This window comes from Brevibacterium sp. ZH18 (assembly GCF_022748595.1).
Lineage (GTDB): Bacteria > Actinomycetota > Actinomycetes > Actinomycetales > Brevibacteriaceae > Brevibacterium.
The window spans coordinates 1-50078 of the sequence record NZ_JALDSX010000027.1 but is presented as its reverse complement, the minus strand read 5'-3'; the positions used below and the strand labels follow the sequence as shown (position 1 = coordinate 50078).

At 63.4% G+C, this 50078-nt stretch carries 40 protein-coding genes and 4 tRNA genes; 32 read left to right on the top strand and 12 right to left on the bottom strand.

Annotated elements, in window-relative coordinates; genetic code table 11:
* Nucleotides 1-174: 174 nt before the first annotated feature.
* On the bottom strand, nt 175-1563 hold the full coding sequence (locus MPN20_RS11065; protein ID WP_242782111.1) for an L-lactate permease: 1389 nt from the start codon (nt 1561-1563) through the stop codon (nt 175-177).
* Nucleotides 1564-1632: 69 nt separating this feature from the next.
* Between MPN20_RS11065 and MPN20_RS11060 the strand changes: the two genes are divergently transcribed.
* The 9 genes from MPN20_RS11060 (at nt 1633) to MPN20_RS11020 (ending at nt 12984) form a co-directional block, all read left to right on the top strand.
* Entirely contained in the window at nt 1633-2181 is a 549-nt protein-coding gene (locus tag MPN20_RS11060; protein WP_242782109.1) for an XRE family transcriptional regulator, read from the top strand.
* Nucleotides 2182-2336: 155 nt separating this feature from the next.
* A complete protein-coding gene (locus tag MPN20_RS11055; RefSeq protein WP_242782107.1) occupies nt 2337-3998 on the top strand; it encodes an ATP-binding cassette domain-containing protein in 1662 nt (553 codons plus the stop codon).
* 57 nt (nt 3999-4055) lie between these two features.
* Nucleotides 4056-5246 carry a tRNA dihydrouridine synthase DusB gene (gene dusB / locus MPN20_RS11050; RefSeq protein ID WP_242782100.1) on the top strand — a complete coding sequence of 397 codons (1191 nt, stop codon included), beginning with the start codon at nt 4056-4058 and terminating at the stop codon, nt 5244-5246.
* Nucleotides 5247-5248: 2 nt separating this feature from the next.
* Entirely contained in the window at nt 5249-6556 is a 1308-nt protein-coding gene (locus MPN20_RS11045) for a deoxyguanosinetriphosphate triphosphohydrolase (RefSeq protein WP_242782097.1), read from the top strand.
* A gap of 3 nt (nt 6557-6559) precedes the next feature.
* Entirely contained in the window at nt 6560-8743 is a 2184-nt protein-coding gene (gene dnaG, locus MPN20_RS11040; protein WP_242782095.1) for a DNA primase, read from the top strand.
* A 330-nt stretch (nt 8744-9073) separates the two neighbouring features.
* On the top strand, nt 9074-9718 hold the full coding sequence (locus tag MPN20_RS11035) for a TetR/AcrR family transcriptional regulator (RefSeq protein WP_242782093.1): 645 nt from the start codon (nt 9074-9076) through the stop codon (nt 9716-9718).
* A gap of 44 nt (nt 9719-9762) precedes the next feature.
* Nucleotides 9763-11481, top strand: a complete 1719-nt coding sequence (locus MPN20_RS11030) for an MDR family MFS transporter (RefSeq protein ID WP_242782091.1) — start codon at nt 9763-9765, stop codon at nt 11479-11481.
* Entirely contained in the window at nt 11423-12388 is a 966-nt protein-coding gene (locus MPN20_RS11025; protein ID WP_242782089.1) for a D-2-hydroxyacid dehydrogenase, read from the top strand. Before MPN20_RS11030 ends, MPN20_RS11025 begins: the two co-directional genes overlap by 59 nt.
* Nucleotides 12385-12984 carry a hypothetical protein gene (locus MPN20_RS11020; protein ID WP_242782087.1) on the top strand — a complete coding sequence of 200 codons (600 nt, stop codon included), beginning with the start codon at nt 12385-12387 and terminating at the stop codon, nt 12982-12984. Before MPN20_RS11025 ends, MPN20_RS11020 begins: the two co-directional genes overlap by 4 nt.
* Before the next feature lie 129 nt (nt 12985-13113).
* On the opposite strand, the gene MPN20_RS11015 is transcribed toward MPN20_RS11020, so the two are convergent.
* Together MPN20_RS11015 and MPN20_RS11010 are read right to left on the bottom strand one after the other, a co-directional pair.
* The gene (locus MPN20_RS11015) at nt 13114-14541 is read right to left on the bottom strand and encodes a glyceraldehyde-3-phosphate dehydrogenase (protein ID WP_242782085.1); all 1428 of its coding nucleotides are present in this window, start codon (nt 14539-14541) and stop codon (nt 13114-13116) included.
* A 53-nt stretch (nt 14542-14594) separates the two neighbouring features.
* On the bottom strand, nt 14595-15635 hold the full coding sequence (locus MPN20_RS11010) for a YhjD/YihY/BrkB family envelope integrity protein (RefSeq protein ID WP_242782083.1): 1041 nt from the start codon (nt 15633-15635) through the stop codon (nt 14595-14597).
* A 102-nt stretch (nt 15636-15737) separates the two neighbouring features.
* Here MPN20_RS11010 and MPN20_RS11005 point away from each other — a divergent pair, with 102 nt between their 5' ends.
* Nucleotides 15738-16484 (top strand): DedA family protein, encoded by a 747-nt coding sequence (locus MPN20_RS11005; protein ID WP_242782074.1) that lies wholly within the window; start codon nt 15738-15740, stop codon nt 16482-16484.
* 132 nt (nt 16485-16616) lie between these two features.
* Here the strand turns inward: MPN20_RS11005 and MPN20_RS11000 are convergent, their stop codons facing one another.
* Together MPN20_RS11000 and MPN20_RS10995 are read right to left on the bottom strand one after the other, a co-directional pair.
* Nucleotides 16617-17657 (bottom strand): glutathione S-transferase C-terminal domain-containing protein, encoded by a 1041-nt coding sequence (locus MPN20_RS11000; protein WP_242782073.1) that lies wholly within the window; start codon nt 17655-17657, stop codon nt 16617-16619.
* Nucleotides 17658-17893: 236 nt separating this feature from the next.
* Nucleotides 17894-19702: a long-chain fatty acid--CoA ligase gene (locus MPN20_RS10995; RefSeq protein WP_242782072.1), complete on the bottom strand. Its 1809-nt coding sequence runs from the start codon at nt 19700-19702 to the stop codon at nt 17894-17896.
* 190 nt (nt 19703-19892) lie between these two features.
* Here MPN20_RS10995 and leuS point away from each other — a divergent pair, with 190 nt between their 5' ends.
* Nucleotides 19893-22814 carry a leucine--tRNA ligase gene (leuS, locus tag MPN20_RS10990; RefSeq protein ID WP_242782070.1) on the top strand — a complete coding sequence of 974 codons (2922 nt, stop codon included), beginning with the start codon at nt 19893-19895 and terminating at the stop codon, nt 22812-22814.
* Between the two features lie 33 nt (nt 22815-22847).
* Nucleotides 22848-23681 (top strand): ammonia-dependent NAD(+) synthetase, encoded by an 834-nt coding sequence (gene nadE / locus MPN20_RS10985; protein WP_242782069.1) that lies wholly within the window; start codon nt 22848-22850, stop codon nt 23679-23681.
* Between the two features lie 138 nt (nt 23682-23819).
* On the opposite strand, the gene MPN20_RS10980 is transcribed toward nadE, so the two are convergent.
* On the bottom strand, nt 23820-24494 hold the full coding sequence (locus tag MPN20_RS10980) for a hypothetical protein (protein ID WP_242782064.1): 675 nt from the start codon (nt 24492-24494) through the stop codon (nt 23820-23822).
* Nucleotides 24495-24610: 116 nt separating this feature from the next.
* Between MPN20_RS10980 and MPN20_RS10975 the strand changes: the two genes are divergently transcribed.
* The 5 genes from MPN20_RS10975 to holA all read left to right on the top strand — a co-directional run bounded on the left by MPN20_RS10975 (nt 24611) and on the right by holA (nt 31605).
* A complete protein-coding gene (locus MPN20_RS10975) occupies nt 24611-25918 on the top strand; it encodes a UDP-glucose/GDP-mannose dehydrogenase family protein (RefSeq protein ID WP_242782062.1) in 1308 nt (435 codons plus the stop codon).
* The gene (locus tag MPN20_RS10970; RefSeq protein WP_242782060.1) at nt 25915-26790 is read left to right on the top strand and encodes a DegV family protein; all 876 of its coding nucleotides are present in this window, start codon (nt 25915-25917) and stop codon (nt 26788-26790) included. The genes MPN20_RS10975 and MPN20_RS10970 overlap by 4 nt, the downstream gene beginning before the upstream one ends.
* A 141-nt stretch (nt 26791-26931) precedes the next feature.
* Nucleotides 26932-27942 (top strand): helix-hairpin-helix domain-containing protein, encoded by a 1011-nt coding sequence (locus MPN20_RS10965; protein WP_242782059.1) that lies wholly within the window; start codon nt 26932-26934, stop codon nt 27940-27942.
* A 97-nt stretch (nt 27943-28039) separates the two neighbouring features.
* Nucleotides 28040-30412: a ComEC/Rec2 family competence protein gene (locus MPN20_RS10960; protein WP_242782054.1), complete on the top strand. Its 2373-nt coding sequence runs from the start codon at nt 28040-28042 to the stop codon at nt 30410-30412.
* A 209-nt stretch (nt 30413-30621) separates the two neighbouring features.
* Nucleotides 30622-31605 (top strand): DNA polymerase III subunit delta, encoded by a 984-nt coding sequence (holA, locus tag MPN20_RS10955; RefSeq protein ID WP_242782052.1) that lies wholly within the window; start codon nt 30622-30624, stop codon nt 31603-31605.
* Nucleotides 31606-31744: 139 nt separating this feature from the next.
* Here the strand turns inward: holA and rpsT are convergent, their stop codons facing one another.
* The 3 genes from rpsT to MPN20_RS10940 form a co-directional block, all read right to left on the bottom strand.
* The gene (gene rpsT, locus MPN20_RS10950) at nt 31745-32005 is read right to left on the bottom strand and encodes a 30S ribosomal protein S20 (RefSeq protein ID WP_242782038.1); all 261 of its coding nucleotides are present in this window, start codon (nt 32003-32005) and stop codon (nt 31745-31747) included.
* Between the two features lie 193 nt (nt 32006-32198).
* Nucleotides 32199-32801 carry a type II toxin-antitoxin system PemK/MazF family toxin gene (locus MPN20_RS10945; protein ID WP_242782036.1) on the bottom strand — a complete coding sequence of 201 codons (603 nt, stop codon included), beginning with the start codon at nt 32799-32801 and terminating at the stop codon, nt 32199-32201.
* 102 nt (nt 32802-32903) lie between these two features.
* Nucleotides 32904-33671, bottom strand: a complete 768-nt coding sequence (locus MPN20_RS10940; RefSeq protein ID WP_242782034.1) for an endonuclease/exonuclease/phosphatase family protein — start codon at nt 33669-33671, stop codon at nt 32904-32906.
* Nucleotides 33672-33802: 131 nt separating this feature from the next.
* Between MPN20_RS10940 and lepA the strand changes: the two genes are divergently transcribed.
* On the top strand, nt 33803-35674 hold the full coding sequence (gene lepA, locus MPN20_RS10935; RefSeq protein WP_242782032.1) for a translation elongation factor 4: 1872 nt from the start codon (nt 33803-33805) through the stop codon (nt 35672-35674).
* A complete protein-coding gene (hemW, locus tag MPN20_RS10930; RefSeq protein WP_242782029.1) occupies nt 35675-36907 on the top strand; it encodes a radical SAM family heme chaperone HemW in 1233 nt (410 codons plus the stop codon).
* Between the two features lie 177 nt (nt 36908-37084).
* Here hemW and MPN20_RS10925 read toward each other — a convergent pair whose 3' ends face one another.
* Both MPN20_RS10925 and MPN20_RS10920 read right to left on the bottom strand, forming a co-directional pair.
* Nucleotides 37085-37936, bottom strand: a complete 852-nt coding sequence (locus MPN20_RS10925; protein WP_242782028.1) for a DUF4870 domain-containing protein — start codon at nt 37934-37936, stop codon at nt 37085-37087.
* Between the two features lie 121 nt (nt 37937-38057).
* Nucleotides 38058-38918, bottom strand: a complete 861-nt coding sequence (locus MPN20_RS10920; protein ID WP_242782027.1) for a DUF3097 domain-containing protein — start codon at nt 38916-38918, stop codon at nt 38058-38060.
* Nucleotides 38919-39159: 241 nt separating this feature from the next.
* On the opposite strand from MPN20_RS10920, the gene hrcA reads away from it, so the two are divergent.
* The 8 genes from hrcA to zapE all read left to right on the top strand — a co-directional run bounded on the left by hrcA (nt 39160) and on the right by zapE (nt 47149).
* The gene (gene hrcA / locus MPN20_RS10915) at nt 39160-40233 is read left to right on the top strand and encodes a heat-inducible transcriptional repressor HrcA (RefSeq protein ID WP_242782026.1); all 1074 of its coding nucleotides are present in this window, start codon (nt 39160-39162) and stop codon (nt 40231-40233) included.
* Between the two features lie 102 nt (nt 40234-40335).
* On the top strand, nt 40336-41454 hold the full coding sequence (dnaJ, locus tag MPN20_RS10910) for a molecular chaperone DnaJ (RefSeq protein WP_242782024.1): 1119 nt from the start codon (nt 40336-40338) through the stop codon (nt 41452-41454).
* A complete protein-coding gene (locus MPN20_RS10905) occupies nt 41451-42212 on the top strand; it encodes a 16S rRNA (uracil(1498)-N(3))-methyltransferase (protein WP_242782022.1) in 762 nt (253 codons plus the stop codon). Before dnaJ ends, MPN20_RS10905 begins: the two co-directional genes overlap by 4 nt.
* A gap of 139 nt (nt 42213-42351) precedes the next feature.
* Nucleotides 42352-43293, top strand: a complete 942-nt coding sequence (locus tag MPN20_RS10900) for a PhoH family protein (protein ID WP_347566825.1) — start codon at nt 42352-42354, stop codon at nt 43291-43293.
* Nucleotides 43290-43778 carry an rRNA maturation RNase YbeY gene (gene ybeY / locus MPN20_RS10895; RefSeq protein ID WP_242782020.1) on the top strand — a complete coding sequence of 163 codons (489 nt, stop codon included), beginning with the start codon at nt 43290-43292 and terminating at the stop codon, nt 43776-43778. The genes MPN20_RS10900 and ybeY overlap by 4 nt, the downstream gene beginning before the upstream one ends.
* A 3-nt stretch (nt 43779-43781) precedes the next feature.
* On the top strand, nt 43782-45035 hold the full coding sequence (locus MPN20_RS10890; protein WP_242782016.1) for a hemolysin family protein: 1254 nt from the start codon (nt 43782-43784) through the stop codon (nt 45033-45035).
* Between the two features lies 1 nt (nt 45036).
* Nucleotides 45037-45972 carry a GTPase Era gene (era, locus tag MPN20_RS10885; RefSeq protein ID WP_242782014.1) on the top strand — a complete coding sequence of 312 codons (936 nt, stop codon included), beginning with the start codon at nt 45037-45039 and terminating at the stop codon, nt 45970-45972.
* Nucleotides 45973-46138: 166 nt separating this feature from the next.
* Nucleotides 46139-47149 (top strand): cell division protein ZapE, encoded by a 1011-nt coding sequence (gene zapE, locus MPN20_RS10880; RefSeq protein ID WP_242782006.1) that lies wholly within the window; start codon nt 46139-46141, stop codon nt 47147-47149.
* Between the two features lie 250 nt (nt 47150-47399).
* Here the strand turns inward: zapE and MPN20_RS10875 are convergent, their stop codons facing one another.
* Nucleotides 47400-47759: a PGPGW domain-containing protein gene (locus tag MPN20_RS10875; RefSeq protein ID WP_242782004.1), complete on the bottom strand. Its 360-nt coding sequence runs from the start codon at nt 47757-47759 to the stop codon at nt 47400-47402.
* A gap of 253 nt (nt 47760-48012) precedes the next feature.
* On the opposite strand from MPN20_RS10875, the gene MPN20_RS10870 reads away from it, so the two are divergent.
* The 5 genes from MPN20_RS10870 to MPN20_RS17350 all read left to right on the top strand — a co-directional run bounded on the left by MPN20_RS10870 (nt 48013) and on the right by MPN20_RS17350 (nt 49976).
* Nucleotides 48013-48085, top strand: a tRNA-Gly gene (locus MPN20_RS10870).
* A 26-nt stretch (nt 48086-48111) separates the two neighbouring features.
* A tRNA-Cys gene (locus tag MPN20_RS10865) sits at nt 48112-48182 on the top strand.
* Nucleotides 48183-48216: 34 nt separating this feature from the next.
* Nucleotides 48217-48288: transfer RNA gene (locus tag MPN20_RS10860), tRNA-Val, on the top strand.
* 36 nt (nt 48289-48324) lie between these two features.
* Nucleotides 48325-48396: transfer RNA gene (locus MPN20_RS10855), tRNA-Val, on the top strand.
* A gap of 245 nt (nt 48397-48641) precedes the next feature.
* Nucleotides 48642-49976, top strand: a complete 1335-nt coding sequence (locus tag MPN20_RS17350; RefSeq protein WP_278189845.1) for a DUF4190 domain-containing protein — start codon at nt 48642-48644, stop codon at nt 49974-49976.
* Nucleotides 49977-50078: the final 102 nt, after the last annotated feature.

Below are 50078 nucleotides of genomic sequence, written 5' to 3'. Positions count from 1 at the left end.
GATACGACAAGCTCGCCATCACCTATCGAGCGGCCGTCGTGATCAGCGCGATCCTGACATGGCTCCGCCAATAAAGGAGACATGCCCTAGTTCTCCGCGCCCGGTTCTCCGCGTTTGGTTAGCGAAACTGCATGTCGCCTGGTTCTCGAACCCGCATGCCCTCGTTGCGGGCTTCTAGGTCGTGAACTGGATCCAGAGGCCGATGGCCAGTGCGTTGAGTCCTGCCACCAGCAGTGCTCGTCCCTGCGCCCAGCTGACATCATCCGCCGAGGCGGGTCCCGATGGGTCTGCCATCTGCACGGCCATTGCCACCCGTGGGGGTGCGGCGAGCGCCGCGAGTGATCCTGCCGCGTTTCCGGCGGCGACCACGGGCAGAGCAGAGACATGTGAGGCTGCGGCAACCGCGCCGATCGTGCCGGTGAACATCGAGTTCGCCCCCGTGTTCGACCCGGTGACCACTGCGCCGGTCGCGGTCAGCCAGGGTGTCATGAGGATGAGGCCAGCGGGAAGCAGCGTGCCGATTGCCGCGGACATGCCTGTCGTCGTCATGATCCAGCCCATGAGCATGAACGCGGCAGTGCCCATCCCGATGGGCAGCCACGAGCGCGCGGCCGACAGCGCGACGGTGCGCCGTGAGGTGACTGTGATGGCCGCGATCAGGCAGGCGGCGGCGAGCCAGAATGGGGGAGAGGCGATGATCCGGGTGAGCGGTGAGGGTACGGCGGATGCGAAGGCACGGGCCAGAAGCAGTCCGACGGTGAGTGTGGCATAGGGCAGTACGGCGATTCCCAGTCGTCGGGTGAAGCCGGTGAATCGTCTGCGTGCGACGAAGAGTGCCCCCATCGCGACGATGACGATGAGCGAGCCGATGATCCCGGCCGGTGCCATGCCGACTGTGATGCTCGCGATGAGGATGCCTGTCCACATCAGTGCAGCCGCTGCGATGATCCCGAGCGCGGAGACGAGGCTGGGGCGCATGATGAGGATCACCGAGGCGGCGACGATGATGACCGGAATCGCATTGACCCAGGCAGTGGCGACGCCGAGGGCGTCGACATCGAGCCCTGCGAGCGCAGCGGCGACGGTCGTGCCTGGGCCAAGAGCGCCCCAGGGGACGGCGATGAGCCCGAGCAGGCCGAGGATCGCCGACTGCCGCAGCGAGCAGCCGAGCAGGCGCAGGACTGGGACGCCGATCGTCACGCCGATGCCGAACCCGGTGACGGACTCCGCGAAGGGCACGAGGCCGAAGACGACGAGTGCGACTCCCAGAGACCGACTCGGCGCAGCGGCCTCGACCCATGCGGAGATCTCGCGCATCGACCCCGCTGCTTCGAGCAGGCGGGCCAGGGCCATGCCGAAGAGGAGGATGAGCGCGACCTCGAGGATGAGCGGAAAGTAGTGGGCTCCGGCCTCGGTCAGGGTCGCGGCGGGGGTGGGGAAGAAGAGGGCGACAAGGACAGTGGCCGCAATGACACCGGCAGTGGCCGAGATCCACGAGGGCTGCTTGAATACGAGCAGGACGATGGCGAGCACAATGGGTGCGAGCGCCAGCAGTGCCGTCATGTCAGAGATTTCCCTAATTTCACTTGGTGGAATTGATTCTGCTATTCAAGAATAAACTATGATGTGGGAATGGCGAAGACAGAGGATCTCGGTGCCCGAGTGTTCGGGGCACGCATCAGAGCCCGACGCAAGTACAACGACCTCACCCTCAACGAGCTCGCGGTCCGCGCCGGAATTTCCCGGGCTGCACTGTCGAAGATCGAACGAGGCGAACAGGATACTTCGGTCTCCAACGCGATGGGTCTGTCCCGTGCCCTGGGCGTCGATGTGGGAGAGCTGCTCGCCGCTCCCGAGGTGGTCATCACTCCCAGCGACTCGATCGTCAGCCATGAGAGCTACGGTGTCGGAACCTGGCGTCGCGATCTTCCTGCGCCGCGGGAGAACATGGAGGTCGTGCACTACAAACTCGATCCCCGCTGCGAGACCGCCTCGTTCGCGGCGCACCGCAGCGGGTCTCGCGAAACGTTCTTCATCCTCTCCGGCACCATCGAGATCGTCACGATCGACCGCCGCACGATCCTGCACGCCGGAGACTGCGCCCAAGCGCCCGGCGATGTGCCACATCAGCTGGCCAACCCGACCGACCGACCGGCCGAACTCATGCTCATCATCGTGTGAGAGAACTCCCTTGACTCGGTCGTGTCGCCTCGGGCATCCTGATAGCGTCCCATCTCCGGCGTCAGGTATTGAACCAGTGAAGTAATCCCTCATTTCCGCACTCTGCGGGTGCTACGGGCCCGCAACGCAGCTTCGTGCACGAAATGAGGTCACTGATGCCTTCTGCCATCTCCATCTCCGGACTCGGATACCGCCTCGGCGACGATACCGAGATCTTCAGCTCACTCACCGCAACGATCCCCGCCGGACTGGTCGGACTTGTTGGGGACAACGGGGTGGGCAAATCCACCCTGGCTACGATCATCGCTGGCCGGCTCAGTCCAAGTACGGGCAACGTCACCGGTGCCGAAGACGCTGTCTACATCGATCAGCTGCTTCCGCACACCGACGAAAGTGTTGCCTCGGCGCTGGGGATCGCAGGAACCAGGTCCGCACTGTCAAAGGTCTTGGCTGGTGACGGCGACCCCGATGACTTCGAGATCATCGGCGACGACTGGGACATTGAGGAGCGAGCGCTGAGCGCGCTGGCCGATCTCGACTTGGCTTTCGATGCCGACGCCCTCGACCGGCGATTGAGCACCTTCTCTGGTGGGCAGGCCATGCGCATCGGTCTGGCACGGGCCGCACTGGCGGGAGAGCGCTGGCTGATCCTCGACGAACCCAGCAACAACCTCGACGAGGCGGGCCGTCGGCGGCTCATCTCCCTGCTCACGGAGAGGATGGGTCCAAGCCTTGTGATCTCTCACGACCGATCACTCCTGAGCGCTGTGACAGCGATCGTCGAGATGACGGATCAGCTGCGGATCTATGGGGGAGACTTCGACGACTATGAGTCCATGGTCGCAGCCGAGGAGGAAGCGAAGCTTGCCCGCCTCGTCGACGCCGAGAAGTCACTGGCGATCGAGAAGCGTCAGCGCATCGAACTCGAGACGAAACTGGCACGGGGGGACCGGAAGGCGGCCAAGGACAAGGAGAACAAGCGCCGGCCGAAGATCGTCATGAACGGGCTCACGGACTTCGCTCAGAAGAGCGCCGCGAAGAGGCGTGGAGACAAGGCGGCCGACGAGGCGAACGCCCGGTCCTCAGCTCAAGCGGCCAAGGACGCCCTGCGCAGGGACTCGAGCATTCGCTTGGATCTGCCGGAGACGGTGGTCCACTCCGGGAAACGGGTCCTCGACATCACCGGGGGAGTGCTGGCCCAGCCGCGCACAGTGGTCGGTCCCGAGCGCATCAGGCTGAGCGGAGCCAACGGTTCGGGGAAATCAACCCTGTTGGCGGCGATCGTCGGTCGGCACGACATCGGAGCTCCGATCGACGCACTGTTTCCCGACCTGCGCTTCACCGTCCCGGTTCCGACCGGCCACCTCGACCAGCAGTACAGGCTGCCGCCGACGCTCACCGTCATGGCGGCAGTAAGGGAGGACAACCATAGTCTGGGACCGCACCGCGTCCACGAGGTGTTGGCGGCGATGGGACTGAGGGCGGGCCGGACCGAACAGCTCTGCTCGACCCTGTCGGGAGGCGAGCGGTTTCGCGTGGCCTTGGCGAAGAGCCTGCTCCAGGACCCCGCGCCGCAGCTGCTCATCCTCGACGAGCCCGGCAACAACCTCGACCTGTCATCGCTGGCTGCTCTGGTGACGGCGTTGGACGGATTCGGCGGCGCGATGATCGTCATCACCCACGATGATCGCCTCGCCGAGGAGCTGCGACTCGACGTCGAATGGGACGTTCGGGAATTTCTGGTCCCGGAACAGGTTGATGTGGACAGAGATCAGAACGAGACGGACGAGACGGAGGGGTCATATGCGCGATCGTGAGAGGACAGCGTCTGCTTGTGCGGGTGGCCAATCATTTGACGGCTCGGGGATAATGACATGGTGAGTGTCATCAGTCCTGCCCCAGAATCCGTATCCCCAGCCACCGTCGAGCCCCTGCGCATCGGTCCCATCGAGCTGTCGTCTCCCGTCGTGCTCGCGCCGATGGCAGGCATCACCAACACTGCGTTCAGACGCCTGTGCCGCGAATACGGCGCCGGCCTCTACGTGACCGAGATGGTGACATCGAGAGCCCTGGTCGAACGCAACGAGAAGAGCATGCGCATCATCCGGCATGAGCCCTACGAGACCCCGCGATCGGTCCAGCTCTACGGGGTCGACCCCGTCACAGTCGGTCAGGCCGTGCGGATGCTCGTCGAAGAGGACCGTGCCGACCACATCGACCTCAACTTCGGGTGCCCTGTGCCCAAAGTCACCCGCAAGGGCGGAGGTTCGGCCCTGCCCTGGAAGCAGGATCTGTTCGAGGCCATCGTGACCACGGCCGTCAGAGAGGCCTCGCGCGGAGGCGTCCCAGTGACCGTGAAGATGCGCAAGGGCATCGACGCCGATCACCAGACGTTCCTCGACGCCGGTGAGATGGCACGCAACGTGGGAGTCGCGGCAGTGGCTCTGCACGGCCGGTCGGCCGCCGATCTGTACTCAGGGAAAGCGGATTGGGACGCGATCGCCCGACTCAAGGACCACCTCGGCGATACGGTTCCGGTCTTGGGCAACGGCGATATCTTCGCGGCCGAGGACGCGCTCGAGATGATGCGTCGCACCGGGTGCGACGGTGTCGTCATCGGTCGTGGCTGCCAGGGGCGTCCATGGCTGTTCGGCGACCTCGCGAACGCACTCAACGGCAGCGACGAACGCTTCCGGCCCGGACTCGCCGAGGTGGCACAGGCCGTCTACAAGCACGGTCAGTACCTCGCCGAATACTATGAGGACGAGTTCTACGGAGTCCGCGATCTGCGCAAGCACATCGCTTGGTACTTCAAGGGCTATCCCGTCGGGGGAGAGCTGCGCAGCCAGCTGGCGATGGTGTCCTCATTGGAGGAACTCGCCGAGCTGCTCAGCCAGCTCGACCAGGACGCCCCATATCCGGGGGAAGCCGCGGAGGGTTCACGGGGCAGGACCACGCGACCGAAGAAGCCGCACCTGCCAGAAGGTTGGCTCGACTCCCGCATCTTCGACTCGAGTGGGAAGTCCCTTCTCTCCGAGGCCGAGCTCGACATCTCGGGAGGGTGACGATGCCATTCGACTCTCACCCGCGCACCGAGGTGCGTTCGGGCTCCGTCGCGGTCTACTCGCCACAGGACGAGGAACGATGGGTGAGCGAACCGGCGAAGAACCCCCGCCGCTCGGCGTTCCAACGCGACCGGGCGCGGGTCGTGCACTCGGCCGGACTGCGCCGCCTCGGTGCCAAGACCCAAGTGGTCGAACCCGGTACGGACGATTTCGTCCGGACCCGGCTGACCCACTCCCTCGAGGTCGCCCAGGTCGGACGTGAACTCGCCCGCTACCTCGGCTGCGATCCTGACATCGTCGACACCGCCTGCCTCAGCCATGACCTCGGGCACCCGCCTTTCGGCCATCACGGGGAGACGATCCTCGATGCCCTCTGCGCCGGCATCGGCGGCTTCGAAGGCAACGCGCAGACGTTGCGTCTGGTCACGAGGATCGAACCGAAGGTCATCGCCGACGACGGCCGACCTGCGGGACTGAACCTGACCCGGGCGAGTCTCGATGCGCTGACGAAGTATCCCTGGCCCCGAGATGAAGCGGCGAGCGGCCGACGCGACTCCGGAGTGCGGAAGTTCGGCGTCTATGACGATGACAGGGGAGTCTTCGACTTCTACCGCGACGGCATCGACAACGGCAAGAAGTGCATCGAAGCCCAGGTGATGGACCTCGCCGATGACATATCCTATTCGGTCCATGACGTCGAAGATGCCATCGTGGCCGGTCACCTGCGCCTGAGCGAATTCGCGGAACCGGAACGTCGCGGTGCGCTCTTCGACATCACCCGCAAGTGGTACCTGCCGACGACGAGCGACGATGAGATGGACAAGGCGCTGTCGCGTCTGCAGGCCACGGCCTATTGGCCGGCGGAGACCTACGACGGATCCCGGCGAGCCCAAGCCACCCTCAAACACATGACGAGCCAGCTCATCGGCCGGTTCGTCGGAGCCGCCGAGGCCGCGACCCGAGAGGAATTCGGGTGGGAGCCCCTGGCTCGCTACGCGGCCTCCCTGGTCGTACCCGAATCCACAGTCACGGAGATCGCGGTCCTCAAGGGTATGGCGACGCTGACCGTCATGGTCGCCGAGGACCGACTGCGTCTCCACGACATCCAGTCGGCGGTCATCACCGAGCTGGCTCAGTGGTATTCGGAGTCACCGGCCAAACTCGACCCGATGTTCCGCTCCGACTACTTCGAAGCGGCCGACGACGGTGCTCGACTCCGCGTCGTCGTCGACCAGATCGCCTCCCTGACCGACCATTCGGCCTGGGCGTTCTACCACCAGCTCAAAGCCGGGGCGGGGGACCGTCTCTAGACCATGGCAGGACTGATCAAGCGCGAGGACATCGACGAGCTTCGCAGCCGTACACGCATCGACGAGGTCGTCGGCGAATTCGTCACGCTCAAAACCGCGGGAATCGGTTCCCAGAAGGGCCTGTGCCCCTTCCATGACGAGAAGACCCCATCGTTCACCGTCAGGTCGCAGGTGGGCATGTACCACTGCTTCGGCTGTGGAGAGTCCGGCGACGTCTTCACCTTCCTGCAGAAGGTCGAACAGCTCAGCTTCGTCGAAGCCGTCGAGACCTTGGCCGGTCGGATCGGCATGCACCTGACCTATGAAGACGGCAAAGGTCCAGACCGCGAACAGGCCAGCCGACGTCAGCGTCTGCTGGAGATGCACGAGGTCGCGCAGCGCTTCTTCACGCAGTCGTTGGCAACCGAAGCAGGTCAGGTCGGCCGTGATTTCCTGAGCGGGCGAGGGTTTCCCGACCAGGCGGCCCGCGATTTCGGGCTCGGGTTCGCACCGAAGTCCTGGGACGCTCTGACCAGCCAGCTGAAGAAGGCGGGCTTCAGCGATGAGGAGATCCTTGCGGGCGGACTGGCCAGCGAGGGTGGTCGCGGCATCTACGATCGGTTCCGCGGACGCGTCGTCTGGCCGATCAAAGACATGACTTCACGCACCATCGGCTTCGGTGCCCGGCGGCTGTTCGATGACGATCAGGGGCCGAAGTACCTCAATACCCCGGAGACTGCTCTCTACCACAAGAACCAGGTCCTCTACGGCCTCGATCTGGCGAAGAAGTCCATCGCGAAGACCAAACGCGTGGTCGTCGTCGAGGGCTACACGGACGTCATGGCCGCGCATTTGGCCGGTGTCGACCAGGCTGTGGCGACGTGCGGCACGGCCTTCGGCGCAGAACACGTCAAGATCATCAGGCGACTTCTCGGAGATGACCCGACCGGAGCCGTGATCTTCACGTTCGACGGGGACGCCGCAGGGCGGAAGGCGGCCTTGAAGGCCTTCGAATTCGAGTCCGAATTCACCGCCCAGACCTTCGTCGCCGTCGAACCCGACGGGCTCGACCCCTGCGACCTGCGGATGCAGAAAGGCGACGCGGCGCTTCGGGAACTCATCGACGGCCGCAAACCGCTGTTCGAGTTCGTCATCACGACCGCGATCTCGCGATACGACCTCGACTCCGTGGAGGGCCGGATCTCTGCGGTCAAAGCCAGTGCGGACATCCTCGCCGACATTCGTGACCGCAACAGTCTTAGCCACTACTACCGGTTCGTCGCCGGACGCATCGGCGTCGACATCGACGAAGTGGAATCTGCAGTCAGAGAGGCTCGCAAACGGCCGCAGAAATCCTCACCCGCCCACGGCCAGCAGGCGCAGCCCACACAACAGAGCCAGGCCGGTCAGGCTCAGTCCCGACAGGCGGGACAGGCTCAGTCCCGACAAGACGGGCAGGCTCAGCCCCGACAAGCCGGGCAGGCTCAGCCCCGACAAGCCGGGCAGGCTCAGCCAGGCCAGGGACGCCCAGCCCGCAGTGCTGAGCAGAGCCAGGGGCAGCAGTGGAATGGGAATGGGGGCCGACCCTCGTCCGGGTTCCAGCAGGCAGCTGCCGGCGCCACGCCTCCGGTGGGAACGCCGGCTGCGGCGGCCGGCGTGGCGGTCGGTGCGGACGGTGCCGACACGGCGATCGAATACGTCTACGATGAGCGTCCCGATGACTCCAACCTATCGGCTCCGATCAGTCCTGCCCGTCTGAAGACGGAGAAGGGCGCGCTGATGGTGGCGCTGCAGAACCCGGAATTCGTCAATGCGAAGCTCTTCGACTCCCTCTCGGCCAAGGCCTTCGAGCACCCCGGCTATCGGCGGATCCAAGTGGCGCTCAAGGAAGCGGGCGGACTGAAATCGGCCGGAGCGGATCCTGCACGGTGGGCCGAGAACGTTCTGGCTGCGAGTCCAGAGGATCTCAAACCGTATGTCACTCAACTGCTCGTATCTCCGCTGCCTGTCGCAGAGGGAGTGAGCGCAGACCGATTCGCGCGCGGCATCGTGGCCAGGCTCTTCGACTACGACCTCGAGCGGATTGCCAAGGAACTCCATTCTCGGCTCCAGCGCCAAGACACCACCGACAGCGGCGCGCAGACAGCGCTTCTGGGCCAGCTGCAGGTACTCGAACAGCATCGTGCGCGGCTCAAGACGCTGATGTGACTCGGCTCGGGCGCGGACGTCGTACGCGTGCCGAATTCCCCGAGGCCGTGGCTGAATAGTCCCTGAGGCCATGGCCGAACGATCCCTGAAGCCATGGCTGAACGATCCTCGATGCCGTCGCCGAATAGTCCCCGACGGTGTTGCTGAACATTTCCCAATGCCGTGGGCGAATAGTCCCCGACGGTGTGGCTGAACATTCCCCGATGCCGTCGGCGAATAGTCCCCGATGGTGTGGCTGAACATTCCCCGATGCCGTCGGCGAACGTGAAATAGTGCACAATTGCAATTTTGCAGTTGGTGAAAACTTGCATGAGATGCAAAAATGTTGTCATGCCCGATATCGAAACCGAGACTCTGCGCTCGAGAAAAGCGCGCCTGACCCGTCACGCCCTACATGAGGCTGCGATCACGCGTGTTCTCGAGGAGGGTCTCGAGTGCGCGACCGTGGCCAATATCGCCGCCGACGTAGGTGTCTCCACTCGTACGTTCTTCAACTACTACGCAACGAAGGAAGACGCCATCGTCGGGCTCGACGAATCCAACATCGACGAGCACCTTGTCGAGTCCTACGTACTTGCTGAAACAGGCATCGAGGACTTGGCCGCAGACACCTCTCTCTTCATCCGTGAAGCTCTGCTGATCGGATCGACCGATCCCGGACTGCCGGCAAGACGACGGAAGCTCTTCGCTCGGTACCCGGAGCTGGTCAGCAAGCGCTTCGACAGAGCGGAGGCTCTTGAAGAGCTCTTGGCAGGTCATGTGCTGAATCGCCTTCGCTTCCTGGGCCAGGAGTTCGCCAGCGAAGACTCGGCTTGGCGTAGCGCCAGGATGCTGACCCAGATGTGTCGCGTGCCGTTGAACCACGCGGGCCAGACGATCAAGCGATCGCCGGAGCTCGTGGATGACAAGGGCGGCACCAAAGAGATCTTCGAAGAATCATTGGGGCTCTTCCTTAAAGTTCTGAACCGACTATGACAAAGGCTGTGATGAGAAGAAACCAAGCGCTGAGGACCGGAGAAATGACCAACACTGCAGCAACCCCCGCAGAACCAAAAGCGGTGGAAGACCACAACGACACAGAGCCGATGAAGACATCCGCGATCATCCTGCTCTTCGTTGGTCTGATGATCGCGATGTTTATGTTCTCGCTCAATCAGACCGTGTTGGCAACAGCTCTGCCGACGATCGTCGGCGAACTCGACGGCGTTGATCAGATGCTGTGGGTGTCGACAGCGTTCATGCTCGCCTCGACGATCATGATGCCCATCTACGGCAAGGTAGGCGACCTGTTCGGCCGCAAACCCCTGTTCATGTTCGCGATCTGCTGCTTCCTGCTGGGTTCGGTCTTCGCCCTCATCGCCAACGACATGTCGATGCTCATCTTCGGCCGTGTCCTTCAGGGCATCGGCGGCGGTGGCATGATGATCCTGTCGCAGTCGATCATCGCGTCGGTGGTGCCTGCTCGCGAACGTGGCAAGTACATGGGAATCATGGGCTCCGCCTTTGCCGTGTCCTCGGTCGCCGGGCCGCTCATCGGCGGTTGGCTGACCGAAGGTCCCGGCTGGCGCTGGGCCTTCGCCATCAACTTCCCACTCGGAATCATCGCTCTCATCGCCGCCGCTATCTTCCTCAAGGTGCCCAAGCACCACAGCGGACCGCGGCCGAAGATTGACTTCGCCGGAATGGCCCTCGTTTCGATCATCACCTCCTGCATCGTCCTCACCTCTGCCTGGGGCGGCCACGACTACGAATGGGGCTCATGGCAGATCAACGGACTCATCGTCGTCGGCGCCCTTGCCCTCATCGCGTTCATCATCGTCGAGCTCAAGGTCAGTGAACCTGTCATCCCGATGTACCTGTTCAAGAACCGGGACTTCCTGCTGTGTACGATTGCCGGTCTGTTCATCGGCGTCGGAATGTTCGGTGTGCTCTCGTACATGCCGACCTACCTGCAGATGGTGCACGGAATCGATGCCACCGTCGCGGGCCTGATGATGGTGCCGATGATGGGCACCATGCTCATCTCGTCGACGGTCGTCGGCTTCGTGGTCTCGCGCACCGGAAAGTACAAGAAGTACCCGCTCGTCGGCGTGCTGCTCATGGCCAGCTCGATGGTTCTGCTCTCCCAACTCAAGGCCGACAGCGCCGCATGGGAGACCATCGCCTGCCTGGCTCTGTTGGGCCTGGGACTCGGCCTGAGCATGCAGACGCTCGTCCTCGTCGTGCAGAACGCATTCCCGGTCGCCATGGTCGGAACGGCAACTGCTTCGAACAACTACTTCCGCCAGGTCGGTGCGACCTTGGGTATGGCCTTCATCGGGTCGGTCTTCACTCAGCGCCTGCTCGACAACATCAAGGAGGGGATGACGAACCTCGCAACATCCGCTCCTTCGCACCCGATGCCGAAGGTCTCCTCATCGGGATTGACGCCGAAGATCGTCTCCGATATGCCCGAGCCGCTGCACTCGCTCATCATCAATTCGTACAACGACGCTCTGGTTCCGCTGTACCTGTGGGTTGCGCCCCTCGCCGTGCTCGGCTTCCTGTTCCTGTGCTTCCTGCCGAACACGCCGCTGGCCAAGAGCTTGAAGAGCGAAACAGCGAAACGTGAACGCGTGGCAGTTGAGGACGGCCCATCGGATAGTCTGGCAGTCCAGACTATTCGTAAGGAGTCGACCGATGACGGTACTGACGATTCTCAACGCACCCGGGACTCACGTCCCCGACCGGCTCACTGATCTGGGCCGACGGGACAACGTCGAACTTCGGATCGTCGGGGCGGATGAGCTCGGCTCAGCCCTCCCCGGCACCGAGGTTCTTCTGCTCTGGGATTTCTTCTCCACCGCACTGCGGGACGAGTTCGACCACGCAGATGCTCTGACGTGGATCCACGCCGCTGCCGCTGGCGTGGATTCGCTGCTCTTCGACGAGCTCACTGAGTCCGATGTTCTCGTCACCAACGCGCGAGGAGTCTTTGACCGGCCGATCGCGGAATTCGTCCTCGGATACATGCTTGCGCTGTCGAAGAACACCCTGCGGTCGCTGGAGGACCAGCGCAACACCGTGTGGAACCGTCATTCGACTCGTGACCTGGCTGGTTCGCAGGCGGTGATCGTCGGTACCGGGTCGATCGGTCGGGAGATCGCTCGAGTCCTGAAAGCACTCGACGTCTCCGTCTTCGGCGCCGGCAGCCGCGCCCGCGAAGGCGACGCGGACTTCGGGACGGTCATCGACTCGGCAGATCTGCCTTCTCACCTGGCCGGAGTCGACTGGGTCATCGACATCGCTCCGCTGACCGATAAGACGGAGAAGCTCATCGATGCCCAGGTGTTCTCCGCCATGGACTCGGACGCGTTCTTCATCAACGCCGGACGTGGCGCCACCGTGGATACCGCAGCGCTGGTCACCGCGCTCGAATCAGGTCAGATCGCCGGCGCAGGACTTGACGTCTTCGACGAGGAGCCACTGCCGGCAGGACACCCGCTGTGGCGAGCCGACAACGTCATCGTCACTCCGCACATGAGCGGCGACACCGACGGCTGGCGCATACGACTGGCCGATCAGTTCCTCGATCTGTTCGAGAGGTATTCGGCTGGTGAGGCCTTCCCTCACACTGTCGACAAGCAGCTGGGCTATGTGCGATGACCGACCGGCCGGACTCAGCTGCTGAGCGGTCACTCCTGGCGCGGGTTCTGGCAGAACTCATCGCCGTCCGCCGAGCTCGGTTACTGAGCATGCTGGTGCTCGCGTTGGCAATGTTGGTCGCGGGCCTCGGGGCGGCGATGCAGGCGCAGGGGACCCGTGTGGACGCCGTGCTTCTGTTCTCCGCATTCAGCCTCATCGCCATTGGGATCGTGTGCGCACTGGCAGCCATCGTCGCATGGACCAGAATCAATCGCGACATCCTCGACTCGGTCGCCGCAGCTCGCCCCGCGAGTGCACGCGCACCTCGGTCGCGGACAGGAGGCATGGCGATCGCGATCGGATTCGCCATCCTCGGTCTCCTGCTCGGATGGATGCTCTGGTCGGCGACGCCGATACTTGCGATCGCCGTCGTGCTGGCCTGCGCGCTGCTGGCGTGTCTGGGTCCGATCTGGGCGAACGAGTTGGACGGTGCCGACGATCGGCTCGCCGTCATCCTCGACAGCGACGGCGAACTGGCCGCCCGATTCGCGACATTCACCCCGATCTGGCTCCACGAAGCCGTCTTGAACGAGCGGGCTGAAGAGGAACGTCGCTGATTGAGAACTGAATGCGATGACCCGCTGACGACGAAGACCCCCACAGCAGTGGGGGTCTTCGTCGTCAGGAGAGATTGCCGAACTCAGAGTTCGACCTGCCTGCAGCTTCAGTCAGCGCAGCGGCATCCGTCAGGGGAACGCCGGGGCGTCGACTCCAGCCATCTTCGCCACACAGCGGACGACCTGGCAGCTGTAGCCGAACTCGTTGTCATACCAGACGTAGACGACGACACGATCCTCATCGACGATGGTGGCAAGGCCGTCGACGATACCGGCACGCTTCGAACCGACGAGGTCGGTGGAGACGAGCTCGGGGGAGGAGACGTAGTCGATCTGATTGCGCAACGACGAATTCATCGAGGTCTCACGGAGGAACTCGTTGAGTTCGTCGACGCTGGTCTCAGTCTCGAGGTTGAGGTTGAGGATCGCCATCGATACGTTCGGGGTGGGAACGCGGATCGCGTTGCCCGACAGTTTGCCCTTGAGCTCCGGCAGAGCCTTGGCCACGGCCTTGGCTGCTCCGGTCTCCGTGAGCACCATGTTGAGGCCTGCGGCACGGCCGCGGCGCGAACCCTTATGGAAGTTGTCGATGAGGTTCTGGTCGTTGGTGAACGAGTGAACCGTTTCGACGTGGCCGTTGCGAACGCCGAACTTGTCGTTGAGCGCCTTGAGCACGGGCGTGATCGCGTTGGTCGTGCACGAGGCAGCGGACACGATGGTGTCGGTGTCGAGGATGGCTGCGTCGTTGACGCCGTAGACGATGTTCTTCACGTCGCCCTTGCCCGGCGCGGTGAGGATGACCTTCGCGGCACCGGGGCAGGCCAAGTGCTTGGACAGTCCCTCTTCATCGCGCCACTTGCCGGTGTTGTCGACGATGATGGCGTCGTTGATGCCATATTCGGTGTAGTCGACCTGTGACGGATCATTCGAGTAGATGACCTGGATCAGGGTGCCGTTGGCCTGGATCGTATTGGCATTTTCGTCGACGACGATGGTGCCGTCGAATTTGCCGTGCACCGAGTCGCGGCGCAGCAGCGAGGCCCGCTTGACCAGGTCATCGTCGCCGCCCTTGCGGACGACGATCGCGCGCAGGCGCACTCCGGGGCCGCCGGCACGGTCGATGAGGATCCGCGCGAGCAGACGACCGATGCGACCGAAGCCGTAGAGGACGACATCGCGCACTTCACCTTTGTCATCATTGTGGCCGACGACCGAGGCGAGCTCTGCGGAGAGGAACTCGTCCATCGAGGCGGACTGATCCTGCAGCTTCTGGAACAGGCGTCCCACGTCGAGGCGAGCAGGACCCAGATCGAGTTCGGAGAGTTCTCGCACCATCGTCAGGGTGACCTCGATGTCGAGGTCCTCGCCGAGGAAGTGGCGGGCATAGCGGTGAGCCTTGATTATGCCGGTCACCGACTTATTCAGCAGCGAGCGGCCGAACAGCGTCAGAAGTACGTCATTCTGACGGTGCAGGCGTCCGACAAGTGGAACCAGTTCTTCGGCGGCAGTCTGCTTGTTCGCCCATTCGTCCAGGCGAGCCGTCGTTGCTTCAGTCAAGGGTTGTGTCTCCTCGGTCAGTTGGCGAATTCCCGCTCAGTCTATCGCTTTGCCTAGCTGCGCTCTGAATTGTGGTCTTCGAGACGTCGGAAGCCCAGCAGAGTCAGCGTGATGATGCCGGCTCCGGCCAGGAGAGCGCCGAGGCTCTGGATCTGGACTTTAGGCTCGACGAACCGGTATTCGGGTGAGGTGTCCTCCTGCGGCTGCGGCGGGGTGGCGGTGCCGATCCAGGCCGCAACGAAGAGGATGATCCGAGCGAAGATATTCATCGTCAGCATGATCGCGATGATCGACCCGAATACGCCTGCCGCCTTGTTGCCGGAAAAGATGTCGACGAGGACAGTGGCGAGGTTGAGGAGGATGGTGAAGGCCACAGCGCCGATCAGGGAGCCCCTGATCTTGGCTCGCTTGCCCACTGGATGATCGGGAAGCATGGTGAAGAGGAACATGAAGATCAGCCATGCGGCACCGAGGACGACGATTAAGGGAACGATCCGCACCAGGACTGATCCGAATCCGCCCAGTTTGAGTTGTTCAGTGATCCACGATCCCATGCCGGTGCCGACGATCGTCAGGGCCACGGTGAGCAGCAGTCCGACGATGAGTCCCAACAGCGTCACAACGTTGTTCAGGATCTTCTTGACGAAGGACTGATTGGGCACCACGTCGTCGAAGTCGGCGTGGAGCTGAGCGCGGACAGCGGCGCCGAGGTTGCCGATGAAACCCTGCCCCGTGTAGAGAGCGGCCAGGATGGCGATGATCCCGACGGACTGCCAGCTGGTGAGGAATTGTTCGAGCTGGTCGGTCAGTGAAGAGTTTCCGCCTAGCTGCGTCTCGATCTGATCGGTGATGACGGGGACGAGGTCGGGCCGGAGGACGTCGAGGACGAAGCCCAGGCTCGCGAACGTGAACATCGCGATCGGCATCACCGCGAGGACGAGGAAGTAGGTGATCGCAGCACCGAACTGATTGCCCAGACGCTCGCCGAATCGCTTGACCGCTCGCATCAGGTGGGCGGGGCCCGGCTTGGTGATGGCGTTGTGGCCGGCTTCGGCCACGGTGTTGCGGGAGGCCAGTACTTTGGCTGGTGCCACTTCGTGCTCCTTCGATCGTGACCCTCAAATGTCTGTTTCAACACTAGCCGCTGAGAACGCACTGTGAGCAACAGGCCGCGCTTCTAAACTAGACTTTTCACCATGCCGATACTATTTTCGACTGTCCAGCCCACCGACTTGATGCTGTCTGCAGCCTCTGGCGCAGCAGGCAACCTCAGTGGTTTCTCCGCTTGGGCGGTGACGCTGATGGAGGCTTTGGGGCCCCTCGGAGTCGCATTCCTGGTCTTCCTCGACAACATCTTCCCGCCCATCCCGAGCGAGCTGGTGCTGCCGCTGGCGGGATTCACTGCGAGCCAGGGCAATATGAATATCTACCTGGCGATCATCTTCGCCACGGTCGGGTCCGTCGTCGGTGCCGTTGTTCTGTGGGCCGTGGGCAAATGGATCGGTCTCGAACGCATTGCGCGCATCGCTGTGAAGATGCCGTTGGTCGACGTCGACGACGTGCACAAGACCGTCGCGTGGTTCGACAAGCACGGTGACAAGGCTGTGTTCTTCGGACGGATGGTCCCCATCTTCCGGTCGCTGATCTCCATTCCTGCGGGCATGCGGAACATGAGCATCGTCAAGTTCCTGGTGCTGACCAGCGCTGGCAGCCTGATCTGGAACACGATCCTCATCGTCGCAGGCTTCTACCTGGGGGAGAACTGGTCGATCGTCGAAACCTACGCCGGCTATTTCCAGACTCTTGTCATCGTCGCCGTGGTTATCTTCGTCGTCGTCTGGATCACGCTCAAGGTGCGCAAACGCCGCCGAACGAAGGCTGCGCTCCAGGACCGCGGCTCAGCCGATCGCACCGAAGAGTCGGACGGCCAGACCGAGGGCTGAGCCTCGGCGATTCGCCCGGCCTCTTATTCCCGAGAGCTCAACCCCAGCTGTTCGTCCGGTCTCATTCCCACCGCTTCACTTCAGCAATGTCGCATCACTTCAGCAATGCCGAGTCATTTCAGCAATGTCGCGTCACTTCAGCCAAGCGGCCGCTGTGTGATCCTTCGGCACCTCTTCACCGGCCCTGACCGGGCCTGGTGCCGTGCCGTCGCCGAAGGGCGACCCACCGAGCGAGTCTCGACCGTGAGGTGAGAGCCAATCCGCGAGATCCGGTCCCTTGGGCACGATCTGGGTCGGGTTCACATCGGCGTGAACAATGTAGTAGTGCTGTTTGATCTGGACGAAGTCAACCGTATCCCCGAACCCGGGCGTCTGATAGAGGTCACGGGCATAGCCCCAGAGATTCTCAAAGCCCCGCAGCGCCTGACGATTGCACTTGAAGTGCCCGAAGTAGACAGGATCGAACCGAACCAAAGTGGTGAACAGTCGGACGTCCGCCTCGGTGATCGACCCGCCCATGAGGAACCGAGAGGTGCGCAGACGATCTTCGATGGTGTCGAGAGCGGTGAACAGACGGTCGAAGGCAGCGTCGTAGGCCTCTTGGGATCCGGCGAAGCCGCAGCGGTAGACACCGTTGTTTATCTCGGTGTAGATCAGCCGCATGACCTTCTCCATCTCCTCTCGCGACTCCTCGGGCCAAAGATTCGGAGCGCCCTCACGATGATGCTGCTTCCACTGAGTCGAGAAGTCCTCAGTGATCTGAGGGAAGTCGTTCGTCACGACGGCTCCGGAGGCAATGTCAACGATCGCGGGCACGGTGATGCCTCGCGGGTAGTCGGGGAACCGAGCGAAGAATGCCTGCTGCAGCCGTTCGATGCCGAGCACCGGGTCGACTCCGCCAGGGTCGAGGTCGAACGTCCACGACCGTGAGTCATGGGTCGGTCCCGGCATTCCGATCGAGATGACGTCCTCAAGGCCGAGCAGCCTGCGGACGATGATCGTCCGGTTCGCCCACGGGCAGGCGCGGGCGGCGATGAGGCGGTAGCGGCCAGGTTCGACGGGCCAGCGCGAGTTCGGATCGGCCAGGATCCGGTCGTCGATGTAGTTGGTGTCGCGGTTGAACGCCTCACCCTTGGCCACGTAGCTGTTCGTCTCTGCGGTGTCGTCAGACATGTCGTCCTCCTCGTCTCCGGCCCGGAATTCGGGTGCTTCGCAATCAGCCTACGTCCCTTTGGGCTCTGCTGACACTGCACGCAGCCCGCGTCCCGCACGCACTGTGCGAGACACGGGCTGCGTGTCGTATGCGGAGGACCTGCCTCTGTGAAGCGGAAGGCAGACTCGCTGCGTCGGGCGGGCCGATCCCTGTGATCCGTGGGCTGCCGGATATTCCTCAGCCCGCGGTCAGCGTCTCAGCCCTCGTAGAGACCGTCGATGTCGGCGCTGAAGTCTTTGTTGACGAGGTGGCGCTTGACCGACTGTTTGGCCGAGAGATAGCCGTTGTCCTCGCTGAGTTCGACCGGCAGGATCGTGAACTTCTTGATGCCTTCAGCTCTCGACACGGTCTTGTTGACTCGTTCGACGGCTTTTTCGATCTCGTCCCGGACTGTCGGGTCCGTCGACGCCTGGCGCAGATCCATCTCGGGCAGATCATGGTTCTTCAGCCAAGTCGGCAGCATCTCCGAGTCGAGGAAGATGAGGGCTGAGACGAACTTCCGGTTGTCTCCCACGACTACGGGCTGACCGACGAGCGGGTGGCGGCGCAGGGCATCCTCGAGCGGTGCCGGAGCGATGTTCTTTCCGCTCGAAGTGACGATGATCTCCTTCTTGCGTCCGGTGATCGAAAGATAGCCGTCGTTGTCGAGGAAGCCGAGGTCGCCTGTGGCGAACCAGCCGTCATGGAACTCCTTGGCCGTGGCTTCGGGATTGTTCCAGTATTCGCGGAAGACGGGTACTCCCTTGGCCAGGATCTCGCCGTCCGGGGCGATCGCCACGGAGGCGCCGGGCAGGGGGACGCCGACTGTGCCGATCTTGGACTTCTCCGGCACATTCACCGTGATCGGTGCCGTGGTCTCCGTCAGTCCGTAGCCTTCGAGGACGATGAGTCCGACACTGCGGAAGAAGTGTCCGAGGTGCGACCCGAGGGGGCCGCCACCGGAGACCGCGTGCGAGACGTTGTTGCCCATGACTGTGCGCAGCTTCGAGTACACGAGCTTGTCGAACAGTGCGTGCTGCAGCTTGAGCGTGGCTGGGACCTTTCCGGCGTCGAGGGCTTTGGAGTACGCGACCGCGACCTGCTCTGCCCGACGGAAGATGGCTTCCTTGCCGCCGGACTGGGCGGTTGCCAATGCTGAATTGAAGACCTTCTCGAAGACGCGGGGGACTCCGAGGATGAACGACGGCCGGAAGCTGCCGAGGGCGGTGGTGAGCTGCGTGAGATCGGACTGATGGGCGAGCAGCGCCCCCGAGCTGATCGAGAGCACCTCGATGAAACGGGCGAAGACGTGCGCCTGGGGCAGGAACAGCAGGCACCGCATGCCCTCGCTGAAGACCGCGGGAATCTGCATCTGCGCGGCTTGCGCGGTCTGGACGAAGTTCGCATGGGTGAGGACACAGCCCTTGGGCTTGCCCGTCGTGCCGGAGGTGTAGATGAGGGTCGCGACCGAGTCGCTGGTGACCTGAGAGCGCTGGGCCTCAAGTGTGATGTCGTCGACCTCGCGTCCGGAGAGTTCGAGGTCCGGGAAGGCGCCTTCCTCCCAGATCCACAGCTGCGGGGGCTCGACGCCTGCCGCGGCAGCTGCCGCCTCGACGCGATCCGCATGCTCCCGGCTGCTGACCAGGCCGCGCCCGACTGCCGCGTCAGTGATCATCCAGGCCAGCTGATCCTGGGAGGACGTGTCATAGAACGGAACGGAGACAGCTCCGGCGTACCAGACGGCGTAGTCGCTGAGCGTCCATTCGAACGACGTGGGGCCGAAGATCGCGATGCGGTCGCCGACCTCGACGCCGGCGGCGATGAGGCCCTTGGCTGCGGCCTTCACCTGTGCGAGGAAATCGCCGGCACTGACCTCCGACCAACCGTCGTCGACTGGTGTGGCCAGGAGAGGCCGATTCGGGTCCTCGGTGACTTTCCGGAGGAAGATGTCGGTCGTCGATGAGGTCACGTCGACCTCGAAGCCGACGACGGGGGTGGATGACTGGGGCATTGTCGTTGGGCTCATGAGGTCTCCTTTGTGGCATAAGTTACTGCCGAGTTATCTTACTGCCCGACGCCCGCGAGGTGAAATCGCTCACGTTTGACGGCTCAAACCCACGTCGAGCGTTCTTCTGGCAGTCTAGCCAAGTCGAATCAGGGAATGTTCAGAGTACGATGGTCGAAACCCGCTCACCTCCAGTAAGTGAAGGAAGGTAATGACGACGAATCCTGAGGAGACCGGCTTCCGCTATGACGCGGAACTGGCCGAGAAGATCGAGAAGTCATGGCAGGACACATGGGAGAAGTCGGGAACCTTTCACACCCCGAACCCCACCGGTGATCTGAGCCAGGCGCGGAGCCTCGATCGGCAGGAGGAGTCCTCGTCCTATGGTCCGCCGGCGGACCTCGACGAGCGGGAGTCCCTCTACATCATGGACATGTTCCCCTATCCCTCGGGCGCCGGACTCCATGTCGGCCATCCTCTGGGATACCTGGGCACGGACGTCTACGGTCGCTATCAGCGGATGCGCGGGCACAACGTCATGCACGCTCTGTCCTATGACGCCTTCGGTCTGCCTGCCGATCTGTACGCAGTTCAGACGGGGCAGCATCCGCGCATCACCACAGACGCGAACATCTCGAACATGACACGTCAGCTGCGCCGACTGGGCCTGGCCCACGACGAGCGCCGCAGCTTCGCAACAACAGACGACGATTTCGTCCGATGGACGCAGTGGATCTTCCTGCAGATCTTCAACTCCTGGTACGACCCGGAGGCCACCACCGATGGAGAGTCCTCTGTGGGGGCGGCCCGGCCGATCTCGACACTCATCGACCAGTTCGCCGCTGGTGTCCGTCCGACACCGGACGGTCGCTCCTGGGCCGAGCTGACCTCGGCGGAGCGAGAGACGATCCTGCAGGACTACCGCCTGGCCTATGTCTCCGAATCACCGGTCAACTGGTGCCCGGGACTGGGAACAGTGCTGGCGAATGAAGAGGTCACGGCAGACGGCCTGTCTGAGCGCGGCAACTTCCCGGTCTACACACGTCGACTGCGGCAGTGGAACATGCGCATCACAGCGTATGCGGACCGTCTCATCGACGATCTCGATTCCTTGGACTGGCCCTCGGCCGTGCGCAGCATGCAGACGAACTGGATCGGTCGATCCATGGGTGCCATGCTGCGCCTGCCCGTGGCCGGTTCCGAGGCCCAGGTTGAGGTCTACACGACCCGCCCGGACACGCTCTTCGGCGCCACCTACCTGGTGCTCAGCCCCGAACATCCGCAGATCTCCGAGCTCACTGCTGCTCAGTGGGACGCGCAGACCCCGGAGCTCTGGCGCGGTGGTGGCGCCACCCCCGCCGAGGCGATCGCCGGCTACCAGCGCGATGCAGCTGCGAAGACCGACGCCGACCGGCAGCAGAGCAAGGAGAAGACAGGCATCTTCACCGGCTCGTACGCGGTCAATCCCGCGACGGGCGAAGAGATCCCGATCTTCATCGCCGACTATGTGCTCATGGGCTACGGCACCGGTGCGATCATGGCCGTTCCGGCTGAAGACGCACGTGACTGGGACTTTGCGAAGGCCTTCGGTCTGCCCTACGTCCGCACTGTCCAGCCGCCTGCCGGTCACGACGAGGACTCGCCGTTCACGGGCACAGGTGTGATGATCAACTCGGCCAACGACGAGGTCGACATCAACGGACTCGACGTCGACGCGGCCAAGGCGAAGATCACCGAGTGGCTGGCCGCTCAGGGATTGGCCACCGAATCCACGCAGTACCGTCTGCGGGACTGGCTGTTCTCCCGGCAGCGATACTGGGGCGAACCGTTCCCGATCGTCTACGACGAGGCCGGCACACCGATCGCGCTCCCGGACTCCATGCTCCCGATCGAGCTGCCCGAGGTCGATGAATTCGCACCCCGGACCTTCGCCGCTGACGATGCGGACAGTCAGCCGGAACCGGCATTGGGCCGTAACCGCGACTGGGTCGAGGTCGAACTCGACCTGGGCGACGGGCCGCAGAAGTACTACCGCGAGACGAACACGATGCCCAACTGGGCCGGTTCCTCGTGGTACCAGCTGCGCTACGCCGATCCCCACAACTCGCAACGTCTCGTCGATCCTGTCAACGAGGCGTACTGGATGGGTCCGCGCGAGTCCAAGCCCCGCGGCGGCGCAGACCTCTACGTCGGCGGTGCCGAGCACTCGGTCCTGCACCTGCTCTACGCCCGGTTCTGGCACAAGATCCTGTTCGATCTGGGATATACATCCTCCTCCGAACCGTTCCACAGGCTCGTCAACCAGGGCTATATCCAGGCCTATGCCTACACCGATTCGCGGGGCGTCTACGTTCCCGCGGCCGAGGTCGAGGAGAAGGTCGACGACAACGGTGAGAGCACGTTCTGGTACGAGGGCGCCGAGGTCAACCGTGAGTACGGAAAGATCGGCAAGTCGCTGAAGAACTCCGTCTCGCCCGACGAGATGTACGACGCCTACGGTGCCGATACCTTCCGCGTCTACGAGATGTCCATGGGACCGATCGAGCAGGCTCGTCCCTGGGAGACCCGCGCAGTAGTCGGTGCGCAGCGCTTCCTCCAGCGCATCTGGCGGCTCTTCGTCGACGAGACCACCGGTGAGTCCGTGATGCAGGAGGGCACGAGCGATCCTGAGACGCTGAAGGTTCTCCACCGCGTCATCGAAGGCGTCCGCGAGGACATGGACCACCTGCGCTTCAACACGGCCATCTCGAAGCTCATCGTGCTCACAAACCATGCTACGAAGCAGGGTGGAGCCACCGCGGACGTTCTCGAGCCGCTGGCGATCATGCTTGCTCCGTTTGCGCCGCACCTGGCCGAAGAGCTGTGGGCCAAGCTCGGCCACACCTCGACAGTCACCTATGCAACCTTCCCCGAGGCGGATCCACAGCATCTCGTGGCCGATCTGGTCACCTGCGTGGTGCAGGTCAAGGGCAAGGTTCGCGCCCGACTCGAGGTCGACCCGAACATCTCGGAGGACGAGTTGGAGAAGCTCGCGCTGGAATCGCCGAACGCCGTCAAGGCGCTCGACGGAGCCGGTGTGCGCAAGGTCATCGTGCGTGCTCCTAAGCTCGTCAACATCGTCCCCGACGCCTGAGTCAGGCGCTCTGCCCGGAAGGGTTGGAAACACATGTCAACTGAAGCCATCCAGGACGAGATCCGTCACAGCCTGGGCGTGCGCGAATCCATCGACCCGACGACGGAGATCGCCCGTCGTGTCGAATTCCTCGCTGATTACATCCTCACCACGGGTGTGAAAGGTCTGACTCTCGGCATCAGCGGAGGGCAGGATTCGACTCTGGCTGGGCGTCTGTGCCAGCTTGCGGTCGAAGAGCTTCGCCGCCGGGGGGCCGCTGCTGAGTTCTGGGCGATCCGTCTCCCGCATCATGTCCAGGCCGATGAGTCGGACGCACAGGATGCGCTCGACTTCATCCGTGCCGATCACAGCCTTGTCATTAACATCGGGGCTGCCACCGACGCCGCAGCGCAGGAATATCTGAGCGCTACCGGTGAGGCCATCACCGATTTCGGCAAAGGCAATGTCAAGGCCCGCATGCGCATGCTCGCCCAGTTCGAGCTCGCGGGCGAGAAGCGCCTCCTCGTCGTCGGCACCGACCATGCCGCCGAGGCGGTCACCGGGTTCTTCACGAAGTTCGGTGACGGCGCTGCCGATGTCGTTCCACTGGCCGGGCTGAACAAGCGGCAGGGACGGGCACTGCTCGACCACCTCGGCGCGCCCGAGCATCTCGTGCAGAAGGTCCCCACGGCGGACCTGCTTGACGATCAGCCGGGACAGACCGACGAATCATCGTTGGGTCTGACCTATGAGGAGATCGATGATTTCCTCGAGGGCAGGGAGATCGACCAGGCGTCGGCAGCGCTGCTCATCGAGCGCTATCGTGCAACCGAGCACAAGCGCCGTACACCGGTGACGCCGACCGATAAGTGGTGGATCAGGCACTGAGCCCAGAGGCGAAGCGCCGCGGCGCTGAGCACGGCAGACAATGCTGAATGCAGATGACGATGGCGACGGACTCGAAAGAGCCCGTCGCCATCGTCATGTTGGTCCTGCGCAATCGCGCGCACAATCGCATGTCGTCCGTCAGGCGACGAGTCCAAGCTCCAACGCCGTCTGATTGAACTCCCAGCGTGCGGAGACGAACTGATCACCGAGGCTCTCGCCGCGGCTGCGTGCCTCGGTGTATTCGCGCCATCCGCCCTTGCGGGTATCGCCGGGCCGGATCTCGCGCTGGGTCGTGTCGGAGGCGAGGACGCGTGTCTCCTCCTTGACCCAGATGGACAGGGCTTCGGCAGCACGGTAGAGGTTCATGAACGCGGTGTGGGAGCGCGGATTGTCGAAGCTCGACTTCGCGAACTCCTCGCGGAAGGTCAGGAGCGGTTCGAGTTCGGCGACCTGCAGGGTTCCGAAGGTGGCATCGAGGCGCAGGGACTGGACGAGTCCGTCGGAGTCGGGAAGCAGTGACAGGATCCGCTGTGCACGCGTCTCGTCGGGAAGCTGCTCGACCTCGGCGTCGATCGGAGTCAGGCCCACGGAGTCCATGCGTCCGCGCTCCGTGCTCAGCAGCTGGCGCAACGAGTCGATCTGGATCTGCGCGCGTCGCCATTCCCCATGGAACATGAGGAGAGCCACGATCACGCCCAGGCACAGAAACAGGCCGATGATCCAGGCGAACGGATGCAGGGCAGGCACGGCGAAGAGCACGATGCCGAGCACGGTGAGCACCGCACACGTCACCGCTGCCGGTGAGTTGGTCAAGAAATCCAAGAAACGCTTCACAATCCCAAGGGTACTGTTTCAACCTCCAGATATCGTGGAACCTGGTCGCATATAGTGAGGCTGAAAATGCTTGTACGAGGCAGGGAGTGCACAGGTTGAAGATTTCAGTCATCGGGTGCGGATATCTGGGGGCCGTGCATGCTGCGGCCATGGCGTCGCTGGGACATGAGGTCGTCGGCGTCGATGTCGACGAGGACAAGGTCTCTGCCCTGAAATCAGGTCGGCCGCCGTTCTTCGAGCCGGGGCTGAGTGAATTGCTGGTGAAAGGTCGCGAACGCGGCAGCCTCGACTTCACCACCGATGTGTCGCAGGTCGTGGACTCGCGGGTCCACTTCGTGTGTGTCGGCACTCCGCAGAAGCCGGGCGAGTTCGCCGCCGACGTCACGTATGTCGATGCGGCCGTCGATTCCCTGCTTGAGCATATGACTTCGACGTCGGTGGTTGTGGGTAAGTCCACGGTTCCCGTCGGTACGGCCGAGCGTTTGGCTGCAGTTCTGGCGGATACCGGTGCGTCACTGATGTGGAATCCAGAGTTTCTGCGCGAAGGCCACGCGGTGGAGGACACGCTGCATCCGAACCGTCTGGTCTATGGTGTGGCTCCCGGCGAGTCAGGGCACGCTGCGACGGCGGTGCTCGACGAGGTGTACGCGACGATGCTTGACGATGAGACTCCGCGGATGGTCACGGACTTCGCGACGGCGGAGCTGGTCAAGACGGCCGCGAATTCCTTCCTGGCCACGAAGATCTCATTCATCAATGCGATGGCTGAACTGTGTGAGGCCTCGGGTGCTGATGTCACTCAGCTCGCGGATGCCATCGGTATGGATGATCGGATCGGTCGGAAGTTCCTCAACGCGGGTCTCGGGTTCGGCGGTGGGTGTCTGCCTAAGGACATTCGCGCGTTCATGGCTCGGGCCGGTGAGTTGGGTGCGGACCAGGCAGTGGCCTTCCTCAAGGAGATCGATTCGATCAATATGCGCCGGCGTGTGCGCATGGTCGACATCACTCGTGACATCCTCGCCGGGTCGTTCATCGGGAAGAAGATCACAGTGCTCGGTGCTGCGTTCAAACCCGACAGTGATGACGTCAGGGATTCGCCGGCGCTGTCCGTGGCTCGTCTGATCGCGACTCAGGGCGGTGTGGTGACGGTGACGGATCCGCAGGCCATCGACAATGCGTCGAGGTCGTTCCCGGAGCTGAATTATGTCCGGGATACGAGCGCGGCGTTGGCGGGTGCTGATGCGGTGCTGCTGCTCACGGAGTGGCGGGAGTATCGGGATCTTGATCCTATTGCGACGGCGTCGTTGGTTGCGGACAGGATCCTCGTCGATGGGCGCAATGTCCTCGACCCGGTTCAGTGGCGCGGTGCCGGATGGACGTATCGGGCGTTGGGCCGGCCATGAGGATCGGCCTGGTCACGGATTCGACGGCACAGCTGTCCGCGGCCGAGGAAGCTCACCTGAGTACGATCACCGGCGACCTGTTCGCCGTCGTCCCGCTGACCGTGCTCGTCGGCGGAGTCGCCTTCACCGACGGTGAGATCGGGGCCGAGGATCTGTGCCGGAAGATGAGCGCAGGCGCAGAGGTGTCGACGTCCATGGCGACCCCGGCACAGTTCGCCAATGCCTATTCGACGCTCATCGACCACGGCGCCGAGGCGATCATCACCGTGACGATGTCCGGTGCCCTCTCCGGAACACGGGACTCAGCCGTCACCGCGGCCGAGGGCGAATCAACCCTGATCAACGTCGTCGACTCCAGGACCACCTCGGCGGGACTGGCCGGAGCCCTGGCCATCGCCGCTGCGGGAATCTCCCACGGTCGTGACGTGGCGTCGATCGCCGGCACCGTCGCTGACTGGTGTGCCGGGGAATCTCAGACGATGTTCGCTCCCGCGACGTTGGAACACCTGCGCCGAGGCGGTCGCATCGGAGCCGCGTCCTCCCTCCTCGGCCGGGCCCTGCAGATCGTCCCGGTGCTGGGACTCAGCGCCGGTGTCGTGGCCCCCGTTGCCCGCGTGCGCACCTGGTCGAAGGCGCTCGACCGCATGGTCGCCCTGGCAGGCGAAGCGGCCGCTGAGATCGCCGAAGACGGGCGGAACGTAGAGGTTCAGATCCAACAGGCCGAGGGGCAGCCCTCGCATCCTAACGTCCTCGCACTGCAGGAGCGCATCGAGGCGCTGGGCCTGCCGACGACGTTCCGGACGCTGTCCACGATCATCACAGCCCACGTCGGCCCCGGCACGATCGGAATCACGGTCCAGACCACTCCGTGACGGTTGTGACTCACTCGTGCGCGAAGGCCTGTTGACGATCAGCTGACTTACGTGCGGATGGCCTGTGGATGCTCAACCGATTTCCACAGGCCGTGATCGCCGCCTGGCGTCGCAGCGGCGGCTGACCGTAGTTTGTCCGGCATGGCCGTCTCACCCGATGATCGCTTCGCTGGCCTCATCAGCTCCAGCGCTGAGCGCGGCGGATGGGTGCCCGGGGATGTATTCGCCAGCGACAGCGAAGGTGAAGTGGAACCGGTCGAGCCGCGTCGTGTCCGACTGCCTGTGCTGGTCGCGGTGGCAGTGGCCATGGTGGCGGTTCTCGTCGTGGCCTTCCTCCTGCTGCGTCCGGCCCAACAGCACAGTGCTGGCGAACAACAAGGTGGCAGCTCAGCGGGTGGCGACACTGGTGCAGGTGCTTCCGGGACGGACGATTCCGCCGCGAGCGGCACCGCAGCGGGAGGAGGGGCCGATTCCTCAGCCGGTGGCGCCCAGAAGGCAGGCGCACAGGCTGGCGGGGCTCAGAAGGCAGGGGCTCAGTCTGGCGGGGCTCAGGCGAGCGGCGAGGTCGTCGTCCACGTCACCGGTCAAGTGCACAAGCCCTCGGTCGTCACGCTGGACGCAGGGGCTCGCGTCCAGGACGCAGTGGAGGCTGCGGGTGGTCTGAAGTCTGACGCCGATGCCGAGTCGATCAATCTCGCCCGTGTGCTCCAAGACGGGGAACAGGTTCACATTCCGGCCAGGGGTGAGAACCCGGATGCCGACTCCGGCGAAGGCAGCGCGGGCGCAGGCGCAGGCGCTGGCACCAGCGCAGGAGCAGGTGGCAGTGCGGGCACTGGGAGCAGCTCGTCTGGTGCGGGAAGCAGCGGCGGGTCTTCTGTCGGCGGCTCGGCTAACTCTGCCGGGGCCGGGGCCGGAGCCGATGGGGCGAACGGTTCGGCAGGGGCAGGTCCGAACGTCGGGGGGAAGATCGATCTGAATACGGCGGATTCCACCGCCCTGCAGACGCTGCCGGGGGTCGGCCCGGTGACGGCAGAGGCGATCGTCACTCACCGCCAGGATCAGCCGTTCGCAAGCGTCGAGGATCTGCTCCTCGTCCAGGGCATCGGTCCGAAGACCTACGAGAGGCTCAAAGACCTTGTCTCGGTCGGGTAGACGGCACGCCGCCGCAGCACCAGGACAGGTGCCGGGGCCCAGTGTTGCCAAGCCGCGCTCTCGGCGCCCTGTGGGCGATCGTTCGCATCGCTCGCGTATGATCCGGTGGGCGCGGCGGAACTGGGCTCTCGCCTGCGACTGGGTTCGCACGACAGCAGCGATCTGGCCCGGGTCCGTCCGACTGCTTCTGTGCGCGGTGGGACTGTGGACCTCGGCGCTGGTGGCGCCGGGGCCGTGGACTCTCCTCGTCACCCCGGTAGTGGCCGCATGTGGATTCCTCTGCCTGCGCTGGCACCACCACATCGGTGTTCTGCTCATCGTCTTCGCGTGTCTGCTCACTGTGCAGGTCACGATGCTCAGCGCCTCACGTGGTCCGGCTGAGGAGGCCGACTTGACCGGCATCGTCGTCGGCCACAGTCAACCGGGTGCGTCGGGATGGTCGCGGCTGACGATATTCACACCAACCGGGATCACCGAGGTGCTCAGCCCCTCGGTCCCACCCGATGGAGCCCAGGTGTCGATGCGTACCGCACCCCTGGACAACATCCGCCTCACCGACGCTGACCCGCACGTGGTCCGGGAGCCGAATCGCCTCTGGCAGTGGCGTGCCGAGCTGCGACTGGCTCTGCGAGAAGACTCCCTGGCCGCGGGTCACAGCGGGGGTCGGCTGCTGCCGGGCCTTGTCGTCGGGGACACCCAACCGCAGGACGAGCGGATGATCGACGATATGCGGGTCGTGTCTCTGACCCACATCTCAGCTGTCTCCGGGAGCAACGTGACGATCGTCAGCCTCGGCGCCGGTCTGGTGGCGGGCCTGTGCCGGGCAGGACCGCGCACACGGGTCGCAGTCGGGGTGCTCACGTGTATCGGCTACGTCTTCATCGTCGGATTCGAACCCAGCGCGATCCGCGCAGCCGGGATGGCGATCGCGGTTGCACTCGTGTTCCTACGCGGTGGAGGGATTGCCCCGGTGGCCGTGATGTGTTCGACCGTGTGCCTGCTGTTGAGCGTCGTCCCGGTGCTAGCCACCTCGGTGGGCTTCGTCCTCTCCGTCGTCTCGACGGCCGCGATCATGTTCGTCGTTCCCACGATCCACAGAAGACTGAGTGTGCGGATGTCGATGGTTCCGGCCGTCCTCATCTCCGCACTCATCGTGCCCTTGGTCGCCCAGCTGGCCTGTACCCCGGTGCTCGTGGCGATCGATCCGCGCATCGGTCTGTGGTCGGTGGCTGCGAATGCACTGGCCGCACCGGCTGTTCTGCCGTCAACGGTCCTCGGGTTCCTGTCGCTGGTGTGCGGGGGACTCGGACTCATCGGTGTGCCGGGCCTGCTGTGGTGCGCACAGATTCCAGCATGGCTCGGGTCCCTGTGTGCGTGGTGGATCGTCGCAGTCGCCCGCTTCTGTGCGGGGCTCCCGGGCGCCGCCCTCGACTGGCCTGATCCTCCCTGGGGGCCCATCATCGCCCTCGCTCTGCTCACTCTGCTCGCCTCCGCTGTCTGGCTCATCCTGCGCAGGCGACTCTGGGGAGTGCCGGTGTTCGTCCTCTGCATCGCCCTGACTGCAATGGTCATCGTCGCGCATCGGACGACGCCGCCGAGCCGGGACTGGCTGGTCATGGTCTGCGACGTGGGGCAGGGGTCGGCCACGCTCATCAACCTCGGCGCCGGGCGTGGCCTCGTGATAGATACGGGGAAAGACCCGAAGCCCATCGACGCGTGTCTCGACGAGAGCGGAATCGAGGACTTCGACCTCTTCATCTCCCACTTCGATGCCGACCACAGTGCGGGGTATGCGGGTGCGACGTGGTCGCGGACCCTGCACCGGCTGTGGGTATCGGACAACGTCGTGCAGGGCCCAGAGGTCCGACGCATCGTCGACGACACCGGCGCCGAGGTGATCCCCACCTCCCGTGGTCAACGCCTCGACATCGGTGGGGCCCACATCGAGGTCCTCTGGCCACCTGCACGATCTGTAAGAGGCGCGGCACAGGTGAGGACAGCGGCAGCCACATCTGCCTCGGATGACCGCGTTTCGAACCGGGTGGGCTCTGACCATCGCTTCGACGTCGGTGCGGCAGGGGGCGGCCACACAATGGGGGAGTGGGGCAGCGCCGCGCGCAATGAGGACTCCCTCGTTCTGCGAGTTGAACAGCAGGGGCTGAGCTACCTGATCCCGGGAGACATCGGCGAGGAGGAACAGTTCGTCCTCGCCCAGAGCCTGCAGCCGGTCGATGTGCTCATCGCACCCCACCATGGCTCCTCTGATCTGTCAGAGGATTTCTACAGGGCCGCGGGCGCTCGCCTGGGCACGATCTCCGTGGGGGAGAACAGCTATGGTCACCCCACACCGCGATCGGTGCGAGCCTTCGGGCCGGTGCCGGTCCTGCGGACAGACCGCTGTGGGACGGTCGCACTCTATTCCGATGCGCGATTCAGCACGGGACGCACCTGCGAAGGAGGTGACGGATGAACACATCGGGCCAGCAGTACGCCCGTCCGTGGACTGGGACTGTGGGTGCGGACTGGGGACTGGGGACTGGGGACTGTGGGCTGCGGGCTCGCCGGGCTGCGGCGGACTGCTGTGGTGATCGAGCATGTGTGTGGCGGACTGCTGCGGACTTCCGTGGTGATCGAGCACGTGTGCACTCCGTGTCCCGGTCAGACGATAGGCTTGGACCCATGGCTGTGAAGAAGACCCTGATCCCGTGGAGTTCCGCGAAACCCGCGCCGGTGGTGATGATATCCGGGAATGAATCGGTGCTCATCCGTATGGCCAAGGATCGGATCGTCAGCGCCGCCCGTAAGAAGGATCCGGAGGAGCTCGAACTCGATGCTGCCGGATACCAGGGCGGAGAGCTTGCGATGGCGGCTTCTCCATCATTGTTCTCCACTGCGAAGCTCATCGTCGTCGAGGCGGTCGAGAAGTGTTCGGAAGCGTTCCTGGCTGATGCGCTCGCCTACCTCGACAACCCGAACGACGACGCGGTCGTGCTCCTCTTGCACGGAGGCGGCAACCGCGGAGCGAAGCTGGTCAAGAAGATCGAAACTGCTGGCTTCCCCCGCATCGATGCCGCGGCGTTGAAGCACGAGAGCGATCGGGCGAAGTTCGCGCAGGGCCGTTTCAAGGCTGCGAAGCGACAGATCGACGAGGCCGGGATGGCCTCTCTCGTGTCAGCGCTGGGCTCAGATCTGGCCGAGCTCAATGCCGGCGTCGAACAGCTCATCGAGGACACCGAGGGCACCATCACCGCGCAGATCGTCGACCAGTACTACGGTGGTCGCGTCGAAGCCACCGGATTCAAGGTCGCGGACTCAGCTGTCGCCGGAGACGCGAAGAGCGCACTCAGCCTGCTCAGGCACGCACTGTCGACGGGATCCGACCCGGTGCCGTTGGTCGCCGCAGTAGCGATGAAGCTGAGGTCGATGGCCAAGGTCCAAGGATTCCCCGGATCGAGCGGTGAACTCGCAGCCGAACTGAAGATGGCGCCATGGCAGGTCGACCGGGCTCGCCGCGATGCCAGACGGTGGAACGAGGTGGCACTGGGCCAGTCGCTCATCGCCGCGGCCGAGGCTGATGAGGCGGTCAAAGGCGGAGGCCGTGACCCCGTCTATGCAGTCGAGTGGTTCGTCTCCGAAGTCTGCCGTCTGGCCCGCCAGCGCTGAGACTGCGAATGCACGAGGGGCCCGACTGCGAATGCACGCAGGGCCTGACTGCGAATGCACGCAGGCCCCGACTGTGAATGCGCGAGGGGCCCGATCCAAATGGATCGGGCCCCTCGAAGCTATAGCCTCAGTGATCGACTCAGAGAGCGTTGATCTGCGTGGCCATGCGCGACTTGCGGTTCGCAGCGTTGTTCTTGTGCAGAACACCCTTCGAAACAGCTTTGTCGAGCTTGCGGGCGGCAACAGCATAAGCCTGCTGTGCTTCGTCCTTCTTGCCTGCAGCAATGTTCTCGCGGACGACGCGAACCGAGGACCGAACTTCCGACCGCACTGCCTTGTTGCGCAGGCGAGCCTTCTCGTTGGTCTGGATCCGCTTGATCTGTGACTTGATATTAGCCAATTTCAACACTCTTTCGTGTTAGTGATACATGGTCGTGAGGGCACATCGAACCGACAGACTCATCTCCGCGGGGAAACACATTGACGATATCGAATCCGATGGCATCTTCACCCGACCTCGGCGAGACACACGCCTTGATGAAGATACAGCTCCCAATGGTACAGGCCGGAACGGTCAGGCTGAAATTCAGATATCAGCTCGCGTCGATGTTCTTCGTCACCTGGTCAAAAACATCGCGCGGCATGATCGCACCTTCGCGGCGGATGGTGTCCGGGTCCACTCGAATGACTCGGTCGAGCCGGATCTCCGAGGGACGTCCCTGGCTGTCCCAGTCTCCGCTGCCGATGTTCATCCAGCGCGCATTGCGATCCTCGCGGACCTCGCCGAAACCGCCAGGGATGTGGTCCTTGCTCGTGAGCATGAGGACGAGAACCCACTTGCCGTCCTTGCCGACTACCAGCGAAGGACGGTCCTTGCCCTGAGTGGCGTCCTCTTCGAAGGGGATCCATCCCCAGACGACCTCTCCGGGATCGGCGTCGCCGTCGAGGCTGGGGGAGTACGACGATGTGACTGCACCGTGGAAGTCTCCCGGATAGCCGCCGCCGGGGGCCGAGGCGCCTCCGCCCTGAGACTGGGACGATATGGGGCGGGCTTCATCACCGCGCCGAGGCTGTGACGGACGCGATCCCGAGGAATCCGCCCCCGTGCTCTTCTTGGACTGCGACTCTCTGAAGTACTTCACACCTTCATTGATGCCGATCTTGACGACGCGATTGACCAGTGATTTCCAACTCATAGACGACAAGCCTAATCGACCTCGCGTCAATCGACGTTGTGCTGATCGACCTTGCAACACCCAAACATCCGACGCACCGTCACTCGAATGTGCGACGCAGCATCACCCGATCCAGCGTAGAACTGCCTCGATCGGAAAATGGTCGGAAGGGTAGTCTCCGTTGACGGAGAACGTGTTGATCCGCGTCGACACGGTCTGCAGCCCTTCGGCGATGAGGATCCAATCGATGCGATCGTCGCCTCGCTTCGGACCCCGATAGCGATGGAAGGTCCCGACGTCTTCACCCGGAGCCTCGGCACCGGTGTCGATGAGTCCGACCTCTTTGCACAGGTAGTCGTAGACGGGTGAACCGGTGGCCACGTTGAAGTCTCCGGTGACGATGGAAGGGACATCCACCTCGGCGATGGTCTCCGCCATGATCTTCGCGGACTCCAACCGTGCGTGCTCGGACTTGTGGTCGAGGTGGGTGTTGAGCACTCGCAGCGATCGACCGGTGACCAGATCTCTGACGTCGACGGTCGTCAGCGTCCTCGCATGCGAGACTCCCCAGGATTCGGAAGCGACCGTCTCAGGTCGTTCGGATAGCCAGCTGATATCGACGGCGTCGACATCGAAGCGGGAGGAGTCGTAGATGACGGCCGTAAACTCTCCCGAATTCCCACCGGAGTGGCCTTCGCCCAGCCACACGTACTCATCGGGCAGCATGCTGATGAGAGTCTCGAGCTGATCGAGCTCACCCTCCTGCGTGCCGATGATGTGGGGGTGGGCCTGCGTGATGAGCTCGGCCGCGATCGGCAGTCGCTTGGCCACCGGGTGGCCGTCCATCGCGGGATACCTGAGGTTGAAGCTCATGATCGAAAAGTCACTCATGGTCCAATCTTCGCCGACGCGAAACGAAATGTGCAGACCGGGCGCGGAAATGTTCGCACACCCGCGGATTCCGGGCTGGGATACAAGTCATGGAACAATGGTGGTTCTGGTCTGTCAAGGAAAGGGCGTACATGTCACCTCAGGTGAATGCTGGTGCACTCAAGCGGATTTCGCCGTCCGCAACCTCACCCGAGCTGATTCGCAACTTCTGCATCATCGCTCACATCGACCACGGCAAATCGACCCTGGCCGACAGAATGCTCCAGATCACCGGTGCGGTCGAGCAGCGCGATATGCGGGCCCAGTACCTCGACCGGATGGACATCGAGCGCGAACGCGGGATCACGATCAAATCTCAGGCTGTGCGCATGCCCTGGGATACCGACGGCACTCCCTACGCCCTGAACATGATCGACACGCCGGGACACGTCGACTTCAGCTACGAGGTCTCCCGTTCGCTGGCCGCATGCGAAGGTGCACTTCTCCTCGTTGACGCCGCGCAGGGCATCGAAGCCCAGACGCTGGCCAACCTGTACCTGGCAATGGAGAACGACCTCGCGATTATCCCGGTCCTCAACAAGATCGACCTCCCCGCAGCCCAACCTGAGAAGTACGCGGAAGAGCTCGCGAACCTCATCGGCTGCGAACCCGAAGACTGCCTGCGTGTGTCCGGCAAGACCGGAGAGGGTGTCGAAGAGGTCCTCGATCGCATCATCTCCGACATTCCTGCTCCTGTCGGCGACCCTGAGGCTCCTGCTCGAGCCATGATCTTCGACTCGGTCTATGACACCTACCGGGGCGTCGTGACCTACGTCCGCATCATCGACGGGTCACTGAGCCCGCGCGAAAAGGTGACGATGATGTCGACCGGGTCGACACACGATCTTCTCGAGATCGGCGTCTCCTCCCCGGAGCCACACGCCTCGAAGGGCCTCGGCGTCGGTGAGGTCGGCTACCTCATCACCGGTGTCAAGGATGTGCGCCAATCCAAGGTCGGCGATACCGTCACCGCGGCCGTGAAGCCGGCAGAGATCGCGCTCGACGGCTACCGAGAGCCCAAGCCCATGGTGTTCTCGGGTCTGTTCCCGATCGACGGCTCGGACTACCCGGTGCTGCGCGATGCGCTTGACAAACTCAAACTCAACGATGCTTCCTTGGCGTACGAGCCCGAGACTTCAACGGCGCTGGGCTTCGGCTTCCGCTGCGGATTCCTCGGTCTGCTCCACCTCGAGGTTCTGCGCGACCGCCTCGAGCGCGAGTACGACCTCGACCTCATTTCCACCGCGCCCAGCGTCATCTACGAGGTGACAATGGAAGACGGCTCGGAGTCCGTGGTGACGAACCCGAGCGAGTACCCGACCGGCAAGATCAAAGAAGTCCGTGAGCCCATGGTGAAGGCCACGATCCTCACCCCCAGCGAGCACATCGGCGCAGTGATGGAACTATGCCAGACTCGCCGCGGAAAGCTTCAGGGCATGGACTACCTGTCCTCTGACCGAGTCGAGATCCGCTACCGTCTGCCTCTGGCCGAGATCGTCTTCGACTTCTTCGACCAGCTGAAGTCGAAGACCAAGGGCTATGCCTCGCTGGACTACTCCGACGACGGCCAGGACGCCGCAGACCTTGTTAAGGTCGACATTCTCCTCACCGGTGATCAGGTCGATGCGTTCTCTGCGATCGTCCACCGCGATAACGCGTACTCCTATGGTGTGCTCATGGCCGGAAAGCTGCGCAAGCTCATCCCGCGCCAGCAGTTCGAGGTGCCCATCCAGGCAGCCATCGGCTCCCGCATCATCGCCCGCGAGACGATCCGTGCCATCCGCAAGGACGTGTTGAGTAAGTGCTACGGCGGCGACATCAGCCGTAAGCGCAAACTGCTTGAGAAGCAGAAGGAAGGCAAGAAGCGGATGAAGATGGTCGGCAGCGTCGAAGTGCCGCAGGAGGCGTTCATCGCTGCCCTGTCCTCCGACGAGCCGGATTCCAAGAAGGATGCTAAGAAGTAAGTGCCAGCACAACCGACTGGTGAGACTCCACCGCTCGACGGTTCGCTTCCGGCCTCAGCCGGAGAGGGCGCCGCTGAGCGTGGGCTGAGCCTCTACGTGCACGTTCCCTACTGCCGAGTTCGCTGCGGGTACTGCGACTTCAACACGTATACGGCCGAGGACCTCGGCCCGGGAGCCTCCCGTGATGACTACCGCGCGAATCTTGCGCGCGAGCTCGATCTCTCGACCCGCGCCCTCGCCGAGGTGGGGGCCGGGGATCGTGAAGTTTCGACGATCTTCTTCGGCGGGGGCACCCCGACGATGCTGGCCGCCGAGGTGCTCGCCGGAGTCATGGACGACATCCGGGCCCGTTTCCGGTTGGCACCTGACGTCGAAGTCACGACCGAGGCGAATCCGGACACGCTCGACCCGAGCTACATTGCGACGTTGGCGGGTGCCGGCTTCACTCGGATCTCCTTGGGCATGCAATCGGCTGTGCCCCATGTGCTTGCGACCTTGGATCGGACCCACGATCCGGAGAAGATCCCGGACGTGGCGAGGTGGATCAAAGAGGCCGGTCTGGAACTCAGCCTTGACCTCATCTACGGCACTCCGGGGGAGTCGATCGATGATTGGCGCCGGTCGCTCGAGGTGGCACTGAGCAACGACGTCGACCATATCTCCGCGTATTCGCTCATCGTCGAGCCGGGCACGAAGATGGGCGCCATGGTGCGTCGCGGCGAGCTGCCGATGCCCGACGAAGACGATCTGGCCGACAAGTATGAGATCGCCGATTCGGCGATGGAAGCCGCTGGCCTCCATTGGTACGAGGTGAGCAATTGGTCGACCTCGGACGCGACCCGGTGCGATCACAACATGGCCTACTGGCGCAATGCCGACTGGTGGGGCTTCGGGCCCGGGGCGCACTCGCATATCGGCGGAGTGCGGTTCTGGAACGCGAAGCATCCTCGGGCATGGTCCGACAGGCTGCTCGCGGGGGACTCACCCGCTGTCGGACGTGAAGTGCTCGATGACTCGACGCGAGAGATCGAACGGATCATGCTCGCGGCCCGCATCGATTCGGAGCTGAGCCTCGACTCTCTGGGGTCGGGCAGCCAACGGGCCATCAGCGACTTCGTCAAGCAAGGTCTGCTCGAGGCTGAGCCAGCTGCGAAGGGACTTTTCGTCCCGACCCTGCAGGGCCGTCTGCTGGCTGACTATATGGTCCGAATCCTCACCGACTATGTGAACTGACCCGTCGGCGAACCGACTACCTGAACTGACGCGTCGGCGAACCGACTGCGGCAAGTCGGTTCCCTTGGGGGTCACGTTGCCTGAACAGACAGACGAAGCCGGTGTCATCGAGGTGATGACACCGGCTTCGCTGCACTCGCGGATCAGTGCACGTGATCGATCATGGGGCGAGAGTCGTCACTTCACGAATTCGAAGGTGAGAGGGAATTTGTAGCCTTCGCCCTTGTTCCCGGCGATGGCGGCGATGATATAGAAGACCATGTAGACACAGGGGATGATGAAGGCGAAGTACACGATCAATATGCCGAGTCCGAATGTCACCAACGCGAGAATGAAGCCGATGATTCCGAGGACGAATGAAGCCGCGAACGTGGCGATCATATTGGTGATCCACGCGTTCAGGCCCTGACGCGTGTGCTCGCGCACGAAAGGTGATTCGTCCTTCTTCACGAGGAACATGATGAGTGGGAGGAACCCGAAGAACAAGGCGCCGATGTGCGTCCACAGCACGGTGGTCCGGTCAGATTCGTTAGGCATCCAGAATTGAGCGGAACCGGGTCCGTAGGCGTTCTCGGGCAGCATGTGTGAGTCGAACAGAGCGGGGTTGCCCGCGAACCTCGGTGCGCCTTGTGCCTGCGGGCCGCCATACGGCGGCTGAGCGTACTGCTGCTGCCCGTAAGGCTGGCCAGATCCATACTGCTGACCCTGCGGCTGCTGTGCACCGTACTGCTGCCCAGATCCGTACTGCTGCCCCTGGGCCGAACCGTAGTTCTGCTGCGATCCATGACCCTGCTGTGAGTTGTAGGTCTGCGGGTTCTGCTGCGCAGATCCATAGCCAGGCTGACTCTGCTGCTGTGCGCCGTAGTTCTGCGATCCGTAGTTCTGCGATCCGGCGTTCTGCTGCGAACCGAAGTTCTGCTGGTTCGGCTGACTGTAGGGCTGTTGCGGACCCGAGGCCTGAGAATAGTCAGGTGGCATGGGCCGCGCCTGGTCAGAACCATTGTTCGGGTGCTGGGGGTTGTATGACATGCGGGGTCCTTTCAGAGCTCTTGGCCATCACACTATCGGAAACGGCTTTGGGCCGGACTGAGGAAAGCCCGAATCCTGTACCAAATCGGTCACATCTGACACCGGCGGTCCTTCAGAGGCGTCAGCCCACGGTGACGAAGTCGATGAGCTCCTCCACACGACCTGACAGCGTCGGTTCGACATCTGCAATTGTGCTCACCTTGCCGAGGATCCTGACCCAGCCGCGAGCGACGTCGCGATGGTCGGCGTGCGGCCAGCCGATGCGTCGCAGGATTCCGGTCTTCCAATCCTCACCCCGGGGGACTACCGGCCATTCCTTGATCCCGACGACGTGAGGTTTGACGGCCTGCCAGATGTCGACATAGGGGTGACCGATGATGTGGACGACGTTGCGGTAGCGCGGATCCGCACGGACCGCCTCGGCGATCTTGGATTCCTTGGTTCCGCTGACCAAGTGGTCGGCGAGCACACCGACCCGGTGATCCTTGTCCGGACCAAATGCGGCGAGCTTGTCAGCGACATCGTCCAACCCGCCCAGGGGCTCGACGACGACGCCTTCGATCCGCAGATCGTCTCCCCAGATCTTCTCGACGAGCTCGGCGTCGTGCTTGCCCTCGACCCAGATCCGCGAGCCTCTGGCCACGCGCGCCTTGGCATCGGCAACTGCTCGCGACCCCGAAGCTGTGCGCCCCGGCGTCGCTTTCTTCTTCTTGGTCGGCAGCCTGAGATCAACGGGACGTCCCTCAAGCAGGAACCCGGGGCCCAGCGGGAACGCGCGGACCTTTCCTGCCCTGTCCTCGAGGTTGACGACGACTCCTGCGGTGGTTTTCTCGGCGCCGACGACTGCGCCGACGTATCCGCTCATCGCATCTTCGAGGACCATGCCGAGGCCCAGCTCGACAGGGGTGGACTTCTTGAGCTGGTGTGAGGACGGTGAGGCGCCCGACAGCACATCGGGGCCGTAGCGATCAAAGGTATTCACAGGCCACCACCCTAATCAAGGACCCGGCGCAATCGGCGATGACCCGCTGAGCCGAGCTGGAACAGTGACTAACCTCGTGCGAGCCCGACGTAAGCTCACGAGAGACCGAGCCGAGTTCGTCGTGTCCGCCCCGAAAGTGAAATCGATCTGCAAGAGGCGTAGAATTGGCACTCAGGCCGGGTGAGTGCCAAAGATGCGAGAACCAATGACAGTGCGAGAACCAATGACAGGGAGGAGACGGATGAACGACGACAGACGAGCACAGGTCCTGCGCGCGATCGTCGAGGACTTCGTCGCCACCAATGAGCCCGTCGGCTCGAAAGCCATTGTTCAGCGCCACACCCTGGGTGTCTCACCTGCGACCATTCGCAACGACATGGCCCTGCTCGAGCAGGAGGGCTACATCGCGCAACCTCACACCTCTGCCGGACGCATCCCGACCGACCTCGGCTACCGAATGTTCGTCAATCGCATCGACGATTTCAAACCACTGACCCAGGCCGAGCGTCGTGCGATCTTCCAGCTCATCGACGGCAACGTCGACCTCGACGACATGCTCGACCGCACGGTCCGTGTGCTCTCGGGGTTGACTCATCAGGTTGCGCTCATCCAGTATCCGACGGTGTCGTTGGCCAGGATCAAGCACATCGAGATAGTCGGCCTGGGGCCGAGCCGCATCCTCGTCGTCCTCATCACCGATGCCGGCCAGGTGGAGCAGAAGATCGTGACCACTCCGGGGGCCGCCGACGACGAGGCGCTGCGCGGCATCCGCGACAGGATCAACACCGAGTTCGCCGGACAGAAGCTTTCCCGCGTGATGAACACGATGGCTCCCGCGCCCGGAGGCGAACCCGTCGCCGGCAGGCAGGAGGAGACGACGTCGGAACCGGAGTCCTCAGGCACGGACAGCGTCGCAGTGCTCACGCAGATCCGTGCGGCGGTCACGGACCTCGTCGCCGCCACCCGCGAAGAGCGCATCATCATGGCAGGCACCGCGAATCTTGCCCGTTCGGGTCGGGAGTTCGGTGAGAAGATGGCCCCGATCCTCGAAGCCTTCGAAGAACAGGTCGTGCTCCTCAAACTGCTGACATCGATGGCGGAGGACCAGGCCGAGATCAGCGTCCGCATCGGCCGTGAGAATACTCACGAGTCGTTCAGTTCGACATCCGTCGTGGCCGCCGAATATGGTCATGACGCAGGCTCCTCCGCGCGACTGGCCGTGCTCGGACCGACTCGCATGGACTATCCGACGACGATCTCAGCAGTGCGAGCCGTCGCGAAATACGTTTCCTCCGTCCTCGACCAGGGAACCTGACCGGAGAGACGATCCTGATCTCAGGCACGGCGCCCGGACGCCGACACCAATACATGCACGACAACGCCAATACACCACACCACCAGGGAGAGAGAAGTTTCTGTGGCCGATCACTATGAAACACTCGGAGTGTCCAAAGACGCTTCAGCGGCTGAAATCAAGTCGTCCTACCGCAAACTGGCCCGGAAGTATCACCCCGATGTGAACCCCGGTCACGAGGACGAATTCAAAGCCATTTCCCTCGCCTACGACGTGCTCTCCGACTCGGAGAAGCGCCGCAACTACGACATGGGCGGCGGCGACAACGGTCAGGGCTTCCCTGCCGGCGGCGGTGGCTTCGGCGGCTTCGGCGACATCTTCGAGACCTTCTTCGGCGGCGGAGGCGGTTCCGCCGGCGGTCCGATGCCTCGCACACAGCGTGGCAAGGATGCCCTAGTCGGCGTCAACATCGACCTCAAGACCGCAGCCTTCGGCGGCACCGTCGACCTCGAGGTCGCCACAGCGGTTGTCTGCGACACCTGTTCGGGTGCCGGTACTCAGCAGGGCACCAAGGTCGAGACCTGCACCCTGTGCCACGGTTCCGGCAGCGTTCAGCGCATGACTCGGACCCTTCTGGGCCAGATGGTCACGAACCAGACCTGCAACTCCTGCCACGGCTACGGCACCGTCATTCCGAACCCCTGCCTCAACTGCCAGGGCGATGGCCGCGTCCGCAAGCAGCGCACGATGAAGATCCGCATCCCCGCCGGTGTCTCCGACGGAACCCGGATCCAGCTCTCCGCCCAGGGCGAGGTCGGCCCCGGCGGCGGTCCCGCCGGCGACCTCTTCGTCGAGGTCATGGTGGCCCGCCACGAGGTCTTCCAGCGCGACGGCGACAACCTGCGCGCAGCGATCTCCGTACCGATGACCGCCGCTGCCCTCGGCGCCTCGATCCCGTTCGAGACCTTCGACGGCACGCAGGATCTGTCCATCGAAGCAGGCACGCAGTCGGGCACCGTCGTCAAGCTCTCCGGACTGGGCGCGACCCGCCTGCGCTCCGAGACCCGCGGCGACCTGCTGATCACGGTCGACGTCATGACACCGGACAAGATGGACGACGCCCAGCGCGAGCTGCTCGAACAGCTCGCGAAACTGCGCGACGAGGAGACCCCACGCGCTCAGATCACCACTGAGAGCAGGGGAGTCTTCTCCCGCATGCGGGAGAGGTTCGCCGGTCGGTGAGCCTTCCGGTCTTCTTCTCGACCACGGCCGCCGAGGCGGTCGTCGGCCAGGTGCTCACCTTCGGTGAGGACGTGGCCGGGCATGCCGTCCGCGTCCGCAGGCTCGGACCCGGGGACGAATTCGACGTGGTCGACGGCGCAGGTGTGCGTGTGCGCGGAACCGTCACGACCGCCTCGGCGAACGAGGTCGCGCTCGACGTCTCCGCAGTGACCCGAGCAGAGTCAGAAGTGCCAAGCCTCGTGCTGGTTCAGGCTTTGGCCAAGGGCGACCGCGACCTGCAGGCCATCGAAGCTACCACGGAGATCGGCGTCGACGAGGTCATCCCTTGGGCGGCCGAGCGGTCGATTGCCGACTGGCCAGCCAAGAAGAAGGACAAGCTGGCGGCGAAGTGGGACAACGTCCTGCGCGCGGCGGCTCTCCAATCCCGTCGCTCGCTCTTCCCGAGCCGGCACGAACTGGTCCGCGGCACGGGCCTGGTCTCAGCGCTGGGGGAGTCCGACAGCGTCTTCGTCCTCCACGAAACCGCGGAACTGCGCCTCTCGCAGGCACTGTCCGAGCTGAGCACCGCCCAGGAGGCAGGTGCGCCGAAGCGCATCGTCCTCGTCGTGGGACCCGAAGGCGGAATCAGCGACGCCGAACTCGACGCACTCGTCGGAATCGGTGCGACGCCTGTCCTCTTGGGGCCGACAATCCTGCGTTCGTCCTCGGCCGGCGCGGCCGGGCTCGTCATGACCCAGAATTCATTGGGCCGTTGGTGACGAACCGGACTACGATGGAAGCACACACCGGCAGTGCTCAAACGAGCACGCACAGAAGCTAAGGATCATTCTGGACACCTCCACCCACCCCACGAACCCTGCGACCCCCTCACCCGCTGACGAGGCGCCGTCGAACACAGTGCGTCTCGTGATTCCCGACTCGATCGACCTCGTCGAGTTCTTCGGTCCGGGGGAGTCCAACCTCCGCAGACTCGAGCAGGTCTTCTCCGACCTCGATCTGCACGTGCGTGCCAACCAGGTCCGGGCCAGTGGTGCACCGGCCCGCATCGATGCCTTCGTCAAAGTCATCGGTGAGCTCAAGAAACTGAGCTCGGCCGGCCACCGCATCAACGACGAGACGATCGACCGGGTGACGTCGTTCTCTGCGGACGGCACAGCCGCCTCGGCGGTGATGGGGACGAATATCCTCTCCAGCCACGGCAAGTCGATCCGTCCCAAGACCATGGGCCAGCACGACTACGTCAAGGCGATCCGCAATCACACGATCACCTTCGGCATCGGCCCTGCCGGAACGGGTAAGACGTATTTGGCAATGGCCATGGCGGTCAACGCTCTGCAGCACAAAGAGGTCTCGCGCATCATCCTGACCCGCCCCGCGGTCGAAGCCGGCGAGAGCCTGGGCTACCTGCCGGGCACGCTCAACGAGAAGATCGATCCCTACGTGCGCCCGCTCTACGACGCTCTGCACGACATGGTCGACCCAGAGTCGATCCCGCTGCTCATCGAAACCGGCACCATCGAAGTGGCACCGCTGGCGTACATGCGCGGTCGCACCCTCAACGACGCCTTCATCATCCTCGACGAAGCCCAGAACACGACGGGGGAGCAGATGAAGATGTTCCTCACCCGCCTCGGCTTCGGGTCGCGGATGGTCGTCACCGGCGACGTCTCGCAGATCGACCTGCCGGGCAAGACCCACAGCGGGCTCAAAGTCGTCCAGGGGATCCTCGACGGCATCGAGGACCTCGAGTTCTGCCACCTTGGCAGCAAGGACGTCGTGCGGCATTCGCTGGTCACGAAGATCGTCGACGCGTACGACCTATGGGGCAATGCCGAATGAACACTGAGATCTCGAACGAAACCGACGCCGACCTCGACCTCGACGAAGTCGTTGCGCTGACCGAATACCTCGGCCAGGCACTGCACATGCATCCCGGCGCCGAGCTGGCTGTCACGATGGTCGATGCGAAGGCGATGGAAGAGCTCCACATCACCTGGATGGATCTCGACGGTCCCACCGACGTGATGTCGTTCCCGATGGACCAGCTCACCCAGGGCCGCTCCGACGCTCCTACGGAAGGCCAGATGGGCGACATCATCATCTGCCCCGAGGTGGCTGCGAGCCAGGCCGCGACCGCGGGTCATTCGACGATGGATGAGGTCCTGCTGCTGACCGTGCATGGCTTCCTGCACCTGCTCGGCTACGACCACGGTGAGCCTGAGCAGCGGGAGGAGATGTTCGCCCTGCAGCGCCACCTGCTGCTGACGTTCTTCGCCGCTCGCTACGACGGGCGCACCGACATTCCCTCACCCACAGAGGTCTGAGCCGTGATCTGGCTGTTCCTCGGCGCCGCCGTGTGCCTCGTGATCTCGGCGACGCTCTCCGCGGTCGACGCCGCTCTGCTCAGTGTGTCTCACCACGCAGTCCAAGATGCGAAGGACGACGGGAAGAAGGCCGCATTCCGAGTCGAGAAGATCCTCGCCGACCTTCCGACGAACATCAACGTCATCATCTTCGTCCGCAACTTCCTCGAAGCACTGGCCACGGTCTTCATCGCGCTTGCCTATGACTCGATCTACTCGGTCGGTCCGCTCATGGTCGTCCTCACGGTGCTCACCGCCTCTGTCGCGGTCTTCGTCGTCGCGGGTGTCTCACCGCGCACCATCGGTCGCCGCCGGTCTCTGGCCGTGTGCCTCAACCTCAGCTGGGTCGTCGGTGTAGCACTCGTCGTGCTCAAACCGCTGACGAAGATCCTCGTGCTCTTGGGTAACCTGCTGACGCCGGACAAGGTCTACAAGGACGGGCCGTTCGTGACCTCGGAACAGCTGCGCGACCTCGTCGAGAGAGCCAGCGAATCCGACATCATCGAAGACGGCGAACGCGAGATGATCCAATCCGTGTTCAACCTCTCCGACACCTCGGCGAATGAGGTCATGGTGCCGCGCACCGACCTCGTGACCGTGATCTCCGGGACTCCGCTGACCAAGGTTATGAATCTCTTCCTCCGCTCGGGATTCTCGCGGATCCCGGTCAGCGGTGAGGACCTCGACGACATCCGGGGTGTCGCCTACCTCAAGGACGTCGCCCGGCGCCTCCACCAGCACCCGGAGGACAGTGAACGCCCCGTCGACATCCTTGCGCGCGGAGTTCTCTTCGTCCCAGAGACGAAGCCCGCCGACGATCTGCTCGAGCAGATGCAGCTCGACTCGACCCACTTGGCGATCCTCGTCGACGAGTACGGTGGAACGGCTGGCCTGGTGACGATCGAGGACATCGTCGAGGAGATCGTCGGGGAGATCGAGGACGAATACGATACGAGTGATGACGAACTCGTCGAAGTCGACGACGGCTCCTTCGTCATCAGCACCAGGATGTCGATCTCCGACTTCGCCGAATACTTCGACGTCAAGATCGACGAGGACGACGTCAACAGCGTCGGCGGTCTGCTGACGAAGTTCATCGGCAGGGTCCCCATCGCCGGCTCGAGCACACAGATCGAAGGTCTCACCATCGAAGCGATGGAGGGCCAGGGACGCAGACACCGCATCACCCACGTCAGGGTCACGAAGGAAGAGAACTGAGATGGAATTTCGCACGGACTACCCCGAGGGCTACCGCGCCGGGTTCGCCTGCTTCGTCGGCCGGCCGAACACGGGAAAATCGACGCTGACCAATGCCCTGGTGGGGGAGAAGGTGGCGATCACCTCGGCGAAGCCTCAGACCACGCGGCATACGATCCGCGGCATCGTCCATGCCGAGGACCATCAGCTCATCCTCGTCGACACCCCGGGCCTGCACAGGCCCCGGACCTTGCTGGGCAGCCGACTCAACGATCTCGTGGCCTCGACGCTGAGCGAGGTCGACGTCATCGGCTTCTGTCTGCCCGCGGATGAGCCCATCGGGCCCGGTGACAAGTACATCGCCGCCCAGCTCGAGCTTCTCGATGGACGCACCCCGATCGTTGCTCTGGTGACGAAGACCGACAAAGTCTCCCAGGAGAAGGTCGCCGAGGCGCTCCTGGCCGCTGGTTCTCTGGCTGACTTCGCGGACGTGGTTCCGGTCTCCGCTGTCGACGGGTTCCAGGTCGAGACCGTGGACTCGGTGCTCACCGGGCACCTTCCGGTCTCTCCGCCGCTCTATCCCGACGGCGAGCTTACCGATGAGCCAGAAGAGATGATGATCGCGGAGCTCGTCCGTGAAGCGGCGCTCGAAGGTGTGCGTGACGAACTCCCGCACTCCTTGGCCGTCCAGGTCGAGGAGATGTACCCGCGGGAAGGACGCAGCGAGGACAATCCGCTGTGGAACGTCCACGTCAACCTCTATGTTGAGCGTTCGAGCCAGAAGGCGATCATCATCGGCAAGGGCGGCAGCCGCCTCAAGGCGATCGGCTCCGAGTCTCGACGCGGCATCGAAGCGCTGCTCGGGACGAAGGTCTACCTCGACCTGCACGTGAAGATCGCCAAGGACTGGCAGCGAGACCCGAAGCAGCTCGGGCGGCTCGGCTTCGACTTCAACTGAGCAGGGTGAACTCCCAGCAGGTTAACCGTGGTCGACCTGAGGTCATATCCAGCCGAAACTGCTGAGAGCACACCCGCGCCGCTGAGGGCGTTCTTGCGTTGCTGAGACCACTCTCACGTCAGTGGCGATTGTCCGGCGCTTCGGTGTCTGCCATAGACTGGGCCGAGTGAATGCCGAGCAGACTCTGGTCGCACTGAGCGACCGTTCCCCCAAAGTGGCCCCTGATGAGCTCATCTCCGGACTCGTCCCTCCTCCTCAGTTCGAGGACGTGTCCTTCGCGGGCTATCGCACCGATGACTCCGAGCCCTCGCAGGCACAGGCACGCGACAAGCTCGAGGAGTTCGTGGCGTCTTCGAATTCGAAGGGGTTGTTCGGCAAACTGTTCTCCAAGGGCAAAGCCGGGCCCAAGGGCGTCTACCTCGACGGCGGATACGGCGTCGGCAAGACCCACCTGCTGGCATCGGCATGGCACGCCAACGAGAAGCCGGCCACCTTCGGAACGTTCGTCGAATACACCAACCTCGTGGGAGCACTGGGATTCGCCCGTGCGCGTGACGATCTCTCACAGATGAAGCTCGTGTGCGTCGACGAGTTCGAACTCGATGATCCGGGCGACACCGTGCTGATGTCGCGGCTCATGCGCGAACTCACCGACGCCGGCGTCAAGATCATCGCGACCTCGAACACTTTGCCCGGCGCGCTGGGCGAGGGTCGCTTCGCAGCTCAGGACTTCCTGCGCGAGATCCAAGCGCTGGCCGACCAATTCGAGGTCTACCGCATCGACGGACAGGACTACCGCCACCGCAGCGTCAGCGAACCAGCCGATCCGGTCCCCGCCGATCAGCTCGATGCCGAGGCATCCGGGCTCGACGGCGTCGTGGCACGAGATGACTTCCAGACGCTTCTCGACCATCTCTCCACGGTTCACCCATCGCGTTACGGCCGGATGGTCGACGGCGTAGACGCTGCCGTGTGGGAGGACGTGCAGACGATCGACAACGAGAGCGTTGCACTGCGCTTCGTGGCCCTCGTCGACAGGCTCTATGACCGAAACGTCCGGATCATCAACTCGGGCCAGGCCTTGAACAAAGTCTTCACGGACGAATCGCTGGCTGGCGGATACCGCAAGAAGTACATGCGCTGCCTCTCGCGTCTGACGGCGCTGTCCTCGCAGTAGACCGCCGGAGCGGCTTGTGGTGGCCGTAGCCGGCCATCTGCGTGGGTGTCAGTGCGTGCGCGCGTCAGTGCATGCGCGCGTCAGTTGGCGTGCGCGTGAGTTGGGGTGCGTGAGCGGGGGCGTTCGTCTGCGGTTCTGCACCGACTGCACAGTGACTCGAGGGTGCGTTCATACGCTTGCCGATCGAAACGTTCCCGCTCTTCGGCCACTCGATGCCCGAACCGGCCGCTGAACTCGATGCCCTGATCGGTTACTGCAGTCGGAGATATTTGAGGACCTGGAGCTCAGGGACCCAACCCGGGAGCCCGAAGACCCTCAGCACGCCCCACGCGACGAGTCCGACGAATGCCGCTGATAAGGCACCGACCGTCCAACGCACCCACAGTGGCCGCGCCATGATCCAGTGGGACCACTTCTCCACATTCACACGGACGAAATGCAGTATCCGCTGTGCCCAGCGGAATTCACTGGAGATGACGAAGAGTCCAATGATCACGATCAGCCAACCCGGCCCAGGCAGGGGAACGAGCACAAGGCCGATCATGACGATGAGCGTCCCCAGGCCACCGACGACGAGTCGGTAGATCCTTGCCGTATGCGGATTGGCCATGACGGTCCGCCTCCAGCGCAGGAAGCTCAGACGGAGCTGGCGCCAGGGCCTGGCCCCCTGTTTGTGATGGCGCGACAACCACCCCTTGGGGCGCTTATTCCGAGGATCGTCGTTCACACTCCCAATATAAGTCGATGAGTCTGAAAGCCCGATTTACGTCTGTGATGACGATCACCCGATTCCGATTTTGCGTCAGCCGCCACCTGCGTATAGAGTTATATCTCGTTGCCAGGGAAACCGGGCAGCGAGAAATGCGGATGTGGCTCAGCTGGTAGAGCATCACCTTGCCAAGGTGAGGGTCGCGGGTTCGAATCCCGTCATCCGCTCGAAGGCGTCATGGCACTGCCTTGATGGTGGCGTGGCCGAGAGGCGAGGCAGCGGCCTGCAAAGCCGTATACACGGGTTCGAATCCCGTCGCCACCTCGGATTCGTCTGACAGGAAACTGTTGGAGAGTCGGCGCGATTGGCGCAGCGGTAGCGCGCTTCCTTCACACGGAAGAGGTCACTGGTTCGATCCCAGTATCGCGCACAGGGACCTTGTGTTCCGGTGCAACAAATGAATAGAGCGCGATTGGCGCAGCGGTAGCGCGCTTCCCTGACACGGAAGAGGTCACTGGTTCGATCCCAGTATCGCGCACAGAAGAAACCCCGAGTGAATCACTCGGGGTTTCGTCCATTCACGACCGTCATGGCCCGGAATCGCAGACGGGGCAATGATCCTGAACTGCAATGCGCGCTCTCGGTTCACATGAAGACGAATCTCGAATGTCAGTGCCTGCATTCCCTATGTGTCAGGACTGCCACGTGAGGAGCCTGGGGAAAGAGCCTTGCTACCGAGTACGCTTGTCTTAGTAATCATCAACAAAAGACTTCGGAGCACTCATGTCTACTCCTCAGAACCCGTACGAGCCGAATAACGGCTCAGGCGACCAGAACCCCGACGGCCAGAACCCCAACGGCCAGCAGAACGGCCCGGGATATTCGACCGGTCAGAACGACGGTCAGGCCCCACAGTACGGCTCGTCGAACGATCAGAATCAGCAGCCATACGGCTCGCAGCCGCAGTACGGGCAGCAAGCTCCGCAGTACGGTTCGAACGACCAGAACCAGCCTCCGCAGTACGGGTCCCAGCCGCAGTACGGGCAGCAGACTGGCGGCGGAGCTCAGGGCTACGACCAGAATCAGTATGGTCAGGACCAGTACGGCCAGAACCAGGGCTACGACAACAACGCTCAGGGCTACGACCAGAACCAGGGCTTTGACAACAACGCCCAGGGCTACGACCAGAACCAGTATGGTCAGAATCCGTACGACCAGAACCAGGGCTATGACGCCAACCAGTACGGTTCACAGCCGGCCTACGCCGGAGCGAGCGGATCCTCGGATCAGTTCATCCCGGCCAACCCGAACGCGTCCTACGGCGCCAGTCCGCAGGGCAATTCGTCGAAGAACATCTGGGGAATCCTGGCGCTGATCGGCGGCATCCTCGGTTTCATTCTGTCGTTCTTCTTCGGGATCGGCTTCCTCTTCGGAGCCGCCGGTGTGATCTTCGCCTTCGTCGGTCTGTCTGCCATCAAGAAGGGGCTGGCCAACAACAAGGGCCTCACGATCACCGGCATGATCATCAGCTTCGTCGCGATTCTGGTCTCTATCGTGTCACTCATCCTCACCCTCGTCTTCGGTGGAATGTTCATCTCCGCGATCGGAAAAGCCGCTGACGAGCAGTCGTCATCTGCGGCACCGGTTCAGGGCCCCTCTGATCCTGGTCAGGACCCCAGCCAGGGCACCGGAGGCTCCGACGGCGGCGCAGCAGCACCTGTTGAAGGCGGAGAAGTCGGAATCGGCACTGATGTGACCGCGGCGGTATCCGTGGCATCAGGCACAGCGAACGAGTACGCGTCCGGCGCCGAATCCAGCAACGGTCAAATCGCCATCGTCACCATGACCGTCAAGAACAACGGCAGCAGCGATGTCGACCTCACTCTCGCGTCGCTGACTGCTACCGACGGAGGAAGCAAGGAATACGACGACGTCTTGGACGGAAGCAAGTACAAGGGATCGCTCGCATTCGCAGATCCGATTCCTGCTGGCGGCGAGAAGACGTATCAGCTCGCCTTCGGAGTTCCTTCGTCCGAGGTGGACAAACTGCACGTCAAGCTGAGCCTCTTGGACGACCTCGGCAAAGGCAAGGACTTCGAATTCAGCAAGTCCGCGTAATTCCGGCGTGAAAGGGGTGGAGCCGAGACATCGTCTCCGACACACCTGAACGTTGTCCGCGCGGGCGACGGCAGTCCCTTCAGCTTCATCAGTTGGGCGGCA

Coding starts and splice junctions, on each gene's coding strand:
- lepA (WP_242782032.1), top strand. CDS start 33,803: ATGTCACCTCAGGTGAATGCTGGTGCACTCAAGCGGATTTCGCCGTCC.
- MPN20_RS11035 (WP_242782093.1), top strand. CDS start 9,074: ATGCCCGATATCGAAACCGAGACTCTGCGCTCGAGAAAAGCGCGCCTG.
- MPN20_RS10940 (WP_242782034.1), bottom strand. CDS start 33,671: ATGAGTGACTTTTCGATCATGAGCTTCAACCTCAGGTATCCCGCGATG.
- MPN20_RS10960 (WP_242782054.1), top strand. CDS start 28,040: ATGATCCGGTGGGCGCGGCGGAACTGGGCTCTCGCCTGCGACTGGGTT.
- MPN20_RS11005 (WP_242782074.1), top strand. CDS start 15,738: ATGCCGATACTATTTTCGACTGTCCAGCCCACCGACTTGATGCTGTCT.
- MPN20_RS11000 (WP_242782073.1), bottom strand. CDS start 17,657: ATGTCTGACGACACCGCAGAGACGAACAGCTACGTGGCCAAGGGTGAG.
- MPN20_RS11020 (WP_242782087.1), top strand. CDS start 12,385: ATGACCGACCGGCCGGACTCAGCTGCTGAGCGGTCACTCCTGGCGCGG.
- MPN20_RS11060 (WP_242782109.1), top strand. CDS start 1,633: ATGGCGAAGACAGAGGATCTCGGTGCCCGAGTGTTCGGGGCACGCATC.
- MPN20_RS10875 (WP_242782004.1), bottom strand. CDS start 47,759: ATGGCCAATCCGCATACGGCAAGGATCTACCGACTCGTCGTCGGTGGC.
- era (WP_242782014.1), top strand. CDS start 45,037: ATGGAATTTCGCACGGACTACCCCGAGGGCTACCGCGCCGGGTTCGCC.
- MPN20_RS11065 (WP_242782111.1), bottom strand. CDS start 1,563: ATGACGGCACTGCTGGCGCTCGCACCCATTGTGCTCGCCATCGTCCTG.
- MPN20_RS17350 (WP_278189845.1), top strand. CDS start 48,642: ATGTCTACTCCTCAGAACCCGTACGAGCCGAATAACGGCTCAGGCGAC.
- nadE (WP_242782069.1), top strand. CDS start 22,848: ATGTCAACTGAAGCCATCCAGGACGAGATCCGTCACAGCCTGGGCGTG.
- dnaG (WP_242782095.1), top strand. CDS start 6,560: ATGGCAGGACTGATCAAGCGCGAGGACATCGACGAGCTTCGCAGCCGT.
- MPN20_RS11045 (WP_242782097.1), top strand. CDS start 5,249: ATGCCATTCGACTCTCACCCGCGCACCGAGGTGCGTTCGGGCTCCGTC.
- MPN20_RS10965 (WP_242782059.1), top strand. CDS start 26,932: ATGGCCGTCTCACCCGATGATCGCTTCGCTGGCCTCATCAGCTCCAGC.
- MPN20_RS10995 (WP_242782072.1), bottom strand. CDS start 19,702: ATGAGCCCAACGACAATGCCCCAGTCATCCACCCCCGTCGTCGGCTTC.
- MPN20_RS10970 (WP_242782060.1), top strand. CDS start 25,915: ATGAGGATCGGCCTGGTCACGGATTCGACGGCACAGCTGTCCGCGGCC.
- MPN20_RS10925 (WP_242782028.1), bottom strand. CDS start 37,936: ATGTCATACAACCCCCAGCACCCGAACAATGGTTCTGACCAGGCGCGG.
- leuS (WP_242782070.1), top strand. CDS start 19,893: ATGACGACGAATCCTGAGGAGACCGGCTTCCGCTATGACGCGGAACTG.
- ybeY (WP_242782020.1), top strand. CDS start 43,290: ATGAACACTGAGATCTCGAACGAAACCGACGCCGACCTCGACCTCGAC.
- MPN20_RS10945 (WP_242782036.1), bottom strand. CDS start 32,801: ATGAGTTGGAAATCACTGGTCAATCGCGTCGTCAAGATCGGCATCAAT.
- MPN20_RS11025 (WP_242782089.1), top strand. CDS start 11,423: ATGACGGTACTGACGATTCTCAACGCACCCGGGACTCACGTCCCCGAC.
- MPN20_RS11030 (WP_242782091.1), top strand. CDS start 9,763: ATGACCAACACTGCAGCAACCCCCGCAGAACCAAAAGCGGTGGAAGAC.
- MPN20_RS11055 (WP_242782107.1), top strand. CDS start 2,337: ATGCCTTCTGCCATCTCCATCTCCGGACTCGGATACCGCCTCGGCGAC.
- hrcA (WP_242782026.1), top strand. CDS start 39,160: ATGAACGACGACAGACGAGCACAGGTCCTGCGCGCGATCGTCGAGGAC.
- holA (WP_242782052.1), top strand. CDS start 30,622: ATGGCTGTGAAGAAGACCCTGATCCCGTGGAGTTCCGCGAAACCCGCG.
- dusB (WP_242782100.1), top strand. CDS start 4,056: ATGGTGAGTGTCATCAGTCCTGCCCCAGAATCCGTATCCCCAGCCACC.